The 56,528-nt window shown below is 62.0% G+C and carries 51 protein-coding genes and 5 pseudogenes (1 of these 56 running past the window's edge); 40 read left to right on the plus strand and 16 right to left on the minus strand.

The annotated features are described in order from the left end of the window. On the plus strand, window positions 1–150 hold the full coding sequence (locus tag CupriaWKF_RS29880) for a tyrosine-protein phosphatase (RefSeq protein ID WP_276103696.1): 150 nt from the start codon (window positions 1–3) through the stop codon (window positions 148–150). A gap of 385 nt (window positions 151–535) precedes the next feature. Here CupriaWKF_RS29880 and CupriaWKF_RS29885 read toward each other — a convergent pair whose 3' ends face one another. After that, on the minus strand, window positions 536–1,000 hold the full coding sequence (locus CupriaWKF_RS29885) for a cupin domain-containing protein (RefSeq protein WP_276103697.1): 465 nt from the start codon (window positions 998–1,000) through the stop codon (window positions 536–538). Window positions 1,001–1,503: 503 nt separating this feature from the next. After that, window positions 1,504–2,421, minus strand: coding sequence for an AraC family transcriptional regulator (locus CupriaWKF_RS29890; protein ID WP_276103700.1), 918 nt, complete (start codon window positions 2,419–2,421; stop codon window positions 1,504–1,506). A 139-nt stretch (window positions 2,422–2,560) separates the two neighbouring features. On the opposite strand from CupriaWKF_RS29890, the gene CupriaWKF_RS29895 reads away from it, so the two are divergent. The 3 genes and pseudogenes from CupriaWKF_RS29895 to CupriaWKF_RS29905 all read left to right on the plus strand — a co-directional run bounded on the left by CupriaWKF_RS29895 (window position 2,561) and on the right by CupriaWKF_RS29905 (window position 4,853). After that, the gene (locus tag CupriaWKF_RS29895; RefSeq protein ID WP_276103701.1) at window positions 2,561–3,298 is read left to right on the plus strand and encodes an SDR family oxidoreductase; all 738 of its coding nucleotides are present in this window, start codon (window positions 2,561–2,563) and stop codon (window positions 3,296–3,298) included. A 519-nt stretch (window positions 3,299–3,817) separates the two neighbouring features. Then, on the plus strand, window positions 3,818–4,435 hold the full coding sequence (locus tag CupriaWKF_RS29900) for a c-type cytochrome (protein ID WP_276103702.1): 618 nt from the start codon (window positions 3,818–3,820) through the stop codon (window positions 4,433–4,435). Between the two features lie 245 nt (window positions 4,436–4,680). Next, window positions 4,681–4,853 (plus strand): annotated as a pseudogene (locus CupriaWKF_RS29905) (DUF2188 domain-containing protein). Window positions 4,854–5,332: 479 nt separating this feature from the next. Here the strand turns inward: CupriaWKF_RS29905 and CupriaWKF_RS29910 are convergent. Further along, window positions 5,333–6,028, minus strand: coding sequence for a TetR/AcrR family transcriptional regulator (locus CupriaWKF_RS29910; RefSeq protein ID WP_276103703.1), 696 nt, complete (start codon window positions 6,026–6,028; stop codon window positions 5,333–5,335). A 73-nt stretch (window positions 6,029–6,101) separates the two neighbouring features. Between CupriaWKF_RS29910 and CupriaWKF_RS29915 the strand changes: the two genes are divergently transcribed. The 12 genes from CupriaWKF_RS29915 (at window position 6,102) to CupriaWKF_RS29965 (ending at window position 19,728) form a co-directional block, all read left to right on the plus strand. Beyond that, complete coding sequence (locus CupriaWKF_RS29915) at window positions 6,102–8,258, plus strand: alpha/beta hydrolase fold domain-containing protein (protein WP_276103704.1); 2,157 nt, start codon at window positions 6,102–6,104, stop codon at window positions 8,256–8,258. Between the two features lie 191 nt (window positions 8,259–8,449). Beyond that, complete coding sequence (locus CupriaWKF_RS29920) at window positions 8,450–8,764, plus strand: DUF485 domain-containing protein (protein ID WP_276103707.1); 315 nt, start codon at window positions 8,450–8,452, stop codon at window positions 8,762–8,764. 8 nt (window positions 8,765–8,772) lie between these two features. Then, window positions 8,773–9,801, plus strand: a complete 1,029-nt coding sequence (locus CupriaWKF_RS34400) for a hypothetical protein (RefSeq protein WP_346348639.1) — start codon at window positions 8,773–8,775, stop codon at window positions 9,799–9,801. Continuing rightward, entirely contained in the window at window positions 9,699–10,427 is a 729-nt protein-coding gene (locus CupriaWKF_RS34405; protein WP_346348650.1) for a hypothetical protein, read from the plus strand. Before CupriaWKF_RS34400 ends, CupriaWKF_RS34405 begins: the two co-directional genes overlap by 103 nt. Before the next feature lie 165 nt (window positions 10,428–10,592). After that, window positions 10,593–12,269, plus strand: coding sequence for a long-chain-fatty-acid--CoA ligase (locus CupriaWKF_RS29930; protein WP_276103708.1), 1,677 nt, complete (start codon window positions 10,593–10,595; stop codon window positions 12,267–12,269). Window positions 12,270–12,399: 130 nt separating this feature from the next. Continuing rightward, complete coding sequence (locus CupriaWKF_RS29935) at window positions 12,400–13,431, plus strand: phosphotransferase (protein WP_276103710.1); 1,032 nt, start codon at window positions 12,400–12,402, stop codon at window positions 13,429–13,431. Window positions 13,432–13,484: 53 nt separating this feature from the next. Continuing rightward, entirely contained in the window at window positions 13,485–14,195 is a 711-nt protein-coding gene (locus tag CupriaWKF_RS29940) for an NAD(P)H-dependent oxidoreductase (RefSeq protein WP_276103712.1), read from the plus strand. Between the two features lie 568 nt (window positions 14,196–14,763). Next, complete coding sequence (locus tag CupriaWKF_RS29945; RefSeq protein WP_276103713.1) at window positions 14,764–15,726, plus strand: LysR family transcriptional regulator; 963 nt, start codon at window positions 14,764–14,766, stop codon at window positions 15,724–15,726. 133 nt (window positions 15,727–15,859) lie between these two features. Continuing rightward, window positions 15,860–16,828 carry a tripartite tricarboxylate transporter substrate binding protein gene (locus CupriaWKF_RS29950; protein WP_276103714.1) on the plus strand — a complete coding sequence of 323 codons (969 nt, stop codon included), beginning with the start codon at window positions 15,860–15,862 and terminating at the stop codon, window positions 16,826–16,828. A 10-nt stretch (window positions 16,829–16,838) separates the two neighbouring features. Further along, complete coding sequence (locus CupriaWKF_RS29955; RefSeq protein ID WP_276103715.1) at window positions 16,839–18,062, plus strand: CoA transferase; 1,224 nt, start codon at window positions 16,839–16,841, stop codon at window positions 18,060–18,062. 38 nt (window positions 18,063–18,100) lie between these two features. Beyond that, window positions 18,101–18,883 carry an enoyl-CoA hydratase-related protein gene (locus tag CupriaWKF_RS29960; RefSeq protein WP_276103716.1) on the plus strand — a complete coding sequence of 261 codons (783 nt, stop codon included), beginning with the start codon at window positions 18,101–18,103 and terminating at the stop codon, window positions 18,881–18,883. Beyond that, window positions 18,880–19,728, plus strand: coding sequence for an enoyl-CoA hydratase-related protein (locus CupriaWKF_RS29965; protein ID WP_276103717.1), 849 nt, complete (start codon window positions 18,880–18,882; stop codon window positions 19,726–19,728). Before CupriaWKF_RS29960 ends, CupriaWKF_RS29965 begins: the two co-directional genes overlap by 4 nt. 303 nt (window positions 19,729–20,031) lie before the next feature. On the opposite strand, the gene CupriaWKF_RS29970 is transcribed toward CupriaWKF_RS29965, so the two are convergent. The 5 genes from CupriaWKF_RS29970 to CupriaWKF_RS29990 all read right to left on the minus strand — a co-directional run bounded on the left by CupriaWKF_RS29970 (window position 20,032) and on the right by CupriaWKF_RS29990 (window position 26,205). Then, window positions 20,032–21,741, minus strand: a complete 1,710-nt coding sequence (locus CupriaWKF_RS29970; protein ID WP_276103718.1) for a gamma-glutamyltransferase family protein — start codon at window positions 21,739–21,741, stop codon at window positions 20,032–20,034. A 120-nt stretch (window positions 21,742–21,861) separates the two neighbouring features. Then, window positions 21,862–22,398 (minus strand): DUF1097 domain-containing protein, encoded by a 537-nt coding sequence (locus tag CupriaWKF_RS29975; protein ID WP_276103719.1) that lies wholly within the window; start codon window positions 22,396–22,398, stop codon window positions 21,862–21,864. 26 nt (window positions 22,399–22,424) lie between these two features. Then, window positions 22,425–23,759 carry an amidohydrolase family protein gene (locus tag CupriaWKF_RS29980; protein WP_276103720.1) on the minus strand — a complete coding sequence of 445 codons (1,335 nt, stop codon included), beginning with the start codon at window positions 23,757–23,759 and terminating at the stop codon, window positions 22,425–22,427. Window positions 23,760–23,954: 195 nt separating this feature from the next. Beyond that, a complete protein-coding gene (locus tag CupriaWKF_RS29985; RefSeq protein ID WP_276103721.1) occupies window positions 23,955–24,608 on the minus strand; it encodes a response regulator transcription factor in 654 nt (217 codons plus the stop codon). Window positions 24,609–24,612: 4 nt separating this feature from the next. Further along, window positions 24,613–26,205 carry a PAS domain-containing protein gene (locus CupriaWKF_RS29990; protein ID WP_276103722.1) on the minus strand — a complete coding sequence of 531 codons (1,593 nt, stop codon included), beginning with the start codon at window positions 26,203–26,205 and terminating at the stop codon, window positions 24,613–24,615. Between the two features lie 301 nt (window positions 26,206–26,506). Between CupriaWKF_RS29990 and CupriaWKF_RS29995 the strand changes: the two genes are divergently transcribed. Further along, window positions 26,507–27,250 (plus strand): GntR family transcriptional regulator, encoded by a 744-nt coding sequence (locus CupriaWKF_RS29995; protein WP_276103723.1) that lies wholly within the window; start codon window positions 26,507–26,509, stop codon window positions 27,248–27,250. A gap of 756 nt (window positions 27,251–28,006) precedes the next feature. Here the strand turns inward: CupriaWKF_RS29995 and CupriaWKF_RS30000 are convergent. Next, window positions 28,007–28,969, minus strand: a complete 963-nt coding sequence (locus tag CupriaWKF_RS30000; protein ID WP_276099037.1) for an IS5 family transposase — start codon at window positions 28,967–28,969, stop codon at window positions 28,007–28,009. A 355-nt stretch (window positions 28,970–29,324) separates the two neighbouring features. Here CupriaWKF_RS30000 and CupriaWKF_RS30005 point away from each other — a divergent pair, with 355 nt between their 5' ends. From CupriaWKF_RS30005 to CupriaWKF_RS30015, 3 genes are all read left to right on the plus strand, one after another. After that, window positions 29,325–29,909 (plus strand): hypothetical protein, encoded by a 585-nt coding sequence (locus CupriaWKF_RS30005; protein WP_276103724.1) that lies wholly within the window; start codon window positions 29,325–29,327, stop codon window positions 29,907–29,909. A 190-nt stretch (window positions 29,910–30,099) separates the two neighbouring features. Continuing rightward, on the plus strand, window positions 30,100–31,908 hold the full coding sequence (locus CupriaWKF_RS30010; RefSeq protein ID WP_276103726.1) for a SulP family inorganic anion transporter: 1,809 nt from the start codon (window positions 30,100–30,102) through the stop codon (window positions 31,906–31,908). Between the two features lie 39 nt (window positions 31,909–31,947). After that, window positions 31,948–33,375 carry a DUF2252 domain-containing protein gene (locus CupriaWKF_RS30015; protein ID WP_276103727.1) on the plus strand — a complete coding sequence of 476 codons (1,428 nt, stop codon included), beginning with the start codon at window positions 31,948–31,950 and terminating at the stop codon, window positions 33,373–33,375. A 31-nt stretch (window positions 33,376–33,406) separates the two neighbouring features. On the opposite strand, the gene CupriaWKF_RS30020 is transcribed toward CupriaWKF_RS30015, so the two are convergent. Continuing rightward, the gene (locus tag CupriaWKF_RS30020) at window positions 33,407–34,321 is read right to left on the minus strand and encodes a transporter (RefSeq protein ID WP_276103729.1); all 915 of its coding nucleotides are present in this window, start codon (window positions 34,319–34,321) and stop codon (window positions 33,407–33,409) included. A 286-nt stretch (window positions 34,322–34,607) separates the two neighbouring features. Between CupriaWKF_RS30020 and CupriaWKF_RS30025 the strand changes: the two genes are divergently transcribed. The 12 genes and pseudogenes from CupriaWKF_RS30025 to CupriaWKF_RS30080 form a co-directional block, all read left to right on the plus strand. Next, a complete protein-coding gene (locus CupriaWKF_RS30025) occupies window positions 34,608–34,949 on the plus strand; it encodes a hypothetical protein (RefSeq protein ID WP_276103730.1) in 342 nt (113 codons plus the stop codon). A 527-nt stretch (window positions 34,950–35,476) separates the two neighbouring features. Next, window positions 35,477–35,887: a hypothetical protein gene (locus tag CupriaWKF_RS30030; protein ID WP_276103731.1), complete on the plus strand. Its 411-nt coding sequence runs from the start codon at window positions 35,477–35,479 to the stop codon at window positions 35,885–35,887. A 185-nt stretch (window positions 35,888–36,072) separates the two neighbouring features. After that, complete coding sequence (locus CupriaWKF_RS30035) at window positions 36,073–36,567, plus strand: universal stress protein (RefSeq protein WP_276103732.1); 495 nt, start codon at window positions 36,073–36,075, stop codon at window positions 36,565–36,567. Continuing rightward, window positions 36,564–37,400: a universal stress protein gene (locus tag CupriaWKF_RS30040; RefSeq protein ID WP_276103733.1), complete on the plus strand. Its 837-nt coding sequence runs from the start codon at window positions 36,564–36,566 to the stop codon at window positions 37,398–37,400. Before CupriaWKF_RS30035 ends, CupriaWKF_RS30040 begins: the two co-directional genes overlap by 4 nt. Window positions 37,401–37,491: 91 nt before the next feature. Then, the gene (locus tag CupriaWKF_RS30045; protein ID WP_276103734.1) at window positions 37,492–37,941 is read left to right on the plus strand and encodes a universal stress protein; all 450 of its coding nucleotides are present in this window, start codon (window positions 37,492–37,494) and stop codon (window positions 37,939–37,941) included. 58 nt (window positions 37,942–37,999) lie between these two features. Further along, window positions 38,000–38,773, plus strand: a complete 774-nt coding sequence (locus CupriaWKF_RS30050) for a hypothetical protein (RefSeq protein ID WP_276103735.1) — start codon at window positions 38,000–38,002, stop codon at window positions 38,771–38,773. Further along, complete coding sequence (locus CupriaWKF_RS30055; protein WP_276103737.1) at window positions 38,770–39,129, plus strand: hypothetical protein; 360 nt, start codon at window positions 38,770–38,772, stop codon at window positions 39,127–39,129. Before CupriaWKF_RS30050 ends, CupriaWKF_RS30055 begins: the two co-directional genes overlap by 4 nt. Before the next feature lie 75 nt (window positions 39,130–39,204). Then, window positions 39,205–39,948 (plus strand): hypothetical protein, encoded by a 744-nt coding sequence (locus CupriaWKF_RS30060; protein ID WP_276103738.1) that lies wholly within the window; start codon window positions 39,205–39,207, stop codon window positions 39,946–39,948. After that, a pseudogene (locus tag CupriaWKF_RS30065) lies at window positions 39,854–40,337 on the plus strand (TPM domain-containing protein). Before CupriaWKF_RS30060 ends, CupriaWKF_RS30065 begins: the two are co-directional and overlap by 95 nt. A 235-nt stretch (window positions 40,338–40,572) precedes the next feature. After that, on the plus strand, window positions 40,573–40,821 hold the full coding sequence (locus CupriaWKF_RS30070; RefSeq protein WP_276103739.1) for a hypothetical protein: 249 nt from the start codon (window positions 40,573–40,575) through the stop codon (window positions 40,819–40,821). A 276-nt stretch (window positions 40,822–41,097) separates the two neighbouring features. Continuing rightward, window positions 41,098–41,467, plus strand: a pseudogene (locus CupriaWKF_RS30075) (IS5/IS1182 family transposase); the annotation flags it as partial. Further along, window positions 41,449–41,840 (plus strand): annotated as a pseudogene (locus tag CupriaWKF_RS30080) (alanine dehydrogenase); the annotation flags it as partial. The pseudogenes CupriaWKF_RS30075 and CupriaWKF_RS30080, both read left to right, overlap by 19 nt. Window positions 41,841–41,916: 76 nt before the next feature. Here the strand turns inward: CupriaWKF_RS30080 and CupriaWKF_RS30085 are convergent. Further along, a pseudogene (locus CupriaWKF_RS30085) lies at window positions 41,917–42,054 on the minus strand (IS3 family transposase); the annotation flags it as partial. A 356-nt stretch (window positions 42,055–42,410) separates the two neighbouring features. Between CupriaWKF_RS30085 and CupriaWKF_RS30090 the strand changes: the two are divergent. The 7 genes from CupriaWKF_RS30090 to CupriaWKF_RS30120 all read left to right on the plus strand — a co-directional run bounded on the left by CupriaWKF_RS30090 (window position 42,411) and on the right by CupriaWKF_RS30120 (window position 48,944). Further along, a complete protein-coding gene (locus tag CupriaWKF_RS30090; protein ID WP_276103740.1) occupies window positions 42,411–43,016 on the plus strand; it encodes a SagB/ThcOx family dehydrogenase in 606 nt (201 codons plus the stop codon). Between the two features lie 30 nt (window positions 43,017–43,046). Beyond that, complete coding sequence (locus CupriaWKF_RS30095; protein WP_276103741.1) at window positions 43,047–43,673, plus strand: phosphoribosyltransferase family protein; 627 nt, start codon at window positions 43,047–43,049, stop codon at window positions 43,671–43,673. 69 nt (window positions 43,674–43,742) lie between these two features. Continuing rightward, window positions 43,743–44,879: an ABC transporter permease gene (locus tag CupriaWKF_RS30100; protein ID WP_276104120.1), complete on the plus strand. Its 1,137-nt coding sequence runs from the start codon at window positions 43,743–43,745 to the stop codon at window positions 44,877–44,879. Continuing rightward, window positions 44,876–45,580, plus strand: a complete 705-nt coding sequence (locus CupriaWKF_RS30105; RefSeq protein ID WP_276103742.1) for an ABC transporter ATP-binding protein — start codon at window positions 44,876–44,878, stop codon at window positions 45,578–45,580. The genes CupriaWKF_RS30100 and CupriaWKF_RS30105 overlap by 4 nt, the downstream gene beginning before the upstream one ends. Further along, window positions 45,577–46,668, plus strand: a complete 1,092-nt coding sequence (locus CupriaWKF_RS30110; RefSeq protein ID WP_276103743.1) for an HlyD family efflux transporter periplasmic adaptor subunit — start codon at window positions 45,577–45,579, stop codon at window positions 46,666–46,668. The genes CupriaWKF_RS30105 and CupriaWKF_RS30110 overlap by 4 nt, the downstream gene beginning before the upstream one ends. Further along, a complete protein-coding gene (locus CupriaWKF_RS30115) occupies window positions 46,665–48,125 on the plus strand; it encodes an efflux transporter outer membrane subunit (RefSeq protein ID WP_276103744.1) in 1,461 nt (486 codons plus the stop codon). Before CupriaWKF_RS30110 ends, CupriaWKF_RS30115 begins: the two co-directional genes overlap by 4 nt. A 165-nt stretch (window positions 48,126–48,290) precedes the next feature. Then, window positions 48,291–48,944, plus strand: a complete 654-nt coding sequence (locus CupriaWKF_RS30120; protein ID WP_276103746.1) for a BON domain-containing protein — start codon at window positions 48,291–48,293, stop codon at window positions 48,942–48,944. Window positions 48,945–49,146: 202 nt separating this feature from the next. Here CupriaWKF_RS30120 and CupriaWKF_RS30125 read toward each other — a convergent pair whose 3' ends face one another. From CupriaWKF_RS30125 to CupriaWKF_RS30145, 5 genes are all read right to left on the minus strand, one after another. Then, window positions 49,147–49,536 (minus strand): TCP-1/cpn60 chaperonin family protein, encoded by a 390-nt coding sequence (locus CupriaWKF_RS30125; RefSeq protein ID WP_276103747.1) that lies wholly within the window; start codon window positions 49,534–49,536, stop codon window positions 49,147–49,149. 77 nt (window positions 49,537–49,613) lie between these two features. Beyond that, complete coding sequence (locus CupriaWKF_RS30130) at window positions 49,614–51,779, minus strand: adenylate/guanylate cyclase domain-containing protein (protein ID WP_276103748.1); 2,166 nt, start codon at window positions 51,777–51,779, stop codon at window positions 49,614–49,616. A gap of 205 nt (window positions 51,780–51,984) precedes the next feature. After that, window positions 51,985–52,359, minus strand: coding sequence for a hypothetical protein (locus CupriaWKF_RS30135; protein ID WP_276103749.1), 375 nt, complete (start codon window positions 52,357–52,359; stop codon window positions 51,985–51,987). Between the two features lie 1,165 nt (window positions 52,360–53,524). Beyond that, complete coding sequence (locus CupriaWKF_RS30140; protein ID WP_276104121.1) at window positions 53,525–54,475, minus strand: hypothetical protein; 951 nt, start codon at window positions 54,473–54,475, stop codon at window positions 53,525–53,527. A 331-nt stretch (window positions 54,476–54,806) separates the two neighbouring features. Then, window positions 54,807–55,640: a class I SAM-dependent methyltransferase gene (locus CupriaWKF_RS30145; protein ID WP_276103750.1), complete on the minus strand. Its 834-nt coding sequence runs from the start codon at window positions 55,638–55,640 to the stop codon at window positions 54,807–54,809. 260 nt (window positions 55,641–55,900) lie between these two features. Between CupriaWKF_RS30145 and CupriaWKF_RS30150 the strand changes: the two genes are divergently transcribed. Continuing rightward, a protein-coding gene (locus tag CupriaWKF_RS30150; RefSeq protein WP_276103751.1) for an AraC family transcriptional regulator crosses the window boundary here: on the plus strand, window positions 55,901–56,528 show its 5' portion. Its footprint extends 404 nt past the window's final position; 628 of the gene's 1,032 nt are visible here — the first part of the coding sequence; its start codon is at window positions 55,901–55,903; its stop codon lies beyond the right edge, outside the window.

Raw genomic sequence — 56,528 nt, forward strand, 5'->3', positions numbered from 1 at the left:
ATGCCATTGCTGGAAGTCCGCACAGGCTATCTGGAGGCGTCACTGCAAGCCATCGACAAGGAATGGGGCGGTACAGCCCGCTTCTTACGTGAGGCACTGTCAGTGGACGTGCAGCGTCTTCAGGTGCATTTCTTGGATGAAGCTGTATGATCAGCTAGTGGCGTGAGGGCTCGTCGGAGATGCGACGGCCAGTTCTGCACGCAAGGACCGCCGTCTAGCACAGAGCGGCCATTTGAATGTCCGCGTGCGTGTGTGGGCTAACGTCCGTGAATGGCCGCCCTCTGACGTCGGCCCACCTGTCCAAGGGTGTGCTGGCGCCAGAGGCAACTACCGACCCGGTTGCGCCGCCGGCTTCTGCGCCATGCGGACGGCCGCTCTATGGCACAAAAGAAGATCAACAGTGTCGCCTTGGAACCGTGCCATGGTCCGACCTGGAGTTGGTCCCAAGAGAGCCTCGCTGTCCAATTGCCGTAGCTCCCCTTCAACGCGAGGGGCGCCTTTGTTTTGGCGGAGTTCAGCAACTGCGGTCATACCATCAACCCTTCTTCTTTTCCTCGAGATAATGGATATCGAACGGCCCCATTCCGTGAATCTCGACAATGGTTGCCCGCTTCGTAAAGGCGTAATGCTGCGCCTTGCCAGGTAGATGGTGGAAGCCGCCGGACACTAGCTGGTGTGCCTTATTGATATCATATCTGTCACCTGACCCAAGATAGAGTGCACCAGAGAGAATCGTCAGGTTCTCGTCCTGCGCGTGCCAATGGGGTGGGATCTCATATCCGGCCGGCAGCTTCAGCCGGATCACATACGAACCCTCCTTCATCGGGTCGCCGTACAGCACAGCAATCTTGGCTCCCTTTGGGAGCGCGTCGGGCGCATCTGTCCATTTGAGGGTCGCGGCATTCAACATTTCCATCTTGTCGACCGGAGCAGCCTCCTGGCCGAACAGAGGAGGCGCAATGGCCAAGGCAAGCAACAGAGCACATTCCAGCCGTTTCATTTTTAGCCTCCCAGATCCGGTTTCCGTAATCGCTGACTGTCAGCGCGGATTGCCTTCATGTTAGGAAAGAAGCATGACGATACAAGCCGCGGCGCCGCAACTCAGGAACGGAAAGGCGCCAGGGGAGGGACATTCTGGACGCCATCACGATCATGAAACCTTGTCCCGCTGTCAGACGCTTCTTAGCTGGGCCAGGAGGGGCGCGTCGCGCTGCCGATCTAAAACGACTTCTGTCGCTGAGTGCCCAGCCTTGGGTACGCGCGCCGACGAAATCGACGTTGGTCTCCCCGAATCAGGCTGGATTCGGGTGCGGATGGGATGTGCGAATGTCCGAGCGATGAAGCAAGCGAATGATGCTGCATGGCCGCTGTCGGTCGGCTGCCGCGGCGGAACTCCGGCCGTCTCTGATCGACCCGGCGGCGTCATTCGAGTTCGCGAGGCTCCAAAGTCAGCTTTCGAAGTACAGCGGTCACCCCGTCATACTCGATAGCCAGCGAGTTCCATCATGCCGCGGATTGCGATTGCCGGTAGCGCCCTGGACTTTGCCCAACGATCCGTTTGAACGCGGAATTGAAGGCAGCCTCTGAACCATAGCCGATGCTTTCGGCGACCGAAGCTATACTTTTCCCTTCTCGCAGCGCGGCGCCAGCTTTTGCGATACGCCAATCGGTCAGATAATCGATGGGCGTCATGCCGACTAGCGTCCTGAAGCGCTCGGCAAACGTCGTGCGCGACATGGCCACCGCCGCCGCCAATTCATCGACTTTCCAACGCCGGGCTACGTCCTCATGGATGAGGGCAAGGGCGGTCCCGATCTTTGGATCGGCCAGCGCGCCAAGCCAACCCGGCGCATGCGCTCCCGACGCCAAATATTCGCGCAGGACTTGCACAAGTACCATGTTCGCGAGGCCCGCTGCGACAACCGACGCGCCCGGGCGGAGCGTCTCCGTTTCAAGTCGCAGCAGATCGAGCATGGCCCGCAGCGCCGGAGCTGTTTCAGAAGCAGCCGGAACATGGATAAGCGGCGGCAAGGACTTCAGCAAGAGTTCGCTGGTATCGGCGTCGAACACGAAGCGCCCTCCGGCTGCACTGACCTTCTCCCCGCTGCGGCCATAACGCACGATCCCGTCTGCACAAAGGCTCGTGGCAAGCACTTCACGGCCGTCGACGGGAGGAAGTGAAGGGTCGCTTCCGGTGCAGTACGCCTGCCCTTGAGTCAACAGATAGAAATCGCCCGCCCTTAGCTCGACCGGCGGTGCGCCATCTTCGAACCATAGCCAGAAAGCACCTTCCAGGATGCCACCGAACTTGATGTGTTCATAAGCCGAAAAGCGCAGCGACCAGGGGCCATACACTTCCAGCCGTGCCGCCAGCACGCTGTCGACTTTGAGCAGGTGAAAGACATCCGAGAGCGGGTCCATCCAAATCCGTACGATCGATAAATAAATACGTTGATTCGATTATAGATTAGACGGCCCTCCTAGACGAACATGGGATGTGCAGAGCGTGCGAGGCCATTTCATGATTCTCGCCCCTTGGACAAGCGATGAGGAAAATATCATGTCGACAATCAAGGACAAGGTCGTTGTCATCACCGGTGCAAGCAGCGGAATCGGCGAGGCAGCGGCACTGCTACTGGCTGAGCGCGGGGCGAAGGTGGTGCTGGGCGCCCGTGGGGAGCATCGACTGCGCGACCTCGCCGATCGCCTTGCCAAGGCGCGGGGACTATGTGCTTGGGCATGCACAGACGTTAGGCGCCGAGAAGACATGTCGCAACTCGTGAAACTGGCATGCGAGCGATTCGGTCAGCTCGACGTGCTGATCAACAACGCTGGTGTCGGGCCGATTTCTCCTCTCGACGAGCTGCGCGTGGACGATTGGGAAGACATGATCGACGTGAACATCAAAGGCGTGCTGAACGGCATTGCAGCGGCGTTACCGCTCTTTCGTAGGCAGGGCTTCGGCCACTTCATCAATACCGCCTCTACCGCCGCCCATCGCATCGCGCCGAACATGGCGGTCTACGCCGCGACCAAGAGTGCGGTGCGCGCGATCTCGGAGGGGTTAAGGCAGGAGGCGGGAGACAAACTGCGTGTAACGGTCATTTCACCCGGCTTCACGCGGACGAATTTTGCAGAATCGATGACCAACCCGGAAGCCAAGGCGCAAATCTCCGCCTCGATGGATAAATTCGCCATGTCGCCGGACGCCATAGCCCGGGCGATTGCGTTTGCAATCGAGCAACCGGCCGATGTTGACGTGGGCGAGATTATCGTCCGCCCCACAGCGCAGGGATAGGTTGCTGCCGCCGCAGCCGGCATTATCGCTTCTGGCTGGTAGCTGACATTTCAACAAACTGGTCGGGTCGTTCGCATTGGCCGATGCGATGGGCATCGGCTAATGCGAACGGCTGGAAACTGAACGGAGCCGACACCTGAATGTCAGTTCCGCGACACTAGCGGACGGCTCTTCATGGCCGAACCCGGCCGTCGGATCTTCGGTCTCTTCCGGGAATCGGCGGCGAACCGAATTTGCCCCACGCGCTGGTTCCCGCTACTGGTGTGAGGAACCGGAATTCGCCGGTAGCGTGACATGTCATTGACCGTGCATTGCTTTTTCGCCTATGACGGAGCGTCAACACGCAACTTTAGTGCTGCTGGTCACGGACATGGTATTAGCCCGACGGTGGTGTGGGGATTGTTCGAACAATGAAATCTGAAAGGCCTTGACCACCTCCGCAGCTTTGTCGGACAGCGCCCGATACCGACGTGGACCAAGCGCGCACAGGCTGTCAGCATAAGCATGCAGGAGACAGCCATGCCAGGGAAGAACATCCATGTCGTGCCTACGCGGCGTCTTGTCGTGCCCGTCGTGCTTGGCGCATTGGCTGGGCTGGCAGGAGCTGCCGGCGACGCGCGCGCGGACGTCGCCGCGGGCCAGTCCAAGGCACAGGCCTGCTTCGCCTGCCACGGACCGCAAGGCAACTCTACCAACCCCGCCTATCCGGTGCTGGCCGGCCAGACGGCACGGTACCTCTACCTGCAGTTGCGCGACTTCAAGGAAAAGCGGCGCAGCGACCCGGCCATGTCACCGATGGCGGCGCCGTTGTCGCGCGAAGACATGCAGGACCTGGCGGACTACTTCGCGGCGCAGAAGCCGCTGCCCTCGAGCTACAAGGTCGAAGCCGCGCGCGTGGATGCCGGAGAAAAAAAGGCTGACGAAGTGCTTTGCATGACGTGCCACTTGGGCGGCTTCTCCGGGCAGAACGAGATCCCCCGCGTCGCCGGCCAAAAGTACGCGTACATCGTCAAGCAGCTCGAGGATTTCCGTGCGAAGCGGCGCACCAACGATGCCGGCAACATGACCAGCGTGTCACGCAACCTGACCGACGACGACATCAAGAACCTGGCCAGCTACATCACCAACCTGAACTGAGCCGCCGCCTGGAAAGGCCGCACGCATCAAGCCTTGGGCGCAGCAGCTTTCGGACACGCTGGGAGAAGCCCCTTACTTGACGAGAAAGCGTGAATAGCCGGACTGCAATGCAGGCTGCGCACTTCCGTTGCGGTCCGCGCCAAACCAGGCCCCTTGAAAAGATAGAGTCAAGCGCCAAGCCTGGCAAAAATCTCCCCGTTGCCGCACATTCCTGACAATCTCCATAAGCAATGCAGGGGACAGCCATGCCAGGGAAAAACATCCATGTCGTGCCGACAATAACGGCTGGGCCGTTGAAGCAGAGGGCGGCGTTGCGGTCAGCAGTAATACGGCCGCGCCGGAAGACGCCATCGCCGCTGGGACGGAACGAGCCAGGCGAGAACAGGTAGAGCTGCTGATCCACGGTCGCGACGCCTAGATCCGCGATTCGGTCACGACCCGCGCGACATCAAGGGATGATGCCGTGACCAGCCGGCTCTCGCATTTCCGGCTGGACGGTAGGCGACAGCCTGGGCAGAGCGACCAGCCCCACATAATCCGAAGCATGAAGGTCTCGGAGCGGACCGGTCACCTGAATGATTGCATGACCGCGAGAGCGAACGGCCGAGAATGGCTTCAGGCGACCAAGAGGGGGGAGGGAGTTGGTCGGCGCTCCCCGACCCGTTGCCGTCACTCGGGCAAACGCATCAATAGTGGCGGTTTTCATAGCTCCAGCGGTCATCCGCTAGCGCAAGGTGACTTGATTTGCGACTCGTCGGCCATCTTGCTGGCGAGCCGTGCACCTAACCGCCACTAATGGGATATCGATTCCGCCGAGGATGATGGCGCCAAAGGTACTGCGATAATCAATCGCATAACGACAAACCAGGACCGGGCGCTGCGCGGCCGACCAATCGCTCACTGTAGGTTGGTCGAGTGCTCGCTATTGTTTATACGGGCAATCATCGCTAGCGTTGGTTGGGACGGTGCCGCTTCCATGACGGCCTCCAGGGTGTCTATCACATTGGAAACACTGTAGGCAGGCTCCCAGAACCGGCTTCCGCCGGTCGAATCCGCGGCAGCCTCCCATGCAGCCCAGGCGGAACTGCCATAAATGCCGACCAGCGTTAGACGCTGGTGGAGAACCTCCGATGGGATATCGTGGAGCAGTTGCCTAAGGTGCGCCAGGCAGCGCCGGTAGCCCGTATTCCATGTGTCGCCCACCGCTTCACGGAGTACCTCTCGGTCGGTGAGTTGCACGGTCGCGATCATGCGAATGTAGGTGTACTGCCCTGTCTTCTTGCCCAGCTCGAGCAGCGGATACGCAAGTGCCTCAATTACGCCGCGCACTGTCAACGTCTTTGTTGCCTCCATCTGGTCAAGCATCTCTTGGCGACGTGCGTCAATAAGCTGGGCACCGTCGAGGACTAGCTCCTTGAGCAGCTCGCGCTTGGATCCGAAGTGGTAATGGAGCGCGGCGCTGTTTCGCTGGCCGGCTGCCGACACGATTTCCTGCACCGTCACCCCTTCTACACCACGTAAGGCAAACAGACGCTGCGCTGCCTCCTTCAGGCGAGCGCGCGTCTCCAGACCATCGGCCCTGAGGGTTTTCACTGATGTCATCTCGAATTAAGCGAAGTACATTAATTAAACGAAAACACTTACTTGTGGTCAAGGAGCGTATCAAATGAGAGTAGTTATTGTAGGCGCGGGCATCGGCGGCCTCTGCGCGGCCATCTCGTTGCGGCAACGTGGCATCGACGTGACTGTGCTGGAACAGGCTGAAAGGCTGTCAGAGGTAGGTGCAGGAATCCAAATTGCGAGCAATGGAGCACTTTTGCTGCGTGAACTGGGCGTTGAGGAAGATCTTGCTGCCATTGCCACCCAGCCTGATGCCTTTGACTATCGTGATCTCGCAACTGGCAAGCGACTCTACCTGGCACCCCTCGGCCCAGAGGCTGCCGAGCGCTATGGTGCGCCGATGTACAACGTCCATCGCGCCGACCTGATCGACATCCTTGCGCGGGCCTTGCCTTCGGACGTTGTCCGGGTTGGTGCCAAAGTTGCTGGGGTCGGGCAGAACTCTCAGCGAGCGTGGGTGGATCTCGTCAATGGTGAACGGGTCGAGGCTGACGCGGTCGTCGGAGCCGATGGCATTCACTCCGCAGTGCGCGCCGCGCTGCGGGGACCGGAAAAGACACAGTTCGCCAACATCCTGATGTGGCGTGCGCTAATCCCAGCTCACAAGCTCAAGGGTTTGTCGCTTCCCGTACGCGGCAACAACTGGTTCGGACCAGGTCGTACGATTATTTCGTATTGGGTGCGCCCGGATCTGTACAGCATTCTCGCCTCCGTGCCGGCGGCGGAAGTGCATCGCGAAAGCTGGAGTGCCAGCGGCGATGTTGAGGAGCTGCGACGATCATTTGAGGGCGCGGAGCCGACGGTCACTGCCTTGCTGGACCAAGTGGAAACCAGCTTTATCACCGGGATGTACTACCGGGACCCGATTGAGCAATGGACCACTGGGCGCATCACGCTCCTTGGCGATGCGGCGCACGCCATGGTGCCTTTTCTGGCGCAGGGCGCATGCCAGTCCATCGAGGACGCATGGACACTGGCGACTACCCTCGCACGGGTGGGCGAAGCGAGTATCCCCGAACGGTTGCTTGAATATGAACGACGCAGGCAACCACGCACGACGCGCGTACAGTCCGGCGCCCGCGCCATTGTGAAGATGGTGCACGAGTCGGATCCTGGGCGTGTGCGAGTTCGGAACGGCCGGTGGAAAGGCATGGCTCGAATCGATCCGCTTGCGGAGACATCCTGGGCCTTTGTATGGGGCCACGACGAACGCCTCGCAGCTCAGCGGGCTCCAGGCGAAGTGGTAGGCCTCGCCAACGCCCGGGAGGGAAGGCGCATGCAGCGGGCCGAGAGCCAGCGTGCATTTGATATCTGGAAGAGTACCTTCTCACCGGAAGACGTGGCTCGCGGCCATGATGGCATGCGCGAGGCCTACGAGCGAATGCTCCTCACTCATTTTCCGGCACCGCGCCATGCCTCTGTAGAGGATGTCGAGCTTAACGGCGTCCAGGCACTGCGCGTCCGGGCGGCTGAGGCTTCGCGGTCCAACCCCGTTGTGTTGCACTTTCACGGCGGCGCGTATGTTCTCGGCTCGGCGCACAGTTCGCTGGAGTACGCACACCGCATTGCCGAGGCAGTCGATGGGGACTGCTACACAGTGGAATACCGGCTTGCACCCGAGCATCCGTATCCCGCGGCCATCGATGATGCGCTGGATGCCTACCGCGGTCTTCTGGCTTCCGGTGTTTCCCCTGAACAGATCATGCTCAGTGGCGAATCGTGCGGCGGTGGACTGGCCCTGGCCCTGGCCATAGCAATCCGCGACGCCGGCCTGCCCGCACCCGCTGGTGTCTTCGCGGTTTGTCCCTTTACCGACCTGACGTTGAGCGGCCCGACTGTTCAGGCGCACTCCGGAGATGACCCGGCAGCCCACCGTGACTCGCTCAGCCTGCTCGGCGCCTCGTACTTCCAGGGGCACGAACCAACCGATCCACGCGTGTCGCCGTTGTTCGGGAACCTTCGTGGCCTACCGCCGCTTTTCCTTGCGGCTGTCGAAGGAGAGGTGCTCTTGAGCGATACCACGCGATTGGCCGACAAAGCTGTGGCAAGCGGGGTCGATACGACTCTGCGCGTGATCGAGGACTCTGTGCATGTCTTCACGCTATTCCCGTTCTTGCCCGAAGCACGGCAAATTTTTGCTGAATTCGCTGCCTGGAGCCATGAGCGCATCAATGTCTCAACTCATGCGCTGCCGACGGCCTGACCACTACTACTGAACGGGCACAAATGTGCCAAACATCGGCGGCACCCCATTCCTTCGTGCATTTGGGGCGCCGCCCACCTTTGCGAGGTTGCAACCCTGAAGGGAACTTATGGCCGCGCAATTTCAGTCCCGATGTGTTCAACGGTAGACCAGCGCGTTGAGACGCGAAACAAAATGAAAGGAGACAAGCCATGCCCACTTCATCACCCTCGCAATGCATCCGAGAGCATCCTCGGTTCCGAGAGCTGACCGCTCGCAAGTCGCGCCTTTCACGCACTCTCCTTGTCATCGTCCTCCTACCTTACTACGTGCTCCTCGCACTTGTAGCCTTTGGTCCGAACACACTGCGTCACTTGATTGGGCCTGGTACGACGATCAACGTGGGCATCCTCTTTGCCATTCTCAATATTGTTCTTGGATGGACGGCTACGGCGATCTATGTTCACCGTGCCAACAAGGACTTTGACGAGGTCAACAGCCAGATTCTGAGAGAGGTGGGACGATGAGAACATCGGTGACGAAGTCCATCGCTACCGCGGCGATGCTGACAAGCAGCCCTGCATGGACAGCTACCACGACCGAGACCACGAAAGCCAAACCTCTCAACGTCCTGGCAATCGCCATGTTTCTTGTGTTTGTGGGAATCACATTAGTGATCACCCGCTGGGCGACCCGCCGGTCCAGGACAGCCAACGATTTTTTTACCGCAGGCGGGGGCATTACCGGGCTACAGAATGGATTGGCAATCGCTGGGGATTCTGTCTCGGCAGCGACGATGCTCGGTATGGTGAGCCTCGTATATGCCCACGGCTTCGACGGCGTACTGTACGTCGTAGGATTCTTTGTTGGTTGGCCGGTCATGTTGCTGCTCATGGCCGAGCGAGTGCGCAATCTGGGAAAGTTCACGTTCGTCGACATCATTTCGGATCGTCTCGACCCAATCAGCACGCGCTGGATGGCCGCAGCGAGTTCGCTAACAGTGGTCTTTCTCTACCTGATTGTCCAGATGCTCGGCGCGGGCGAGCTTATTCAGCTTTTGTTTGGGCTGGACTACGACTACGCCGTGGTTAGCGTTGGCGCCTTGATGATGGTTTATGTTTCCTTCGGTGGAATGGTCGCCACAACCTGGGTCCAGATCATCAAGGCGGTGCTGATGCTGGCCGGTGGTACCGTGCTGCTGTTGTTGGCGCTGGCTCAATTCGGATTCAGCTTCGAGGCATTGTTTGCTCAGGTCGTGTCCGTTCACAAGCGTGGGATAGCGTTCATAGAGCCGGGCCAACTCATGGCCGATCCCGTCTCGGCACTATCGCTCTCGATTGCGGCGGTTTTTGGGCTTTGCGGGCTGCCGCACATCCTTATGCGCTTCTTTACCGTGCCGAACGCGCGGGAAGCTCGCAAGAGTGTCTTCGTCGCAAGCTCCGCAATTATATGTACGTGGCGATGTGTGTCATCGGGCTGGCGAGCGTCGCGATCGTGGGCAACGATCCGCAATTCTTTGATGGCGGCAATGTTGGCGGCAAGCTGCTGGGTGGCGCCAACATGATTACCATGAACATGGCAAAGGCACTGGGGGGCGATGTATTCTTCGGCTTCCTGGCTGCCGTGGCGTTCGCCACCATCCTGGCGGTCGTCTCGGGTCTTGTGCTGGCGGGAGCTTCCGCAATTTCCCATGACCTTTACGCAAATGTACTGCGCAGAGGTACAGCGAGCGAGGCGTCGCAACTACGCGTCACCAAGCAAGCCACTATCGTCATCGGCGCAATCGCGATCATGTTGGGCCTCCTGTTTAGAGGCCAGAATCTGGCCTTCCTGATAGCGCTCGTGTTCAGCGTCGCCGCTTCCGCCAACTTCCCGCCGCTGATCCTTTCCATGTATTGGAGAGGTTTGACCAGTCGAGGCGCGGTTTGGGGAGGGCTGACCGGCCTCATGTCGTCGGTCGGACTCGTCATTCTGTCTCCGGCCATCTGGAAGTCAATGCTGGGCCATCCGCAGGCAATCTTCCCTTACGAGTATCCCGCGGTAATCTCCATGCCGCTCGCCTTCTTGGTGACTTGGCTTGTCTCCAGGCTCGACCGCAGCGCGAGAGCCGAATCTGAGCAAGGCAGATTCGACGACCAGTTCGTGCGTGCACAGACGGGCTTCGGTGCAGCGCAAGCCACCGACCATTGATCCCCTGAAACTATCTGGCCCTGCGGAGCGATTGGGTGGCTCGTTGCAGATGAGGTCGACTTGGACCGCATCGCCTTGGCAAGGCTCTTCATCGCCCACGATGAAGCAGCCCATCCGACTTGACTCCGACATACCACTACATCTTTGCTGCACTGGACTGAAAACATGATGACGACCTCACCGCATTGGCCTCATGGCTTGCCCGACCATCTCTCGGCACCGGAGACTTCCCTGTATGCCAACCTGGAAGTCGCCGCCACCCGCTATCCGGAAAAAGCAGCCTTGCTCTATTACGGCAGCGCGATGAGCTATCGCCGTCTGCGTAGCGAGGTTGATGCAATGGCTGGGTTCCTGCAGCAACACTGCGGCCTGACCCGCGGCGACCGTGTGGTGCTGTATATGCAGAACAGTCCTCAGTTCATCATCGCGTTCTACGCGATCCTGCGGGCCGATGCCGTCGTTGTTCCCGTCAATCCCATGAACCTGACTGCGGAGCTCCAATACATCGTCGAGGACAGCGGAGCCAAGATAGCCTTTGTCGGCGACGAACTTCTTTCAAATGTCGAGCCGCTATTTGACCATCAACTGGATACTGTCGTTGGTGTGCGCTACGCCGATTATCTATTCGCGGAGACCGACCTGGCGTTGCCCGATGTCATAACCCCAGTCAAACGCCAAGCACCGCAATCGATGAACTCGCGATGCAACGTCGTCGACTGGGTGGACGCACTGCACCATCAGTGCGTACCACGGCAACACGATGCCGGTCCCAACGATCTGGCAGTGATTCCTTATACCTCTGGGACGACCGGCCGACCAAAAGGATGCATGCATACTCACCGTACCACGATGCATGTCGCCGTTTCGTGCGCGGAATGGCCTTCAGTTCCGAAAGACACCATTTCTCTGTGCTCCTTGCCGCTGTTTCATGTGACGGGCATGCAGAATTGCATGAATATGCCGATCTTCCTCGGGGCTACGGTGGTGTTGATGACACGCTGGGACGCGAGGTGTGCGGCCCAGTTGATTGAGCGTCATCGGGTACGGACGTGGGTCACGATTCCGACCATGCTGATCGACCTCCTGAATCAGCCAGACGTCGGGAAGTTCGACCTGAGTTCGCTGTCGTACCTGAGCGGTGGGGGCGCTGCAATGCCGCAGGCGCTGGCCAAACAGATTCGCGAGCGATGGAATATTCCATATGTGGAGGGATATGGACTGTCGGAAACCATGTCGGCGACGCATATCAATCCGCCCCGGCGCAGTAAGGAACAGTGTCTCGGCATTCCGATCTTCGATACGGAATCGATGGTCGTCGACCCATCCACCTTTGAGCCTGCTGACGTGGGTGCCATCGGCGAAATACTGGTCCATGGGCCACAGGTTTTCGAAGGATACTGGCGGGCTCCGGATGCCACGCAAGACGCCTTCGTCGAAATGGATGGCAAGCAGTACTTGCGCACCGGTGACCTCGGCTATGTCGATGCCGATGGCTATTTCTTCATGGTTGACCGCGTCAAGCGGATGATCAACGCGTCCGGGTACAAGGTATGGCCCGCCGAAGTCGAGACAATGCTGTTCGAGCACCCGGCAATCCAGGAGGCCTGTGTGATTTCTGCACGCGATGTACGTCGTGGAGAATCAGTCAAGGCAGTCGTCGTCGTGCGCGATGGCTTCACTGTTACCGAAGAACAGCTCATTGCCTGGGCGCGCGAGCGAATGGCGTCATATAAGGTCCCGCGGCTCATCCAGTTCGCCTCTTCCCTGCCCCGTACAGCGAGCGGAAAGGTTCAATGGAGATTGCTGCAGGAAGCAGAGTTCCAGGGAGGCGAAGCATCATGATGTTCTACGAAATTCGTGTCGCCCACCAGGCTTCCGCCCTGAACGACGACGGCATTGTGGCTCGCACTCTAAAGCAATGTCACGAGAATGATTTACCAGTTGCGTGTAAGCCGATAGCACCTTGCCAACCATGAAAAACCATCCGCAGCAACTTGATCTCGCCAGGCTGGCGGACTATCTCGAAGACCATCTTCCGGGTATCGAAGGGCCGATCGTTGCGGAGAAATTCTCCGGCGGTCAGTCGAATCCGACCTTTCTGTTACACGCTCGAAGTGGGCGGTACGTGCTCAGGCGGCAGCCGCCGGGGATGCTGCTGAAGTCTGCGCATGCGGTGGACCGCGAGTTCCGCATGCTGTCCGCACTGACGGGCACGGCGGTGCCGGTTGCACAACCCTATCACCTCTGCGAGGACCGCGAGGTAATTGGCAGCATGTTTTATGTGATGAGCTTCGAAGAGGGGCGAATCTTTTGGAATCCCGCGCTGCCGGAGGTTCCCAGGCTGGACCGTGCTTCATGCTACGAAGCGATGCTGGTAGCCATGGCGGCGTTGCACGATATCGATGTCAATGCTGCTGGCCTAGGCGATTTCGGTCGTCCCGGTAACTATTTCGAACGGCAGATCGGCATTTGGACGAAGCAGTATCGGGCGGCGGAAACGGAGCGGCTCAGCGCAATGGAGGCACTCATTGAATGGCTGCCGACAGCCTGTCCGCCAGAGCGGGGGCAAACGGGCCTTTTGCATGGCGATTTCCGGATAGACAACGTGATGTTTGAATCGGGCAATCATCGGGTGAAGGCCATACTCGACTGGGAGCTGTCGACGCTCGGAGATCCGCTCGCAGACCTGGCGTACTTTTGCATGTGCCTGCGACTGCCATCGGACGGATACATCACGGGGCTAGCAGGCCAAGACCGTACTGCGCTTGGAGTGCCGCAAGAAGACCAGCTCGTCGCACGTTATTGCGAACTACGTGGCATTGGGCCGATCCAGAACTGGCATTTCTATCTCGCATTCAGTTTCTTCCGTCTTGCGGCCATTGCGCAAGGCGTAAGGCAGCGTGCGCTCATGGGCAACGCGTCAAGCACAGAGGCTCTGCGGGCCGGGGCAATGGCAGGATCGCTGGCGGAAGAGGCGGTGCGGCTGATCGATGCTTGCCACTGAAGCAAGCGGAGAAATATCGGCCCCGAACCAATTTGAATTACGTCCCACTCCAAATGAAAGTCCTAATTGTTCACGCCCATCCAGAACCGAAGTCATTCAGTTCTGCGCTAAAAGACCTTGCAGTAAACGAACTTCAAAAGGCAGGCCACGAAATAGTGCTTTCCGATCTCTACGCGATGAAGTTTAATCCGGTTGCGTCTTCGGCAGATTTTGGAAAAAGAGTAGACCCGGACTATTGTGTCTATGCGCTGGAACAGCGCAACGGCGTATCCTCTAGCACAATAAGCGCGGACATTCAACAAGAGCTTGACAAGCTCCTGCAGTGTGATCTCCTTGTGCTGAACTTTCCGCTGTTCTGGTTTTCGACACCAGCTATCCTGAAGGGCTGGATTGACCGAGTGCTGGTGTCGGGTAGGGTGTACGGCGGTAAGCGTTTCTATGATCGTGGAGGCCTTCGCGGAAAGCGTGTCTTAGTAAGCATCACGCTGGGTGGTCAACAGCATATGTTTGCTAAAAATGGAGTCCATGGGCCGCTCGATGACATGCTCAAACACCTATTGCGGGGCACGCTGGCCTACACTGGGCTTGCGGTGCTACCCCCGTTTGTTGCATGGCATGTTCCGTACGTTACCCACGACGATCGCGTTGCCATGTTGGCGTCCTGGCGGGAACACATTCTCTCCCTTAACGAGCAGATTCCTCTATCATTTCCGAGCCTCAATGACTTCGATGACTTACTTCACCCGCTTAGAGACGTCGAGTAGGGCGAGTTGAACCACCCCGGGAACCGTGGCTCCTGGAGCGGACTCACCGGCTTCCAGCGTCATGGTCTTGTAGCGGGTTTTCGCATAAACAAAACAGGGCGCAGCCTCAGAAGAGAAAGCTGCACCATATTCCATATGCGGAACCGGTCCAGCCCAACTTGGCCGCGATGCTCTCTGCAGTCGGCCGCGCACACCTGAAGCGAATGACCGCATGCTGAGTGGTTCTGCCATCCGAATGTCTCGAAGACACAGCGGACGAGGGTCGCTTCATGGCCGACTGCGGCCCGACGCCGAGCACAGCCGAGCGTTCCTCCTGGACCGGTCCGCGTAGGGCAGAAGACGACCCATCTCTGCCGTTGCGAATACGAAACCCGAATGGCCGCTTGCGAAGTACAACCGCCATCGCCTCGCTTACAGCGTTAATCAGGTCATTGACCGAAGCAAATGTAAATGTAAGCCGAACTGCAGGATAGAAGCAATCGAGGCACGCGGATTTTCCGCGACTTTATCCAACTCTGCGCGCCTCCTTTCCCAATAGACACTAACATGTAGCCATCTCAGTGATGTTATGGAGCTCGAAATCAAAGCACGCAAAGTTACCCAGGAAGCTGGCCTGGCCCGGCTGGGCAAGATTGACTTTCATACCCTGTACGCGTTTGCTGCTCTCTTGCGGTGCCGTAGCGTCTCGCGTGCCGCGGCTCTAATGGAAGTCTCACAGCCGGCTATGAGTCGAACGCTCGACCGTCTGCGCAATATATTCCAGGATGCTCTACTAGTGCGTGAGGGGAACCATATGCTGCTGACTTCGCACGGCAAGGAGTTGCTGCCAATCGTGGAAAAGCTGCTGGAAACCACGACGCAGTTGGCCGGTGTCAACGCGCCTTTCGATGCATCCACTCATGTGCGACATTTTTCACTGGCGTGCAATGAACATATTCAGCTCTCGCTGGCTCCTCCCTTACTGATCGCCCTGCGCACCGCAGCCCCCTCCATCACCGCGCAGTTCAGTCCATTGCATCGGAGTGGCGCCGTCGATGGCTTGGCAAGCGGCGAGCTCGATCTATGCGTTGGTTCCGCCTTTCCCTCTGCGCCGGGCATCCGTACTCGGTTGCTGTACTCCGAAAAGTTCGTCTGCATCATGCGCAAGCCGCGCCGTACCGGGGGAATTGCCAGGATCAGCCTAAAGGACTTCTGCAGCCTGCCTCACTTGGATGTCTCGCCCACTGGCCTTACCTTGCTGGGCGAACTGATCAACCGCGCTATCCGCAAGCAAGGCGGATCTCGGCAGGTCGTGTACACCATTTCCAGCTTCATGGCAGCGCCGCAGATCGTCAGCGAGACCGACATGATCTGCGCCATCCCGGCAAGGACAGCCAAGCGGCTGGCTTTGCCGGATAACGTTGTGGTGGCCGAGCTTGCCTTTGAGGCGCCTGCCACGGATGTCTCGATGTTCTGGCACAACCTTACCGACCGCGACGCAGCTTGTGCTTGGCTGCGCACCGAGATCCGCCGCGCGCTACCCGCACAATAAGAGTTACAAGGTCATACCAGTGTTGGTATGACTGATATAGACCGCCCCCGATTGGTGCCGTGTCTGTGGCTGCCTATTCTGCAGCCATGCGAGCCAGACGAGCTCGCCCTCGATAAGTTAGCGTGGAGACAGGATGAACAGACGCACCTCACTGCGCCTGGCCGGAGCGGCCGCATTGCTCTTGCTGGCACTGCCCTTCAGCGCGGGCGCATACCCCGATAAGGCAATCCGACTGGTAGTTTCGTTCCCGCCCGGCAGCGGTGCCGATACCACTGCGCGCTATGTCGCGCAGAAGCTCGGTGAGCGGCTGGGCAAACCGGTAGTCGTGGAGAATCGCCCGGGAGCCAACAGCTTCATCGCCGCTCAGGCAGTGGCCGGTGCTGACGCCGACGGCCACACGATCTTTCTGGCCAGCAATTCTCCAATGGCGACCAATGTAGCCATCTTCAAGCGTTTGCCATATGACCCCGTGAAAGACTTCGCACCGGTGGCCCGGCTGTCGAGTGGTGTGATGGCGGTGGTGGTGCCAGCCTCTTCGGATGTGAAGACTATCGACGAGTTGGCAACGCGCAGCCGGGCCCAACCTGGCGTGCTCAACTATGGCGCGGGCGCGGCCTCGTATCAGATCGCCGCCGAACTCTTCCTCCATCTGGCGGGTGGCCGTGCTACGCCGGTGCCGTACAAGGGTGTGGCGCCGGCCTTGTCGGACCTGGCGGGCGGCCAGCTCGACTTCGCCTTTGCCGATCTCGGCGCCGCCGTTCCTTTTCTCCAGTCCGGCAAGGTTCGGATGCTGGCTGTGAGCGGCGACCGACGCTTTGATGCCTTTCCCAAGGTGCCAACGCTCCAGGAATCGGGCTTCAGGGACTACTACATGGTCAACTGGACCGGCGCTTTCGTTCCGGTCCGTACGCCGGCGTCCATCATCGAGCTGCTCAGCAAAGAGCTGCAGGCGATTTACCGCTTGCCCGAAACAGCGGTGAAGGTACGGCAATCCTACGGCGAGCCCTTTGTTGGCGATGCCAACGAACTGAGGCGCTTTCAGCTTGAGGAAATCAGCCGCTGGGAGCGGGCAGCCAGGCAGGCCGGAATGCAGAAACAATGAGAGCCATATCATGACGACGAACTTGACCCATAGCGATACCGAACAATTTCCCGTCCGCCAGCTTCCCCTTGCTGGCCTGACGGTTCTCGATCTGGGCCAGATCTATCAGGGACCCTATTGCGGCTTCCTTCTGGCTATGGCCGGTGCCGATGTGATCAAGATCGAACCTCCACATGGCGAGCCGGTGCGCGCGCGCCGCGAGTCGTTGCTGCCCTTGGCCATGCTCAACTCCAATAAGCGTGGCATTACGCTGAACTTCAAAACAGAGAAAGGCCGCAGCGTTTTCCGCGATCTCGTGGCCAAGGCGGACGTCGTGCTGGAGAACTTCATGCCGGGCGTGATGGAGCGCCTCGGCCTCGGCGCCGAAGCGCTGCTGGAGATCAATCCACGCTTGATCTATGCGTCTGCCTCGGGCTACGGCACCAGCGGGCCGAATCGTGATCATCTTGCGATGGACCTGACGATTCAGGCCATGAGCGGGGCCATGTACGTGACCGGCTATCCCGATCGTGCCCCGGTCAAGGCAGGGCCGGCTATCAGCGACTTCCTGGGCGGCATCCATCTGTATGGCGCCATCGTCACTGCCTTGTTCGAGCGCGAGCGGACCGGTCGTGGACGGATTGCCGAGATCGCCATGCAAGACGCGATGTATCCCACTCTCGCCTCCAACCTGACGCTGTACTACGAGGATCCGGAGCGAAATCCGCGCACCGGAAACAAGCACGGAGCGCTCGCAATGTCGCCCTACAACACCTACGCGGCGAAGGATGGCTACATCGCCATTATTTGCGTCACCGAAGGTCACTGGCCGGCGCTGTGCCGGGCCATGGGGCGCCCGGACTTGGGCGGCCAGGAGCGCTACGCCACCCACGCCGCGCGTTGTGCGGTCATGGGCGAGGTGGACGAAATGGTTGCCGCCTGGGCTTGCGACCTGACACGAGCCGAGATCATGGCGGCTGGCCAAGCCCATCATTTTCCCTGCGCGCCAGTACGCACGCTCGATGAGGTTGTGCATGACCGTCATATGCACGAGCGCGGCATGCTGAACTATGTCACGCATCCCAAGCTGGGCGAGGTGGTCCTACCCAACAGCCCCTTGCGCTTTCATCAGTCCCCGCCGTTGGCGCTGAAGGCCAACCCGGACCTGGGCGAGCACAACGAGGACGTGCTGAGCGAGCTGCTCGGACTGTCGGCCGAGACAATCGATTCCCTGCGCCAGCAAGGTGCGTTCTGAAGCAACAACCGACTTCCTGCCAATAGAACCTTCCAGCTATGTCAGATTTCGTCCAGATTGTTCGAGAGGACGGCATCGCCGTCGTTACGCTAAATCACCCTCATACCCGCAACGCCATTGCTGACGAATCCTGCATCCAGGCCATTGTCACGGCGCTTTCGGAAGTCTCCGCGGATCCGGCGCTGCGGGCTGCCATTCTGACCGGCGTCGGGCCCGCGTTCTGCGCAGGCGGCAGCCTGCAGTCGCTTGGCCAGTTCGCCGCGGGCGAGCCAGTTGCCAACGAGCACCGCTACCGCAGTGGCATCCAGCGCATTCCGCGAGCCTTCCAGCAAATTGACATACCGGTGATCGCTGCGGTCAATGGTCCCGCCATTGGCGCCGGACTGGACTTGGCCTGCATGTGCGACATCCGCATCGCCTCGACCCGCGCGACCTTTGCGGAAAGCTTCGTCAAACTTGGCCTGGTGGCGGGAGACGGCGGCGCCTGGTTGCTGGCACGAATCCTGCCGCTGGCGCGCGCCTATGAGATGGCGCTCACTGGCAATGCGATCGATGCGCAGCAGGCGATGGATTGGGGCCTCGTATCGCGCCTGGCAGAACCTGAAAATTTGATGGAGACTGCGCTGACACTCGCGCGCGCCATCGCCGCGAACCCTGGGCACGCAGTCAGAATGACGAAGCGCCTGGTGGACGCGTCCCTGCTGAACACGCTGGACTCAGTACTCAGTCTCTCCGCCTGCATGCAGGCTCTGGCACATACTACGGAAACGCACCGCCAAGCGCTACGCCTGATGACTGAACGAGTGGGGACCAAATCGTGAGCGCGGCCAGCCCGAACACCAATGACACCATTCGCTGCGAAGTAGCGGACCGAATTGCCGTCATTACGCTCAACCGACCCGAACAGCTAAACGCCTGGAACCCTGAGATGGATGCGGGACTGCGGGCTGCTCTCGATCGATGCCGAGATGATCGCGAGGTCCGTGTGATCGTATTGACCGGGGCCGGCAAGGCCTTCTGCGCCGGAGCAGATTTGTCGGCCGCGCGTGCGCGCCAGGCGGAGTCCAGCCCGTCAAGCGACAGCGGTGTTGGGACCCTCAAGCAAAATGAGGTCAACCCCAGGGGGGACTTTGAGCAACGCTACAGCTATTTCTTGGCCATCGGCAAGCCAATCATCTGCGCCCTGAACGGGGCGGCCGCTGGCGTGGGGCTGGTCCTCTCTCTCTATTGCGATATCCGCTACGCCAGCCGAGAAGCGCGACTGGTACCGGCCTTTGTGCGGCGCGGACTGGCCGCCGAACACGGTATTGCGTGGATTCTGCCCAGGCTGATCGGCGTGTCTCGTGCGCTCGAATGGCTGATCAGCGGCAGGTCAATGAACGCGCGGGAGGCGGAGCAGGCCGGCCTCGTTTCGGCCGTGTTCGAGGCAGATAGCTTCATGTCGGAGATCCTCGAACGCGCCGCCGTATTGGCTACCCTGTGCTCGCCCAGTGCAATGGCGGCGACCAAGCGACAGTCATATCTTGCGCTGGGTCAGACTCTGAGTGAAAGCGTGGCCCTGGCCGAACGCGAGGTGGCGGCTTCATTGCAGGGGGGTGACTTCCGTGAGGGCGTGGCGGCCTTCCTCGAGAAGCGCCGGCCTTCGTTCTCGGGACTGGGGCACTGAACGGACTGCGTGGGGGCGAGGCTCGCACACGCCTCGCCGCTATGAGGTGCGCCTTTTTCCTCAGCGTTATGCGGGTGATCCTTCGAGGGCCGGCAGGCTCGAATCGAATGGGTGCTTGCTGACCAGAAGAGCCTTCTGGGTGTCTAGGCTGTGATGTTAGCGAACGCCTGCTCTTGGCCGGGACCGGTCGTAGCGACTTGGCGCGAAGGGCCGGAGGTCGATCGTTCCCGGAGTTCAATGCGTCGGAAGTGATGGCGCCGCCAACCCGCAGGCCGCGGCTGGACGACGCCGCGGCCAGGATCTTCACAGACCGAGTGCCATTCCGTCACTGCGTGGATCATGTGCCCCGGTCATGCGTCCGTCCGCATCGATGCGGATCGCCCCGGGATGGCCGGCAAGCTGACTCTGAGCCGGGAGTCGGCTGAGTTCGTGTCCACGCCTTGCAAGTTCCGTGAACACCGGCATGCCGGCGTCCTGCTCCAGCTTGAGGCTGTCCCGGCTGTCGGAGAACGTCTTGCCCAGCAGGAAGCGCGGGCGGCGCAGGGCGGTGAGCGGGTCCATGCCGTAGTCGATCAGCCGTGTCAGGACTGCAGCCAGAGTCTGTGGCTGGCCATCGGCCCCCTGCGTGCCGTAGAGCAGGTGTGGCTGCCCGTTCTTCAGGTACATGCCAGGGTTCAGGGTGTGGAACGGACGCTTGCCGCCCCGCAATACGTTTGGGCTCGCCGGGTCGAGACTGAACGCCGCACCGCGGTTGTGCCAGAGGATGCCAGTATCCCCTGCGACAACGCCACTGCCCCAGTCGAAATAGACCGTCTGGAGCATGCTGACGCAGTTGCCGTGATTATCGGCCGCGCCGATATAGACGGTGTCGCCCGGCTTGAACACCTGCGGCCAGGGCATCGCCTTGTCCATGCGTATGCGCTTTGCGTGGGCGTCCAGGTTCTGGCTGGACAGCAACCGGTCCACCGGTACGTCGGCAAAATCCGGATCGGCAACATACTGGTTTCGGTCGAGGAAGGCCAGCTTCACGGCTTCCACGAGCAGGTGATAGTAATCGGCGCTGCCTTCCGGGACCGAGGCAAGGTCGAAACGGTTGAGGATGCCCATGATCTCCAGCGTGGTCACACCCTGGGTGGGCGGCCGCAGGCCCAGCAGTTCGCCGTCCCGATAGGGTACCCGCAGCGGTACCTCGTCCCGCGCGCGGCAGCGGGCCAGGTCCGCGGCTGTCAGCGGCGATCCGGCCTGCTTCAGGCCAGCGGCGATGCGGCCGGCGAGATCGCCTTCGTAGAATTCGCGCCCACCATACGTTGCCAACCTGTCCAGCGTGCGGGCAAGTTCCGGCTGCCTGAAGGTCTCTCCAGCGGCCGGAATCCTGCCCTGAGGCATGAAGACGCGGCCGAAGCCCGGCCAGTCGGCCAGGTCCGCGGCGCGAAACTCCTGCCAGAAGCGCTGCGATGGCGTCACCGCGAAGCCGTTGGCCGCATATTCGGTGGCTCTGGAGAACAGCGAGGACCATGCCTGCTTGCCGCCCCATGTCTTGCGGCTGAACTCGAATGCCTGCTCCCAGGTGGCCACCGTGGCCGCGGCGGTCACGGTGGCGCCGGGGCCACGGGTCGGAATGGCGCTGCCGAATGCAGGCGGGCGCATTGCCGCCTGGCCGATGCCGGAAAGCGTGCGTACATTGTCATGGCGGTCGCTGATGACCAGGAATGCGTCGCCGCCCACACCCGTAAAGTGCGGGTACGTGACGCTCAGCACGGCCCCGATGGCGATGGCCGCTTCGATCGCATTGCCCCCGGCCTGCAGCACTTCCAGCCCCGCGCGGCTGGCGAGTTCGTGCGGACTGGTCACCATGCCGTGTGTAGAGCGCGCCAGCCTTCGCTGTTCGGGCGGCGTGTCCGCCTGCCCGTTGCACGGCAGCACGGCCGCACCCGCCATGGCGGCAGAGCCGACCAGAAACTCCCGGCGCGTGGTGCCCGCGCCGGCCGGAAATGCGTCGTCAAGAAAACCCATGAACGTTCCCCAGAAAATCTGCTTCGTCTGCCGGATTGATTACCGAGACGCTTGCCACACATGACTGCCGGGCAGCGGCACGCAGCGCCAACTCACCGCATGCCTCGCCCGCTCGAGGACTCAAGCCTCCTGTTGCCATCCTCTCCATGACTTCTTGCCACTGCCCTCGGGGGCCGAGTAACGCTCCTTGAGCCAAGCGTATGCCGGCCCGAGCGCGTTCATCGCCACCACGGCGCCCAGGGCGGCAACCGGATCGTGCGGCACCGGTCCGAAGCCTCCGAACAGGGTGGCAAAGTACGATGCGAAGCCGAAGAACATCCCCGGAATAAAGCTGAGTCGCGGGAAGACGCGGGCCAGGAACATCATGCTGCCGTTCAGGGAGAAGAGGATCACCATCTGCGCGACGATGAAAGACGTGCCCGTGAACTGCGTCGAGGCTTGACGGAAGCACAACACAATCAGGAACGCGAACACCGATCCGACCGGCAAGGTCGGCCAGATCTTCTTCAGGTTCTCCGCCGTCGGCCCGCCCATGGCGAAGGTGGCGGCCCAACTGATGAAGATCGCCCACGGCGGCAGGTGGTAGGGTGGCAAGGCAATCAGGACCGTGGTGATGGCGAGCAACGACGCAACGATCTCTGCAGGCAGCTTCTTCATGGTGGTCTCCTCCTGATCAGGACAATTCAGTGCGCACAGCACTGGTGGCGGTGGATTTCACAGCGATGCTGGGTCACGACGGTGATCCTTCCGCGCTTGACGACCCAGAGCCTAGGCGGAATATCTAGCAATGCGTCGGCCACCCTGAAGGTGTCAAGGATGACAAGGTCGGCATCCTTGCCTACGGCGAGGCCATATTGCTCGTCCAGCCCGATGGCGCGGGCCGCGTTGTATGTCCCCATGTCGAGCACTGCGAGCTGGTGCTCGGGCACGCCGAATTGCGCGACATGCGCGAGCATGTTGCCGATCTGCAGCATGTCGGCCGTGCCAAAAGGCGTGAAGGCGTTGCGGACGTTGTTCGATGAATAGGCGACATTGACGCCGGCACTGTGCAGCGCTTTCACCGGGGTCAGTCCGCGGCGCTGGCTCCCGCGATCCTTGCGACCGCCCAGGTAGAGGTCCGTGGCCGGAAGGGTCACGATGCTGATGCCGGCTTCGCGCACCAGCTCGATCAGCGGCGCGAGTTCATCGGGGTCGAGGGCGCCCAGACTGGTAACGTGGCCGAGCGCCACCTTCCCCTGGTACCCGGTCTCGATGGTCTTCTGCGCGATGTACGATACGGCGGCGAAGCGCTGGTCGCTGGCATCGTCCGCAAAGTCGGCGTGGAGATCGACCGGCGCGCCAAAGCGCTGGGCCAGTTCGAACACCATGTCGATATGGCGCCGGGTGTCGGCCCACGTCAGTTCATTGTATGGGCAGCCGCCAACCACGTCGGCGCCCAGTTGCATGGCCTCGACCATCAGCTCGTAGGTGCCGCTCGATTTCAGGATGCCTTCCTGTGGGAAGGCGACAATCTGGAGATCAAGCAGATCGTGGTACTCCTGCTTCAACTCCAGCAGCGTTTCCACGCCGATGAGGCCCTGGATCAGATCCACGTCCGGATGCGCGCGAACGGCCACGGTGCCATTCCTGACCGCCATGTCGAGTACCTGCCGCGAGCGGTCGAGCACGTCCGTGCGTTCCTGTTTGCCCTTGAGGATGCCGGTGACGCGAATGGCTTCGTCGAGGGTGCCGAACCGGGCCGGCAGGCGCCGATGCAGCAGCGCCTTGTCGAGGTGCAGGTGCGCCTCGATCAATCCGGGAATGACGGCACGGCCTCCGGCATCGATGATCTCGTCCGCATGGACGTCGATGCCGGCTTCCAGGGCCACTATCCTGCCGTTGGTGATGGCGATGTCGGTCAGCGGTGCGTCATCGCGGACGCAGGCGTTCCGAATCAGCAGATCTGTCTGCATGAGCGTCTCCTCATTTTTGGTTCTAATCTGGTTGCCTGCTGTCTTCGCAGGCGGCGCGGCGCCCATGTCCGTGGGTGTTTCATGCGGTCGCCGCCAGATCTGCGGCGGATGGGGAACAACCGGCAGGAGGCCGGATGACGGGCGCTGCGTTGACTCAAGCCTAGATGGGCGGACGATCCCCTTGTATCGGGATCGGCTGGTTTTCGTCTAAGGATTTTCTTAGACGGACGCGAGCATTCCGGGGCCACGGCGATACGTGGCTCAGGACCAGCCCCCGGGCGCCTCGCCAATCAGGCCGTGATGGATGGCGTAGTGCACGAGACCAGCCATCGACGCGATTTCCATCTTGTGATGGATATTGGCCTTGTGTGTGCTGACGGTCTTGTTGCTCAGCGACAGCGCGTGCGCGATTTCGTTGATGCATCTGCCCTCTGCCAGCATCTGGAAGATCTGGAACTCGCGAGCAGTCAGGCTGGCATGTGGCAGCGCGGCCTCTGGCCGCTGCACCTGACGAATCAGCTTCTCGGAAATCTGGGGGGATACGACTGTTCCGCCTTGCGCGATCTTGCGAATGGCGTCGACGAGCTGGTCGGTCTCCGTGTTCTTGGTGAGATAGCCTGCGGCGCCGGCGCGGATGGCCTGTACGGCATACTGCGATTCCCTGTACATGCTCAGGATCAGGATGGGCAGGGCAGGACGGCAGGCGCGGATCTGCTGTATCAGCGCTATCCCGCTTTTTCCGGGCATCGACATGTCGAGCAGCAAGATATCGGCGGCGGTCTTGCGCAGCCTGGCGAGCACATCGCTACCGTCGACGGCTTCGTCCACGACGCACATTTCGGGCACGGTCGAGATGATCTGCTTCAGGCCATCGCGAATAATTGCGTGGTCGTCGGCAATCATGATCCGGATCATGGCATCAACCTCCTTGCGCCTTGTGTGCGATAGGGATCTCCGCTTCGACGCGGGTTCCCCCCGCTTCCTGATTGCAGACTGTCAGCCGGCCGCCGAGCATCCATGCGCGTTCGCGCATGCCGAGCAGGCCAAGGCTGCCGCGCGGTGTGGCCTGCGACGCATCGATGCCGCAGCCGTTATCGGCAATGACCACATGCAGCATCCCCGCCCGTTCGTCGAGCGATACCGATACCGCTGTCGCGTTGCCATGGCGGCGGGCGTTGGTGAGCGCTTCCTGCACGATGCGGAAGACGCCTGTGCTGATCTCCGGCCCGAAGTCGCGCTCCCGTTGCGGGAGTTGCAATGCGCAGTGCAAGCCGGTTCGCTCCGCAAAGGATTCGGCGAGCCATTCGATGGCCGAACCCAGCCCGAGTTCATCCAGCACGGCAGGGCGCAAGTCGGCGGCGATGCGCTGCACCGATTCCACGGTGGAGTCAGCGATTTCCTTGAGCCTGCACACGTGCTGCTGCCAGGCAGGGTCCTCGGCGGCCGGTCGACATGTTTCAAGGAAGTTCAGCCCCAGTCGCAGTGCGGTCAGCGACTGCCCCAATTCATCATGAAGTTCGCGCGAGATACGGGTTCGCTCGGCTTCCCGCACCGTTTGCAGGTAGGCCGACAGCTCGCGCAAGCGGGAACGGGATTCCAGCAACTCCTCGCGCGCCTGCCGACCCCGGGCCGCCTCGGCGATATAGTCCAGCGAGAATGAGAGATCGCGCGACAGGGCCCCGACGAGCCGTGCGATATCGGGGCTGAAGAAATTGGCATCCCGTGCGAACAGGAGACAGTAGCCGGCGGGCTTTCCGGACTGGGTCAGGGGCAGCGCGGCAAAGCTGCCCATCCCCAGGGAACGGGCCACGCGGGCCTGGGAGCTGAAGCGGCGCGGTCTCGCAATATCCCGGCACACGTATGCGCGCGGTTCGGCGGGAAAATACCCGCCGAGGCCATGCCAGCCGGCCTCCGCGCCGGCCATGAACTGTTCTTGCAGCGCCTGCGTGCTGGCGTGGCAGGCCACCCACGGAGTGGCATCCCCCGGCAGGCAGATCCACGCCAGTTGCAGTCCGCCAGCCTCGACGGCGATCCGGCAGGCCCTGGAAAGTAACTCGTCGGGCTGCCCGATTTGCGTGATTGCCTTGTTGATCCCGCTGCGCAGGGCGTAGAGACGGTTCAGCCGCGCCAGCTCGCGCTCGAAGCGCTTGCGGTCGGTGATATCCCGCGAGATGCCGACAGTGCCGATGACGGTGCCGTCGGCGTCGCGGATGGGCGTCTTGATGGTGTCGAACCACCTCGGCACGCCGTCTGCGGAGATGCGGCTTTCCTCGTAGCGGCTGCGTCGGCCGCTCGACACGACGGCCTGATCGGTGCGCATGTACACCTGTGCCCACTCCGTCGACCACACCTTGTCCGGCGTGCGGCCCAGGATCTCGTGTTCCGGGTGGCCACATGCCGCCATGAAGGCCTCGTTCACGAGGACGTAGCGAGAGTTCTTGTCTTTCAGCCAGGCCTGATCGGGAATGTTGTTGAGTATGGTGCGCTGCAATTCCCCGTAGATGTCCACCATTTCTCCCGATCAGGCGTCGTTGCGCGTCAAGCAGGCGCGTTGCCCGCGGGGCGTATCCGGGCGGGGCGATGTGTCATGGCAGTCAGGGCAGCGGCCCTGTGTCCCGGCGCATGGTGCCAGCCGGGCGGCAGGGCCGCCAGCCGAGGATTGGGCTTCATCGGGGGACAGTCTGCTCGGTGCATTTAGTCAACCAAGTCTAGCCAATTTGGTTGACCATTGTGGTTGGTAATTTCCCCAAGGGATGGATGGCCAAAGCTTATATCTCCTACAATCGAGCCGGCTGTCACTTCGGAACCGTCACATGTCGACGTCGATTGTTTCCCCCAACGTCGCCGGCCCTCAACGCCAGGCAACGCCTGAGCCGGTTGCTGAGCCGGGTGTGGAAGACCGCGTCTATGCGGCCATCAGCGCCGCGTTGCTGGGCGGCAAGCTGCGCCCCGGCATGCCGCTGCGCGAGCGCAGCCTCGCGGAAGCCTTCCACTGCACTCGCGGTGCGGTGCGCAAGGTGCTGGCGCGGCTGGGCGCCGAGGGCAAGCTGGACCTGGAGCCCAATCGGGGCGCCTACGTGCCGCGGCCCTCGGTGGAGGACATCCGGCAGGTCTATTGCGCTCGCCGCGCTGTCGAGGCAGGCATCGTGGCAACGCTGTGCGGTCGTCTTACCGACGCGCAGTTTGCCCGGTTGTGGCAGCACGTAGAGGCGGAGGAGGCGGCGCTGCACGCGCATCGCCGCGAGGAATCGATCCCCCTTGCCGGTGGCTTCCACGCGCTGCTCGCCGAAATGGTTGACAGCGCCGACCTGCTGGCATTCGTGCGGCGGCTGATCACCAAGACCGAGCTCTACAAAGCGCTCTATGATCCTGCGGAATTCATCGGATGCGCGCCGATCGAGCATCGTGAGCTGGTCGAGGCGCTGCGGACCGGGAGCGTGCAGGTCACCATCGACATGATGAGCGCGCACCTCCACGACATCGAAAGGCGAGTCGTCGAGCAAGCGCAGCGCGCCGAGGAAGTTCCCGACGTGAAGGCAATCTTCGCCGGCGGCTAGATGAATGCCCCGGCCACGTTCTCGATGGCACAGGGTTCGGTGCGGAGGTTCGGTGCGGAGGTAGCGCCGCCGTCGGCCAGATTCCGTCATCCGTCCATGCACCGGTGGTCGGCTGCATCGGCCGAACGCGGTTATCCGCTTCGAAATGGCCGAAGGCCGTAGCCGACCCTGAACTGCCCTTCAACTCGGGGCTGCCCCTACGGCTGCTTCCGTGGTCAAACGGTCGTACGTGAGGGCACGTCAGCCAAAGGCGCACAAGGAGCTCAACGGGAAACTTAAGCGATCGCGCCGACTGTGTAACTCCGCTGTGCGCATGGATCGGAAGTGCCCGCAAAGAGCGAAGAGAACACTGCGCGCCGTTCTCCCGATTGCTGTCATTTCGCCCTTGACCGATCTGAAGGGTGGAATACGCAAATGACGCTGGTGCTCCTGCTGAATTTGAATGGCCGCCCGGTCCTCTGGCTAGCCGACTGACACCGAGCAGCGACTAATGCGGCTGATGGGCCGCATGCCGCCGGGTGCCTGCGGGCCTGAAGTGCTGCTGGCGTTGCACGCGGTCCTTGGCTTTCGTTGACGTGAATCAGGTATTCAATTAGGGATGCTCTGCACAAACGCGAATCGAGTGTGCTTGGCCGTTTAACAGGAAGCTGAATGCGCCACGACGCCAACCTGTCAGCCCGGGGCGAAGCTGTCTGGCACGCGCGGAGCAGCACTCGCGGGCTACGCGCGAGGCATCGGCATGAGCCTGAAACGCGCTCATGCCTCAGCAGCCAGCAGTTTGCCGCGCGCCATCCACAAGTTGGACAGCGCGAACAAGGTCATGACTTGCGCGGTGTTCTTCCTCAGCCCTCGATAGCGGACCTTGGTGTAGCCGAACTGCCGCTTGATGACCCGGAACGGATGCTCGACCTTGGCCCGGATGCCCGCCTTGATTCGCTCGACTTGATCGACGAGCGCGCCAAGCGGTTTGCTTTGGTCCAGAACGCGACGTTTGCCTGGCTTCATCGCCACGTGCCAGTTCACGTCCGCCCGCGCGTCAGGACGCTTCTCCACGCCCTGATAACCCGCATCGCCAAACGCGTCGGTTTCCTCGCCATGCAGCAGGCTGTTGGCCTCAACCACGTCGTTGATGTTGCCAGCCGTGCCCCGCACCGTGTGCACCAGCCCGCTTTCGGCGTCCACGCCAATGTGCGCTTTCATGCCGAAATACCACTGGTTTCCTTTCTTACTCTGGTGCATCTCCGGGTCGCGTTCGCCCGACGCATTCTTGGTCGAACTCGGTGCGCTGATCAGCGTCGCGTCCACCACCGTGCCCGCGCGCAGCATCAATCCCTTGTCGCGAAGGATGTCGTTTACCAGCGCGAGAATCTGAGCGGCCAGCTTGTGCCTCTCCAGCAGGTGACGGAACCGCAGGATGGTGCTCTCGTCGGGCAGCCTCACCGTCCAGTTGTCCAGCCCGGCGAACTCCCGATACAGCGGCACGTCGTGCAGCGCTTCTTCCATCGCCGGGTCCGACAGGCCGAACCATTGTTGAAGAAAGTGGATGCGCAGCATTGCCTCGACCGCGAACGGGGGACGGCCGCGCTTGCCCTCCGGGGCGTACGGAGCGATCAGCATCACCAGATCGGCCCACGGCACCACGCGGTTCATCTCGTCCAGAAATTCGCGCTTGCGGGTGCGCTTGGTCGACAAGTTCAGTCCAAGGTCAGTTTGCTTCATGCGCTACATGCTCGCTGGCTCGACGATTCATTGCAAGCACATCCGCCGGCTAATTGTGCAGAGCATCCTTAGCTGTTGCCCTTGAATATAAGCGCGGCATCGCCGCCCATGAAGATCCGCTCCATAAGACACAAACTCCTCAAGGAGGTAATCAATGGCTTCCCTTATCAGATCTGCCATGCTTGGTCTCGCCTTCTGTACCGCCCTACCTGCCGCCCTTGCCCAGGGCCCCGGCCCCGCAGGCCCGGGCATGGGTCACGGCGTGGGCATGGGTCCGGCCGCGGGCGCCAGCGGCCCGTCCGCGATGCCAATGGGGTCGGGCGGGCGTCAGCATGGGCCCTATGCCGGCATAGAGATGCTGACACCGGACGAACGCACCGACTTTTGTGGGCGGATGCGTGCCAGCCGGACGTCCGCAGAGCGGCAGCAGATCAGCACGCAGATGCATGAACTGATGCAAGCCCGTGCGCAGGAGCGCGGCGTGACGCTGTCTGAAGGTCACCATATGGGCACAGGAATGGACTGCCAGCCGCGCACGGCCGCACCGGCTCGGGCTGCGCCGGCTGCCCCCGCAGAAACCACTGCTGCCGCCCCCACGGACGGCGTCCCACCGGTCCGCCATGTGGGCGAAATCGCCTACCAGACCGGCGGCGTCGGCGTAGACGAGGTAGCAGCGATGCGGCGCACCGCGTCTGAATACAACCTGAGGCTGACGTTTTCGGGACGCGGGGGCGAGTCCCTGGCCGGCGTGAACACCAGCATCCTCGGCGCCAAGGGGCAGGAAGTCTTCTCTGCCGTATCGGACGGCCCCCTCCTGTATGTGAGGATGCCGCCTGGCGCATACCGGGTCGTTGTGACCGCCGACGGCGTGGAAAAGAAGACCTCGGTGACAGTGCCCAGGCGAGGCGCCGTCAGCCGTTCGTTCAACTGGCCGTCGTGAGCACTGACGCGCCGGCGCTCTCGATGGTGAGCGGCGGCGTCTACGTCATGACATGGATCAATCCGTGCTCCCATGGGGCAGCTATTTTTTTCTTGTGGGCCTTTCGGCAAGGGGCCCGATTGTCTCGGGAAGCGGCTCGGCTCGATCTTAGTCGTACCGGGCCCAGGGGCATCGTATAAGGAGAGGCGCCATGGGCAGGAACGCTTTGGGGGCCGGGGAACCGGCGGATGGCGGGCGCAATGAATGCGATGGGGACGGCAGGACCGTCGACAACGGGACTGGGGAGACCCACGACTGGCGCGCCGTGTTTCCCCCGGCCCGCTGGCTGCCCGCCTACCAGGCGCAGTGGTTGCGGCACGACGTGATTGCCGGGGTGACGCTGGCCGCCTACGGCATTCCCGTCTCCCTCGCCTACGCGTCCCTTGCCGGATTGCCGCCGCAGTATGGGATCTATTGCTACCTGGTCGGCGGCCTCGCCTACGCGCTCTTTGGCTCGTCGCGCCAGCTTGCTATCGGACCGACTTCAGCGATCTCGATGCTGGTGGGCGTCACTGTGGCGGGCATGGCGGGGGGCGATCCGGCGCGCTGGACATCCATCGCGGCGCTGACGGCGTTGCTGATCGCGGCCATGTGCGTGGTGGCGTGGCTGCTGCGGCTGAGTTCGCTGGTGAACTTCATCAGCGAGACAATCCTGCTCGGCTTCAAGGCCGGCGCGGCGCTGACCATTGCACTGACGCAGCTTCCCAAGCTGTTCGGGGTCAAGGGCGGCGGCGAGTCCTTCTTCGAGCGGATTTCCATCCTCGCCGGCCAGATTCCCGACACCAACCTGGCCGTTCTCGCCTTCGGATTGGTGGCGCTGGCCGTGCTTTTGATGGGCGAGAAGTTCCTGCCAGGGCGCCCCGTGGCGCTGCTCGTGGTGGTGGTTTCCATCATCGTGCTGTCGGTGACACCGCTGGGCGCGCTGGGCTTCAAGGTGGTCGGTGCGCTGCCGCAGGGGCTGCCGGCGTTCCGCCTGCCGGGCCTGCAGCCGAGCGACGTGGACGGAGTGATTCCGCTGGCGTTCGCGTGCCTGCTGCTGTCCTACGTGGAGAGCGTGTCGGCGGCGCGCGCGCTGGCACAGTCGCACGGCGACGAGGTTGACCCGCGCCAGGAACTGCTGGGCCTCGGGATGGCGAACCTGGCCGCCGGCCTGTTCCAGGCCTATCCGGTGGCGGGTGGCCTCTCGCAGTCGTCGGTAAACGACAAGGCCGGCGCCCGCTCGCCGCTCGCGCTGGTGTTCGCCTCGGTGACGATCGGCCTGTGCCTGATGTTCCTGACCCGTCTGCTCGCCAATCTGCCGAACGTGGTGCTGGCCGCGATCGTGCTGGTGGCAGTCAAGGGGCTGATCAACCTCAGCGAACTGCGCCATGTCTGGCGTGTGAGCCGGTTCGAGTTCACGGTGTCGATGGTCGCGTTCGCTGCCGTGCTGCTGCTAGGGATCCTGAAGGGGGTGATCGTGGCGGTCCTCGTGTCGATGCTCCTGCTGATCCGTCGCGCCGCCCATCCGCACGTGGCCATCCTTGGCCGTATTCCCGGCACGCGCATCTTCTCCGACATGGAGCGCCACCCGGACAACCAGCCCGTTGCGGGTGTGATGATCTTCCGGCCCGAGGCGTCGCTGCTCTATTTCAACGCGGAACATATTCGCGCAGCCATCCGGGCGCGGGTTCGGGCTGGCACCGGCGCGGTGCGGTTGGTGATCTGCGATCTCTCCCTCAGTCCTGTGGTCGACCTGGCGGGTGCACGCATGCTGTTGGCCCTGCATGAGGAACTGCAGACGGCCAGCGCCATGCTGCGCGTTGTCGGTGCACATGCCGCCGCGCGCGACATGCTGCGCGCCGAAGGGATGGAGGAGCAGTTGGGTCGTCTCGAGCGCCACCTGACGGTGGCTGACGCGGTCGATGCTTTCCAGGACAGCGCACGTGCAGCCACCGGCGGCAATGTGACGGCTGCCGCATAGCAGGGCGATGCCGGGAGTCATTCAATACAAGGACCAGCCATGAACAAAGCAGACAAACGCATTCACAGCCTGGATTACAGCAAGAGCCCAACGGAGCCCTACCTGACCGCCGACGAACGCGCCGCCAAGGGGCGGGTGCTGCGCGACGCGGTGCCACGCGCCTCGCAAGCCGGATGGACGCCGGCGCCCGACCGCCGTGATCCGGTGACGCTTCTGGAAGAATCGAATTCAGGCCGGATGATGCAATTAGTGCCGATTCGCTTCGGCCGCATGTCGGCCTCGCCCTTCGCCTTCTACCGAGGCGCAGCGGCGATCATGGCGGCGGATCTGGCCACCACGCCCACGAGCGGCATCCTGGTGCAAGCCTGCGGGGACGCGCACCTGATGAACTTCGGCGGCTTCGCCACGCCGGAGCGCAATGTGATCTTCGACATCAACGACCTCGACGAGACGCTGCCAGCACCCTTCGAGTGGGACCTGAAGCGGCTGGCGGCCAGCATCGTGATCGCGGCGGACCATCTCGCGCTGCCCAAGAGCGATGCGGCCCGCGTGGTGACCGACGCCGTGCGCGAGTACCGCGAGCGGGTGCACAACTACGGCTGGATGCGCGCGCTCGACGTCTGGTACGACCGCATCGACCTGCAGAAGTACGAAGACCGCTCGGGCGACCCCGACATTGTCGCGGCGGCGCGCAAACGACTGGCCGAGCGCATCGAGGCGGAACGGCACAAGTCCGTGCCCGATCACCTGTATCCCAAGCTCGTCTCGGAAGAGGGCGAGAGGCCCAGGATCAAGGATGAGCCGCCGCTGATCTTCCATCCGTCAGTGGAACTCGCCCCCGGGCTGACGTCGGGCTACGATGAAGCTATTCGGTCATACCGCGAGAGCCTGGCAGAACATACGCGGGTATTGTTCGACCGCTTCCACTTCTTCGACATGGCCATCAAGGTGGTCGGCGTCGGTAGCGTCGGCACGATGTGCGGCGTGGGGCTGTTCATGGCCGCGGACAACGACCCGCTGTTCCTGCAGGTGAAGGAGGCGCGGGCGTCGGTGCTGGAGCCGTATGCCGGCAAGAGCGTGTATCCCAACCATGGGCAGCGCGTGATCGTCGGCCAGCGGCTGATGCAGTCGGCCAGCGATGTGTTCCTGGGCTGGACCCGCGGCAAGAACGGGCGCGACTTCTATATCCGCCAGTTGCGCGATATGAAGATGTCCGCCGTGATCGAGGACTGGGATGCCGGTATGCTGAGGCAGTACGGCCGGATGTGCGCGCACGCGCTGGCCCGCGCGCACGCGCGGTCGGGCGACGCCGCTATGATCGCGGGGTACCTGGGCTCCGGGCAGACCTTTGACGATGCGATCTGCGAGTTCGCGACCGAATACTGCTCGCAGAACCGGAGCGATTTCCGGGCCTTCATCGCCGCGATCCGCGAGGGGCGCATCGAGGCGAAGATCGAGGAGATTTAGGCAGACCAGCGGCCGACGGCGGGCGTCTGCCTCATGGATCTAACCACTGGTATTGGAGCGTCAGCGTGAGCGCCTTGTAGTCGCCCCCCGCGCGGGTCATGAATCCCTTTGACGCCCCAAGCTTGGCCGACCACCCCGCCGCCATTGGCACCGATAGCGTGATGCCATAACGCGAGTTCTGCTGCCGGTCGGCGTTGGCGATGCCATTCACCGAGGTGTTGCCGCCGGTGTAGAAGCCAACATCGGTCGCAATCCACAAGGCAGGCCGAAACTGATAGCCAGCGTGCAACTGGAATACCCAGAGGGGCGATTGTGAACGCCGGTTGCTGCCGAGGAAATCCGGGTTGTCGCCAAAGAACCACACGCCCGCGGAAACCTCTGCAAACCAGTTGCGCAAGGGCTGCGACAATCCGATTTCCGGCTTGACGGCCCAACGATTGGCACCAATGTTGATCAGGTGGTTCGCATTGAATTGCCCGGTTGGTGCAATGACTGTCACGCTTCCGCCCAGCGTGGTAGCAGGTGTCCTTTTCAGGAAATCAGCCGGTTTCAGTGCGGAGCCGCCCAGGAAATTGACGGCCAGTCGCATACGGGTGTCGCCAATTCCTGCTCGATGGACCGAGTTCGGTGCATCGAACACGTTTCCACCGACATCGGCGCTCGCAAACGGCATGAAAATGCCAATCGATGCCGTTCGTCCAAAGAGGTCAAACGCGCGCACGTAGCCCGCCCCATAGATGGATATTCTGGCTCGCACATCCGAGATAGGCAGGGACGGGTCGGTCAGCACATCGCCAGTCAGTAACGAATAGGTGGCGGCGAGGAAGTTGGCGCCAACAGGCAAGGCGGAATAGGCGCGAGGTTCCAACTCCTGCGCGTGGGCGACCGTCAGAGCCCAGGGAGCAAGCCAAATCCACCAGGTAAAGGTACGCTCACGTGCTGGCATGACCATGCCTTCGATCCCGTTGAGCCTACACACGATTATGGATGAGACCGAAAGGCGTGCTTCCCGAATGTGCTCGATCTTGTCCTAAAGACCACAGAATTGCCCCTTTTAACCACGCTCCCGAGAGCGGATTTTTGCACTGCCGCAACAACACATGCTCCAAGTCCCAGCACGGCGTATCGCAATAGCTTGGGGAGTTGCTCTTGATCAAGTGGCACCGTCTGAGTGCTGATATCAATAAGTTCAAACGGCATGCTCGTGTCGGCAGGGCTATAGCTGTGTGGGGTTGCCCCGTTTCATCGGACAGATTCGCATTGGAATCCAGGCCAAGCGGAAAGGACTGAACGAGTATGGCACGCTGGCGGAACGCTACGTGCGCGAATTCGATACCAAGTGGCTGCGTGGCGGCGCATCGGCCGACGAACCGTTGGTCGGCAGCAGCGACATTCAGTCGCTTGCTGATTTGGGCAATAGCTTCGAAGTGGTGCGGGGCATGCGTCTGGCCCCGATCACCAGGGATGCCATCGTGCAACTTGCGGCGGCCGTACTGATTCCGGTTATGCCATTGGCACTGACCATGATGCCCCTTGAGGAACTGCTGAAACGCCTATTCGGGCTCTTGTTCTAGACCGACATGTTCCGCTCCGGGGCGTCGAGTGCGCGCCAGCCAGACCCGCTGACGGAGCTTGGGAACCGACGCCACCTTGACCGGCGAGGCAAAGGGGGAGTGGAAGCGTACGCGCAGGAAAAGGGTCCCCTGTCCTACTCATGATCGATATTGACTGCTTCAAGCAGTACAACGACCGATATGGCCCCGCCGCAGGCCACAAGGTGCTACCGGAAGTCGCCGCAACCATCAAGCGCACGGTATCGCGACGAGGAGCCGGCAAAGAGGCCACTCTCGTAAGTCGCGCTGCCACGATGCGTTGACGCCTGTCAACTGACTGAGTTGGCACGCGCCTAGATTCATCAGGAAGCCAAGCATCGGCCAGTTCCCCGTCTGAGAAAGGATCTCACCATGTCCGAGTCTTCTCCTGATTGCCTGAGCGGGCGGCACCTGTTGCTGTTCGGATCAATCGTCCATCGGTTCGCACGCTACGAAGTGACCATGGAGGCACTGATGCTGCGGTTTCCGGTGCCAGCTTCGCCGATATCATGCTGCTCACGCGCCGTCTGGATTTCGGTGGTCGGCGCGAGGCGCTACTTGATGTGTTGCGCCACCATGGCACGCCGATGGATCAGTTCGATTGCATTTGCGGCTACCCGCTGGTCCCGCATACGCACATGCCCTTGTGGCACGACATCGTTCACTCCGCATGGCGCTGCGGCCGGCTTGCGGAGTCCATCCAGCCAAACTGGATATTGAACCTGCCATCGACCATCACGGCCGTGACGGATGACCCATATCGGCCCAGCGAGCAGGAGATGACGCGCGATGATCGCGAGTTTACGTACTCCGTTGACGACCTGGAGGATATCGTGCGACTTCTGGCGGACAACCACGGCGCCATGTCGAAGTACCCGGGCGAAGCAGGCCTGCTTCGGAATGCAGCTAGCCGTCCGTAGTCTGGATACTTTGATCCAGCCCAAATCGCGGCCTCCGGGGGGAACTAGTCTGATAAGGAAGTCACTGCCGCAATGGCCACAGTGAGGTTTCCGCAAGCGGCCGTCGTGGTCAGCAAGGGCGAGGGCGGCAGGCTCCACTTGCATGCGGTAGTCATACCCGCTCTTAGCTCTAGCAAGGAGCAGACATGTACCAACGCATCCTGGTAGCCCTTGACGGCGGCACAGCTTCCGAGGCCGCGCTGGACGATGCCATTCCACTTGCGCAGGCCATGGGTGCCGAGGTGGAGGTGATCTATGTGGTCGATGACAGCAGCCCGTTCCTTGACGTTACGGGGATGGACCCCGTCAGGCTGATCGATGACCTGGTTATGGTGGGGGAAAGCGTGCTCTCGGCCGCAGCGAACAAGCTCGGGCGGGCTGGCGTACGTCATTGCACGCGCTTGCTGAGCAAACACATGATCCGGGACGACATCGCAACGACCATCGTGGCGGAAGCTGCCGCATGGCCTGCAGACCTGATCGTAATGGGCACGCACGGACGCCGTGGCGCACGCAGGCTAATCATGGGCAGCGTGTCCCGGGGCGTCATGGTCCGGACAACCCTGCCAGTGCTGCTGGTCTGTCAGGCCAGGGATGGCATCCACAGCCCGATTTCGTCTCACGGCAAGGAGTTAGCATGAACTACAGCAGCATCCTGGTTCATCTGGACCGCAACAGGCACACGGCGAGCCGCCTTGCGCTCGCGTCGCAACTGGCGAACTCACATGACTGTCCGCTAATCGGCATCATGGGAGGCTTCGTTCCCGATCCGGCATGGTTCTATCTGATGGACAATGCCGCGCTCTACATCGAAGCGGACCGGCAGCGCCGCCAGTTGGCAAAGGAAAGCATTCGTGACCAGTTCCACGAGGCGACGAAACACCTGTCCGCCGGCGTGGAGTGGCGGTCGGCCGAGCATGATGTGCTGTCGATGGTGCTCCGGGAGTCGCGCGAGGCGGGCCTGATCATTGCTGGCCAGTACGATGCAAATGGCGAGGAGGGTCCAATCGCAACCCAGATACTCGAGGCCTTGCTGTTGGAAAGCGGCCGTCCGGTTCTTGTCGTCCCGTGTGACGGGCGATTCCCTGCAACAGGTTCGCGTGTAATATTGGCATGGAATGGAAGCCGGGAAGCTACGCGAGCATTGCACGATGCGTTACCGATGATCGGCGGAGCGAAGGCACGCGTGGTATGCGCCCAGACTGCGGCCAAGGAGGCAAGGCCGGACGCGACGCCGGTTGCCCATGCCGTGCGTGTCCTCGAACGTCACGGTGTAGCGGTGGAAGTTGAACAAGGCCCCGGCGGTTCGGACCTGACCATTGGTGAACTGCTGCTGTCGCGAGCCGCCGACTTCGATGCGGACCTGATCGTCATGGGCGCTTACGGCCACGGGCGGATGCGCGAGCTTGTACTGGGCGGCGTCACTCGCACCTTGCTGTCGTCGATGACGGTACCAGTATTGTTCTCGCATTGAGTCCGGCATCGCTGCGCTGATGCCGGACCTTCGGCCGGCCGCAGTCTTGTGGCGGCACCTCACGGTTCGGGCATGCTGCGGGAGAAGCCAAATGTATACGAGGATTTTAGTAGCGATCGACGGTAGTCACTGCGGCGGCCGTGGGCTGGATGAGGCCATAGGGCTTGCAGCGGCGAGTGGCACGGAACTGGACATTGTGCACATTGTCGACGGTGGCTACGAGGAGCCAGAAGTACGTGCGAGCCTTGTACGGCAAGGGCACAGGCTTCTGGCAGAGGCACAGGCGCAGGCGCAGGCGGAGTCCAGACATGTGCGCAGCCAGGCAATCCGGATCGACGAGATCCTGACGCTTGGTGATACGGGCAAGCAGATTCAGCAGCTTGCGGAAGACCGCGGCGCCCAGATCATCGTGGCGGGTACGCACGGCCGCACAGGTATCGGGCGGGTATCGACGGGGAGCGTGGCGGAACGTTTGCTGCGCCATGGCAGCGTGCCCGCCTTGCTGATCAAGGCATCCCATCATGTCGGCGCGGCGCCCTGACTCCAGATCCCGCGGACATAGGACTCGGCATCCGAAGGCTAGTATGGCGAATTCGTCCATGGCGTCCGTGCAACCCCAAGGCGGGGAAGGGCGGGAGCCGGTGCTGGATGTGGTGGATCGTGTTTCCGAAATGTGCTTTGGTCTGTTTATGGCCCTGACCTTTGTCGGCGCGGTCTCATCCGCGCGTGCCGGAGCAGATGCCAGCAGCGCAATGCTGCGTGCGGCACTGGGCTGCAACCTAGCCTGGGGGCTGGTTGACGCAGTCATGTACCTCGTCCGCACGCTCGCAGGGAGAGGGCAGCGACTCACGCTTGCCATGGCCGTCAAGCATTCGGTAGATAGTCCAGCCGGCATCCGTCTCATTCGCGACACGCTCCCACGGGTCATGAAGACGCTGGTTCTCGATGCCGAACTGGAGGCCATTCGTGCCAGACTTGTCGCCGCAAGCCAGCCGGGGCGTCCCCGCCTGCATTGGGCCGATCTGCGTGGGGCGGTGCACATCTTCTGCATCGTTGTCCTGAGTACATTTCCAGTCGCACTGCCTTTCGTGCTGCTAAGCGACGTGCCGAAGGCCTTGCTTGTCTCGCGCGCATTGACGCTCGGCATGTTGTTTCTGGGAGGGATGGCGCTAGGACACTACTTAGGATTCGGGGCCACGGCGGCCGGACTCGGAATGACGGCTCTGGGGGGGGTCGCGCTGACCATGGCGATCATCGCGCTTGGGGCTGATGTGCGGCACGATTGCACGTATTCCCGCCGGATTCAGCAGAGAAACCATAGAGGCGTTTCTCAAATGGCCGGCAGCCGCTCACAGTACGAGTCGGGGGCGTGATGGGCCGATTGGGTGACTGTTATCGCGCGTATGTCATTTCCCGCCGAAGCGCGCAGGCAGCCGATCTCCTGTGGAGGTACTACGGTCTTAGGATCACCGACGAGATGCGTTACCGGTTGATGTGCCTCAGCGCTGGGGCCGGAGGGAAACTCGCGCCGCAAGCGCTAGCGATGCTTTACCTCACGGACATGCTGGATGAGTATGATGGCGATCCTCACGCCCCGATCATCCACGCGAGCGTCGACTTTTTGCTGCGTCGCGCCACCGCCGCCAATACCCGGAACCTGCTGCGCGACTCCATCCGCTTTCAGCGCCTGCGGGAGATCGCAATGCGGAAATACGGCTGGGAGCCGTGATGTAGGCAATCATCTCCGGGCAAGGGACTGACGTTGGGAGAACATCGTATCCGCGATGCCCATTGGGAGCAAATCATGGCTACCACCATCAAGGACTATCCCCTGTTGGTCTTCGTCGTGACGTTCTGTCTATTATGGCTGGCAGAAAAGATCGGAGCGATGGCCATCCGCGGTTTGCGCGGCCCGGCCGAAAATACCCGGCAGGACGCGGGTGTCATTCAGGCCGCGGTCCTGACATTGCTCGGGCTACTGATTGGCTTCTGCTTTGCGATGGCGGTCAGTCGCTATGATCAGCGAAAATTCTATGAAGAGGCCGAGGCCAACGCCATTGGTACCGAATATGTCCGCGCGGGATTGCTGCCGGCGGCGGATGCGGAGGCGGTGCGCGGCCTACTTCGCGAGTATCTGCAGCGTCGTCTGGAGTTCTTTACAATCCATGACACCGGCAGACTTCAGCAAATCGACTCCGGCGGCTCTGCACGCCCGTTTATGGTCGGTCGTGGAACGCAATGCCGCAGACCTTCCGGAGCAATTGCTGTCGGCGTAATGGCTGGCGCTATCGCGCTCTTCTTTACGATGTTTGGCGGCTCCCACATGGGCTTGCAGGGTTTCGGCGGTCGGGGCGGCTTCGGTGGTGGGTCTGGACGAAGCGGATTCGGTGGCGGCGGTAGTGGCTTTGGCGGCGGCGGCGCCTCGGGAAGTGGTGTTGGGGAATTTCCAGCGCATGGCGCGACATCTCCTGATGACGCACTGGCGAGTCATGCAGACCTTCCCGCGCGGATCCTTGCTCGCAGTCGAGCAGGCCATCGCGACCAGTGAGTCTACGCATATTGGTCAGCTTCGATTCGCTGTAGAGGGAGCGCTGAGCCTTTCAGCGCTTTAGTAAGGGGCTCACGGCACGTGAGCGTGCCATCGAGGTCTTTTTGCAGCTGCATGTTTGGGATACCGAACACAACAATGGCGTCTTGATCTACCTGTTGCTGGCAGACCGCAGCGTTGAGATTGTTGCTGACCGTAGGATCCGTGCGAGGGTGCAGCAAGGCGAGTGGGATGCCATTTGTCGAGAGATGGAGAACGCCTTTAGCCGGAACGAGTCGCCGCAGGGCGTGCTACGAGGCATAGCGGCCATTGGAGACCTCCTGGCAACACACTTTGCTGCGGGTGTTGGCGGTTCGGACAAATTACTCAACACGCCAGTGATTCTGTAGGCCGCGATAGATGACCAACCTGCTAGACAGCCCAAGATGAAGTCCGGAGCCTTGGGTGAATAGCGCCGGATAGGGGTCTGGCTGTGGGCTGTGCCGCCGTAGCACTCGACGCGACAGTTCTCCCAAGTTCTCGAACGTATCGATTGGCTGTATCCGTCAGCAGAACCCATGTTGACCTCGGGATGCTGCTCCGGCAGGTAATTGGCGTTGTAGGGGCGTCGGAGGAGGAGTGGCAATGGATATGCACAATGCGGCACTGCGGGCCGCAACCGCGAGCGAGATCCGCGATGTCATCGGACCGATGGAGGATGAGGTGGTTGATAGGATCCTGAGCGAAGCGCCTACCACCGCCGAGGTTCTGGAAGCATTCACATGGCTCCGCTCTGACCAGCGACTGCAGCATCGTCCGGGCTTCGAACTGCAAGGCAAGGCTGCCCGTGTTCTGGAGATTCTGGAAAGCGAAGAGCCTGATTGGGGAGACTGAGCAGACTATAGCGCCATCACTCCCTGTGCCGACATGGGCCCGCCCTCCATTCGTCCGGGGTGGCGCTAGGCCAGATCGCGCGGCTCTCGACGGGGCGGTGGTGAATTCCCAATGGAAATGACAATGGGGACCGAAGTCCCCACCGGCTGTCTTCATCTACAAGGCTCCAGCGGCCCCGGCATTGGCCTTAGAAGCTGTTGCGAAATTACCAATAGGGTCTGTGAACTTTTTCGAGCCGGTGTTAACTTCCTGTCTTGTTTTGCCTGACAGGAAGCGATGCCCGGAGAACTGATAGACGACGAACTGTGGTCACTCATCGAACCGTTGCTGCCGGCGAGAGCGCCGCGCAACCGCCGATATGCGGGACGCAAGCCGACGCCGGCATCGCCTGGAACCTTTTACCGCAAGAAATGGGCTGTGGCTCGGGCACCGCATGCTGGCGACGACTGGTTGCCTGGCAGGAGGCTGGCGTCTGGCAACGCATCCACGAGACACTACTGTCCGAATTACGCCGTCGCGGCCAACTCGACATGGCGCGCGCCATAGTCGACAGCTCTTCGGTTCGCGCCATGCTGGCGGAAAAAAAACCGGCCCGAACCCAACGGCCAGGCGCAAGCTCGGCAGCAAGCATCACCTCATCGTCAACTAGTGACGCGTGCGATGGTCGCCCGCATGAAGGCCAGCTCCGTTGTGGTGGACGTGGCGATCGATCAGGGGGGCTGCTTCGAGACCTCGCGCCCCCACCAGCCATACGGATCCGATCTATGTCGTGGACGGGGTGCTGCACTACTGCGTGACCAACATGCCGGCTGCCGTTGCCAGGACGTCCACCTTTGCTCTGAACAACGCCACCATCGGGGTATGCAATGGCGATCGCCGACAAAGGCTGGTCCCGCGCACTCGGCGAGGATCCTTGCCTGCGAGCCGGTCTGAATATCTGTCGCGGTAACGTGACCTATGCGGCAATCGCGCGCGCCCACGGCTTCGCGTATGTGCCAGCGGAACAGTTGCTGGCATGAACCAGGCAGAAGCCGAACTCTGTTTTCCCGAGCTGATGTCGGCACAAGCCCAATTTTTGAACTGGCTCTGGCGGCCCTCGATGCCCATCCGTTTTATCAGCGTCCCGACATGCCGACGGCCGGCCAGGATTCCCTCTAGCCCCAGAAGGCGAGACAGCATGCGCGCCCCAGCGAACGGAGGCTCCAGGTGCAGTTCATCGATTCGGCGCATCAAGCCACACTGCGTCGGCATGCCGAACGTGAGGCGAAGCACATTGATGTATGAGCGCCCCCTGTCTCCAAAATGGCGGCGCTGGAGAGTCCAATGCGCCCGTGAGCAGCGTAGGCGGGATGCTCGTCGCAGCATTCTCACCTCAAGGATGCAAGGACCGGCTTCCTGCAAGCCGGCGAATGCGGCACGTACAGACGAAATGTCGGTCTTTTTGATCCAGCCCAAATCCGGGAGCCGCCCGCCAACTACCTTAGCTGCATGGGTCTTGCCGCCCGGGGCTCCGAGAGGATGACAGGCTTACGCCTTGCGTCCCGCCGAATCGGCGCGCTGGCATGGCCCCGGCAGTTCTGGAGACGAACGTGACCCATCCTATTGTTTCAGCCGAAGCCGCCGTGGAGTTCGTGGACCTTCCCACGCCCCGGACCGAAGGTGGCATGCCGCTCCTTACGGCGCTTCACAACAGGCGCTCCACCAGAAGCTTCGCGCAGCGCCCCCTGGACGACGTGCTGCTGTCCACGCTGTTGTGGGCGGCCTTTGGCATCAGCCGTCCCGATAGCGGCCTGCGGACGGCGCCTTCGACCCTCAACTGGCAGGAGATCGATCTCTATGTCGCCTTGCCGGAGGGGCTCTACGTGCTCGAGCCTGTGGGCTGGCGGCTTCGCCTGGTGACCGGCGAAGACCTGCGGGCAGCCACCGGCTTGCAGGACTACGTGTCGACCGCGCCGCTGAATCTGGTCTATGTCAGCAGGTTGTCAAAGCTCGATGACGCCGATAAGCCGCTGCGCCGGTTCTATACGGCCCTGGATGCCGGTTACATCAGCCAGAACGTCTACCTGTTCTGTGCCGCGTCGGGCCTGGCGACGGTCGCACGAGGCCTGCTGGACCGCCGCGCGCTCGCAAGGGCAATGCGGCTGGATCCCGATCAGCGCGTCATCCTGGCCCAAAGCGTGGGCTTTCCCCCGTAACAGCCGGACAGATAACGCAAGGAGGCTGACATGTCTTTCATCGACAGGCAGGATGCCGCCAGGCAACTGGCGCGCGCGCTAAGCCGACACGCCGGCCAGCACCCGCTGGTGCTGGCCGTGCCGCGTGGCGCGGTGCCGATGGGCGCAGTCATTGCCGACGCCCTCGGGGCCGACCTTGACATCGTGCTGGTACACAAGCTCGGCGCGCCGGGCAATCCCGAGTTTGCCATCGGGGCCGTGGACGAGAGCGGCTGGACCTATCTGACATCTCATGCGGCCATGGCCGGTGCAGACCATGCATACGTCGACCGGGAGCGTGCAGCGCAACTCGAGGAGCTACGCCGCCGCCGCGCCCGCTACACACCGGGCCGCGAGGCAGTCAGCGCGGCAGGACGGCGGGTCATCGTCGTGGACGACGGCCTGGCCACCGGTGCATCGATGATTGCGGCTTTGCATTCTGCCAGAATGCAGAAGCCACTTCACCTGGTATGCGCGGTACCGGTGGCGCCGCCGCAGACGCTGGAGCGCCTGCGGCCGTATGCCGATGAAGTGGTGTGCCTCGAATCGCCACCGTCTTTCCGCGCGGTTGGTGAGTTCTATCGTGAGTTTCCCCAGGTCGATGACGAGCAGGTCGTGGCCGCCCTGAACGGGCGCTGAGTCCGGAATATGCCGAACGCCGCCGACCCCGCTCCCGGCCCTTCCACGGCGCACCCACAGTGGGCAGCCATTCCGGGCATCTTGCTGCTGGCTTACAAGCTGCTGGTCAATGACCGGGCCAAATTTACGGGGCTGCTGGTCGGCATTACCTTCTCCGTGTTCCTGATGATCGAGATGACGTCGCTCTTTGCGGGCGTCCTGAACCGTTCGTCGTCCACGGTATTCAACATAGGCGCCAGCATCTGGGTCATGGATCCGGCCGTCAACACGGTGGCCAACACAATTGGCATGCCTGACTATGTACTGGACGCCGTGCGCAGCATCGACGGCGTACGCTTTGCGGTGCCGCTCTACTCGGGCGGCGCACTGGTGCGCCTGAACAGCGGTGTCTATCAGCCTGTGACCGTGGTCGGGATCGACGACACGAGCCTGTTCGGCCGCCCACGGGTCGTGCGCGGCAGCATCGATGACCTTTTTGCCGAGAATGCCTTTCTGGTTGTCAAGGACGCGGAATACCGAAAGCTGGAAAACCCGGATGTGGGTACGACGTTCGAGATCAATGACCATCGAGGCGTGATCGTTGGGCTTGCAGAGGTATCGAGCAGCGGACTGTTTGGCGTGCCGACGCTCTATACGACATACCGGCGCGCGATTCAGTACCTGCCTACCAGCCGTTACACGATCTCGTACATCCTGGTCGAGCCGAAGACGCCCGCGGACACGCCTCGCATCCAGCAGGCGGTCGGACGGCTTGGCTACACCGCGCTCACCAAGGACCAGTTTGTCGACCGCATTTCCGATTTCTACAAGTACCAGACCGGGCTGGGCACGAATATCCTGCTGATGACCGTCATCAGCTTTATCGTCGGATTGTCGATTTCAGGGCAGACCTTCTATACCTTCATCGTCGAGAACCTCGAGAAGTTCGGTGCGCTCAAGGCCATCGGCGCCAAAGGGCATGAGTTGGTGGCGATGATCCTGTTCCAGGCAACATTCGTGTCGCTGACCGGATATGGCCTTGGCATCGGGCTGTGCACCGTACTGATTGCCCTGGCGCGGCTGCGCATCCCCAATTATGCGGCGCTGATCACGTTCTACAACCTTGCCATGGCGCTGGCGATGGTCATGGTGATCGCGGGCATATCGGGCTACATCGGCGTACGCAAGGTGCTACGTATCGAACCGTTCGACATCTTCCGGGCATGACCATGGCACACGTCGCGATCTCGGCACAAGGTATCGAGAAGTGGTTCGGCGAAGGCGAGGCCAGAACCCACGCGCTACGTGACGTCAGCTTCGACGCCTACTTCGGCGAGATCCTGTTCGTTGTTGGTCCATCAGGCAGCGGCAAGACGACCTTGCTCAGCGTGATCTCCGGCATCCTGAGACCGGATGGGGGGCGCGTGATGATCGATGGCGTCGATGTATGGCGCCTCACTGACGACGAGCTGGCCGCATTCCGGCTGGCCAAGGTGGGCTTCGTGTTTCAGGACTATCACCTGTTTCCCCGCCTCACGACTCTGGAGAATGTCGCCATTCCTCTGGTCCTGCGCCGGCGTGACTGGGATGAAGCGCTGGCCGAAGCCCGCAAATACTTGCGGATTGTCGGCTTGGAAAATCGGGCACAGCTGCCTCCGGTCAAGCTCAGCGGTGGCGAGCAGCAGCGCGTCGCGATCGCGCGGGCTATTGTCAGCCAGCCCGATATCCTCATCCTTGACGAGCCCACCGCGTCGCTGGATGGCGAGACCGGCCGCACCATCATGACGTTCATTCGCAAGGAAATCCTCAATGACAGGCGTTGCATTGTCGTCGTGACGCACGATGCGCGGATTTTCGATATGGCATCTCGCATACTCGACATGGAGGACGGGCGACTCAAGGCCATTGAAGCAGGAACTGCACAATGAAGAAGAACCGCTGGCTCTTCCTGGTGTCCGCACTTGGCGCCCTGGTCGGCGTCGCGGCCGCGGTCTTTTACGCGCAGCAGAAGCCGCCCCTTCCGCCCGTATTCCAGCCGGCGGCCAATCCATATCGAAGTGGCATCTACGCCAACGGCATCGTGGAAAGCGAACAGGACAGCGGGGCCAACGTCAATGTTTACCCGGAGGTGACCGGCACCGTGGCCAGGATCGCCGTCCGGGAAGGTCAGGCCGTCAAGCGCGGCGACGAACTGCTGACCATCGAAGACTCGGTCCAACGCGCGCTCGCGCAGCAGCAGTCCGCGCAGGCGGATGCCGCTGATGCCCAGCTCGCGCAATTGCTGGCCCAGCCGCGCAAGGAAACCTTGGAGGTGGCGCAGGCACAGGTCGACGCCGCAGCCGCGAGCCTCAAGACGGTGGAGGACCAGTACGACAAACTGCACAAGTCGTGGCAGATTGATGCCAGGTCCGTCAGCCAGGACGCCATGGATAACGCCGCCAACGCTGTGGGGGTCGCACGCAGTTCCCTGGTGGTGGCACGTAGGCAACTGGCGCTGACGCGCGCCGGTGCATGGACGTACGACATTCGCAACCAGGAAAAGCAGCGCGATGCGTTGCGCAAGGCAGCCGATGCGGCCGATGCCCTGCTGCGGAAATACGTGGTGCGCGCCCCGATGGACGGGGTGGTGCTGTCGGTCAATACCGCCGTGGGGGCCTATGTATCGCCGCAAGGGACATATGACACCTATACGCAGGGCAATCAGCCCGTTGCCGTCCTGAGCAGCCAGCAGGACTGGCTGGCGGTCCGTGTCTACGTCGACGAGATTCTTGTGCACCGGCTGCAACTCAGCCGTGGCATGCAGGCGCGCATGTTCGTGCGCGGCACTGACACCAGCATCACGCTGGAATTTGTCCGACTACAGCCATACCTGACCCCGAAGATCCAGCTCTCGGACCAGAGAACGGAGCGCGTTGATGTCCGCGTGCTGCCGGTGATCTTTCGCTTCAGGAGACCTTCGCAGCCAGCGATTTACCCGGGGCAACTGGTGGATGTGTATCTGGGCGGGGCACCGTGAGCTGGCAGCTCCACTACCGCAAGCCGCTTGCGGCGATGCTGGCGACCGCGCTTTGGGGTTGTGCGGTCGGGCCCGATTTCGTGTCACCGCCGGCGCCGGCGGTGACCGACTATGTGCGAAGCGGGGACGCCGCCGACACGCCGGCGGGCGAGGGACAGATCCAGCACTTTGCGTCCGGTGCGCCCGTGCCGGCGCACTGGTGGCACATGTTTGGCAGCGATGAGCTGGATCGCGCCCTGGAAGTGGCGTTGGCCGGGAATCCGAGCCTGCAGGTCGCCGAAGCCAACCTGCGGCAGGCCGACGCGGCCGCCCGTGCCGGCGCAGGCGTGTTCTATCCGCAGGTCGCGGTGCAGGCACAGGCGTCACGGCAGACCACGACGCCCGCGAGGCTCGGGAGCGTAGTCGCTCCCGGCATTTTCAATGTCTTCACGCTGGGGGCCACGGTCAGCTACGCGCTGGAGTTGTTCGGCGGCAACCGCAGGGCGGTGGAGGCCCTGTCGGCACGGGCGGAGGCGCAACGCTACGCGGTCGGCGCGGCCTGGCTCACGTTGACCGGGACGCTCGTCAACACCGCAATTGCTCGGGCCGGCTATGCGACGCAGATTGCCGCCACGGAGGCGTTGGTGAAGGTGGTGCGCGAGCAAGTGGAAGTCACGCGCGCGCAAGTCAGCGCCGGTACGGCAACCCACGCCAGCGAACTGAGCCTGCTGAGCCAGCTCGGTTCACTGGAGGCGACACTACCCCCGCTCGAACAGCGGCTGGACCAGGCCGATCATCTCGAGGCGACGCTGGGTGGACGCTTCCCTTCGGAGTCGGAGCCACTGGCCCTGTCCCTCGAATCGCTCGCATTGCCGACGGACCTGCCACGCGTGTTGCCCTCCGAACTGGTACGGCGCAGGCCGGATGTGCTTGCCGCGCAGGCTGAACTGCATGTCGCGGCGGCGAACGTCGGCGTAGCCACTGCTGCCATGCTCCCGAGCATTGCGTTGAGCGCCACCTACGGGCGCGAGGGAACGCAGCCCGGAGCCCTGTTCGCCGCGGGCGGCGGCATCTGGGGCATGGCCGCCGCCGCCTTTGCGCCAGTATTCCAGGGCGGCACTCTGTACTACGGACGGCGCGCCGCTCTGGCGCAATTCGAGGCGGCGCAGGCCAACTACCGGCAGGTTGTGCTGGCGGCCTTTGCCCAGGTGGCCGATGCGCTGCGGGCCCTGGAGCATGACGCGCTCACAGTGGATGCGCAGGATCGCGCGCGGCAGGCCGCGCTCCAGCTCATGTCCGAAGTCCAGGCCAATTACAGGGCCGGCACGACGGGATATCTTCAGGTTCTCGTTGCCAATGCCCAGTACCAGCAGGCAAGCATCGGCTACATACAGGCGCGCGCGCAGCGGCTGCAGGACACAGTGGCACTGTTCCTTGCGCTTGGCGGCGCCTGGCAAGACCAGCCCCCGCTCCCTTGACGCATATCAACGGGCTGTCGGGACTTACCGCATACGCTGGGTCAAGGCGAGCTGTGTGAAGAAGCGTGAGGGCGAGCATGAATTGCCACGCGCGGCTTACCCGGACATGCGCCGGCTGGCGAAAAGCTCTGCGCTCTGCTGCACATCGACGAAATGAGGACGCAAATGAAAGGCGATATCCAACTGAAGCAGGACGTAACCGAAGAACTGACCTGGGACCCGTCAGTCAATGCGAGCGAGATCGGAGTGCAAGTGGTTGACGGCGTGGTGACTCTTACCGGGCATCTGCAGAATTTTGCCGAGAAGTATGCGGCCGAAGCCGCGGTGAAGCGGATTCCCGGCGTCAAGGCGTTGGCTGTCGAACTGGATGTGCGCCTGCCGGACGACTCACAGCGCACCGACAGCGATATTGCGCGGGCTGCCTCCAATGTCCTGTCCTGGCAAACTATGGTGCCGAGTGGCCGCATCAAGATCATGGTCGAGCATGGCGTGATTACGCTGACCGGGGACGTCGACTGGAACTACCAGCGCGTGGCCGCGGAGCACGCTGTTGCCGGACTCTTCGGGGTGGCTAGCGTCACGAATGCAATTGCCGTGCGCCCGCTGGTCAACCAGGCCGACCTGAGCCAGCGGATCAAAGATGCCATCGAGCGGCAGGCGGTGCTGGATGCCAGCCACGTAACGGTGGCCGTATCGGAAGGGAACGTCAAGCTGGGTGGCAGCCTGCGGACCTGGTCCGAGCGGGAAGCGGCATACAACGCTGCGTGGTCGGCGCCCGGTGTGATTTCGGTCGAAAACAACATCAGCGTCAATCTTTGAGCACCGGCGCGCGACGCCTTTCCCCACGGGCGCATGCGCAGCGCGTCGGCGGCACGCGCCAGGTCGATGAACGCTCGGGTCACGCTCACCGGACAGGCGCAGCAAGGACCTGTATCGGCGGCGCCGTCCAGGTGTGGCGGATGATTGGCCGCGGGTCCAGGCCGGCCACAAAGGCAGCCTCCGCGGAGTAGCCGCAAGTGACTCAGTATTCCTCGCCGAACATCCCCGCCCCTCGCGCTGCTCCCTCGGCTGACGGGTAAGGAGCGCGCTCCAGGGCAATCATGCAGTCGGTGGTGAGCAGCAGCGATGCAATGGAAATGGCGTTCTGTAGCGCGGTGCGTACGACCTTGACCGGGTCGATCACACCCAGCTCGAGCATGCCGCCATAGCGCTCGCCGCCGGCATCATAGCCGAGCGTTCCCGAGCCCTCGCACACGCGGTGGACCACCCCATCGGCGTCAGCGCCGGCATTGGCGACGATCTGCCGCATCGGCGCTGCCAGCGCGGCGTGGACAATGCGCGCACCAGCAGCCGGCTCCGGATTTGGTGCCTGCCACGCCTGCAGCGCGGTACGGGCACGTATCAGCGCCACGCCTCCGAAAGTTATGTCCGAACGCGTTCCACCCAAGTTCCGTTCGTCAACTGCAACGGCGCCTTCTGTTTACCGACCTACTTCAATCCGAGCAGTTCATATACTTCCAACGGCTTCTGCCGACCTTTCACCTGAATGACGGTCACCGGACGCACGATGACCTGATTCTGCACGCGGGCGTAGACGGCGGCACTGATCAGGATTTGGTCGATCCCGGCATGTTCCTGGATGCGCTTGGCGATGTTCACATCGTCGCCGATCGCAGTGTATTCCATGCGCTGCTCGCCACCGACCAGCCCCAGCACTGCCTCGCCGACGTGCAGGCCGATCCCGACGGAGAGGTGAAACAACGGGGAGATCTGTTGGTACAGGGCCTGGATGGCCACGCGGATACCGAGTGCAGCGCGAAGTGCGCGCATTACGTGGTCGGGCTGGGGGAAAGGGGCATTGAACCAAGCCATCACCGCATCGCCCAGGAACTTGTCGATCGTCCCTTCCTGCGCCAGTACGGCGTCCGTCATCACGCCGAGATAGCGGTTGAGCAAGCCGAACAGATCGTCCGGATTCAGTTGCTCGCTGATGCTGGTGAAGCCGTGGATATCGGCGAACAGGGTGGTGATCTCGGTGCGCTTGCCCGCCGGCTGCAAATGCTCGGTATCGATCTGCGCCAAGATCGCCGGCGATACCATGCATTTCAGCAATTGCTGCTGGGCTTCCATCAGCCGCTTTTCCGTCACGTCGTCCAGCACGATCGCGATGCCCTGTGGCTGCTGCAAGCCTTTGAGCGTGGAGAGGTTGAAGCGCAGATAGACAGTACCGCGCCCGGTGACGGTGGGAGCGAGTTCAAGGCCGACTACCGCCTTGTCGGTGCGAGCGGTGCTCAGTACGTGCGACAGCAGGGTCGTCCCCAACGGAGGCTGGAGTTCAACGATATTGCGTCCGACCAGTTCTTCGGCATCCCGATACCCCAGGATGTGCAAGGCGGCCAGGTTACACAGCATGATTTTGCCTTGCAGATCAGTGGTGATCACTCCGCTTACGATGGAGGCGAACACATTGTCGAGCAGATCCTTCAATTCGGTGGTCTCGGTCAACGCGTGGCGCAATTGAGCCTGGTGTTCCTGCAGCCGCTCGGCCATCCGGTCGAAGGAGCAGGCCAACTGGCTCAATTCCCCGTGCCCCGGCAACAGCCCGGCGCGCGCTTGAAGATCGCCTTTCTCCAGCCGTTCGGTGGCCGCGAGCAGGGCGCGTGCCGGACGCAGGATAAATACTGCGCCAAACCACCAGGCCGTGGCCAGAGCGAGCAAGGCGACTGCGCTGAAGAACAGCAGGCGGTAGGCGAAGGCGCGGTTGACCTGTGCGAACGCCACCGAGGTGGGGATGCCGACCGCAAGGTACCCCTGCGTGGTGATGACCACCCCGCGTGTGCTGCGCAGCGGCGCGAACGCGAACAGGCTGGTGACGCCTTCCAGGTTGGGGAGCTCAACCGTGCCTTCCTCCTGGTGGGAGAGAATGGTTTCGACCAGCGCGTTACCCTTTGCGGCAACCCCCATCCAGCGTCGCCAATCCGGATGCTCGAAGAGCACGGTGCCGTGGCGGTCGAGCAAAATGAGCACGGCATCGGGCGGCAGACGCGCCTCAACAGCCAACTGATCGAGCCACCTCAGATCGAGTGCGGCGAATACCACCCCTTTGGGGGAGCCGGTCTCATCGAGGATCGGATAGCCGAAGTTCACACTAGCTTTGCGGCTAGTACGGCTGATCTGGTAATCCCCGATCGCCAGGCCTTTGTACTGCAGCGCACGCTGGAAATAGCCGCGGTCGGCGACATTCACCGGTTCGGCCAGGCGCAGTCCGCTGCAGTACACATTGCCTTCCAGGTCCGCAGCGGCCAGATTGGCATAGAAGGGGTACTGCTTAAGGAAATTACCAAACAGAGTACTGCAGGCCGCCTCGGAGCGATCGTGCACCACCGGAATTTGGGCCAGCGCGATTAGCAATTGTCGTGACCCCTCGATGAGTCGCTCGTGCTGGCTGATCGTCAGGCGGAGGAGGCGTATGGTACCGTCCTGGACGCGCTGCTCCGCAGCACGCCGCTCCTCAAGGTTCGTGGTAAGAATCAGCAGGAGCATCGGCAGAATGGCAAGCAGCACCAACAGCAGCATCCGCACCCGCAGGCTACCGGTTTTACCGCTAACGGCAGCCCATCGGCGGAAGAGCCTTTTGAGGCGAGGGGCAGACATGCGGTCATTCCCTCCGCAGTACTCGCCCGAGAGCGCTGAATGACGCGCCTTGGCCTTCCAGGGCCTGACCCCGTAGGATCGGCTGGGTGGCGCTGACATTCGGCATTCCTCGCTCCGCTCATAGGAAGGTGTCTGTGATGTCTATCTTAGAGCGTTGCCCCGGCGCGTCGAAGTTTGCCGTCAGCCAGGCATCGGGAGGGCACTGTCAACTTGGCGCAATGGAAACTGGCCAGTGGCCGACATGCCCACTGCTCAGAAAGGAGACCGCGCGAAATCGGGGCAACGACGACGTTCGCCGCAGGGAGACTAATGAGCCACCTGCAATGCGCGCATGGCTTCCGATCCTGGGTCCGCGACTTCCGTCCAGCAACGCCGAATGGCTCTGCGCGGCTTGAGCCCGCTGGTCTGGCGGCGTGTGCTCATTCCTGAGCACGTCACGCTGGCTCAGCTCCACGAGGTCATCCAGGCAGCTATAGGCTGCACGATCCGCGTAGTCGTGGCTGACTGTCGAGCCCATGTCCATGCCGATGTCCAGCGTTTCGGCCGCCGGGAAGCGCGCCGGGACGACAGCGTCGAGCATTTGCTGGCCGACTGGCTGGTCATTCAGGTAAGGCGTAGCCGGACCGCCGGTAAGCCTCTTCAGGAACTTGAGCGGCTACTGCCCAGACCAGTGCGCCTTCGCGTCGCTGCCGGCCTCCTGGTCCAACTGTGCGGCGGCCTTGGCCACCCCCAATGGCAAGTTGGCCAATCTACTGCCTTCGATCTGCAAGGAAGGATTGCACCCGCTATATCCGGCCATTCTTGCATCACTTCCCGCCAGTACCCTCGGAACAAGCCGGCCTATCGTGTGGAGAAGCATCCTCGGACTGACGGCAACAACGACACTCCTACGCCACGACTCGCGAGGAGCGTTGTCTATCGCGTCAGGCGCTGGCGACAGCGTTTCCCGTCCTGAGTCATCCATCGCTTGCCGGTTGCAACCTCGTCGTTGAACACCAGGCGGACGACCAGATCGTCTACACGCTGCTATGCCGGGGAAACGGCGGCAAGATTTCCGAGACCACGGGCAGCGCGCTGTGGCACCTGAACGCCGCCGGGAGCAATGGACTTCTGATGGTCAAGCTGGGGGGAAGAACATGACGTTCTCTCAGCATGTCACGGCCCGATACCTGGGCAACGGCATGCCCGCACCGCATTGAGCGCCAGCGCGGGCTGCACAGCAACGCCGTTTTGCACGCCTTTCAACACGCCGCCTGACTCGCCCCCCTCCCGTGGCCGAGAGGCCGACGCGACACTGCAAATGGCCGGCGTGACGCGCGCCGATATCGGATCACGCCGATGGTGAAGTGGTCGTAGATCTGCACCACGTTCCTCGTGAAGCTCGCCACTTTGAGCCGATGCCCGGGATCGACCCGTTTGCGCCGTTCGTGTTTACGCCGCCTCAATGGCGACTAACCGGGTCCAACGGTCATCCGCGCACACATTCGCTCCGGCAGTTGGTCGGCCGAACCGGCCGCTCCAACTTTCCCAGGTGCAGCCGGTCGACGAAGTCCGTTTCCATATATCGCGAGTGGGTAGTCTCGCCCCCTAGCCGCCAGTGCGCGGTCTCATCCACAGATGTTCCCCTCGCTTCAGGCGACCAGCCACGATGGACATGCTCGCATGGAAGCCCCATGCAGCCGGGCTACGCCGAACTTGATGGGGCATCTGGTTGCCATGATCAGGATCTTCGTTGATCAACGAGCTTATGAGGCCATGATCGGCGCGAGCGCGGCGCCGATTCGCGCCCCTTGGACTGGCGTGATCATCCCGTTCAGCAATGCGTCGAAACGTGGAATTTGCACGCCCGACACGATGTACTGCCAGCGATACGCGGCAAGAACAGTGGCATTTACGGCTTCGGCCTCAAGCGCCGTCATTGGTCGACGACAGATTTCGACGAAGTAGCGCGTGTCGGCTGCAGATTGGTCCTGCAGGATTCCGTCGATGGCGCCTACCAGTGCGATCACATCCTCCACGGCCGCATCGCGTGCCTGGGCTATAAGCTTTGCGTTCTCGCGCACCCATTCCAGCTCGTCCAGGATCGCGTGCTGCGACTCCTCCTTCCAGTGAAACAGGAACACGTCCTTGAACACCGGGCAAAGGTCGTTGTCCGGCGCGATGCTGGCCCGGTAGTGCTCCTGAGTGAATAGCTCGATGAGGCAGGTCAGCGCCAGCACCGACCAGGTCGACTTGCTCAGTACGACCGACGCGACGTCGTTCGGTCGCGGCAGGAACGTATACCCCGCCGGCATCCCGGCGCCGATTAGAATTTCCATTCGCCGAAACAACTCTTGGTGCTTCAGCTCTTCGTCGGTGAAGCGAACCAGCGCCTCGAGCGCAGTCTGGTCGCCGAGCCAGTGGTCGTGGCTCACCTCGAGGATCTTGGCGCCTATGAAGCGCTCGACCAGACCGAAGATATTGACGTACGAGCGTCCCTGGATTTGCGACAACAGGCGGCGCTCGTCGGAGCCGAGGAACGGCAACCGGTCAACGAATGACAAGCCGTCAGGCAGGAATTTCTTTGTAAAGTCGAGTTCGCGATGGCGAATGACGTCGCGATTGATGTCCCACCGGATGCGCTTGGAGACCTCGATGCACTTGGCGTAATGGGCGGAACTGAAGTGGGGTTGCAAGATGGATTGCGCAACGGGCATGGACGTTCTCCGTGAGGGTTGGGTGAGTACGGCTGCGGCATCGCCGAATCCGTCGGCGGCAGGGGCGTGGCTAATGTCTTGCGTGTTCATGGTGGGGATTCCTTTTTCGGGTACAAAAGCTCCCGCCCGCAGCAGTGCAGGTGCGGAAAGTGCGATGCGCATTTTGGTGACGCGACGTAAAGCTCTAGCGATACTGCAAAGCGGATTTCTCTCGGTCTGTATCGACCCCGATTTTGTTATCGCCGCGCTAGCCTCGGTTGGCGTCGTTGTTGCACGTAAACCATCTTGCTGATGTAGGGTTGCTCAGCGGACTGATGACCGCTGGAAGGCATCACTTCCGCTCGATCACCACTTCGAGGTACTCGCTCGGCAGCACCAGCGTGCCGTCGTCCGAGCGGTTGTCGCGCGCCATGAGCGCAAGCAAGTCCCGGGTGAAGGCAGCCTGCTTCTCGGCATCAAGCGCGTCGAAGGTCTTGGTCACGGGGCCGTAGTAGGTGCGGAACACTTCGATCCAGTGCGCGGGCGAGCGGTAGCGGAAGGCGAACTCGCGGGTGGTTGTGCAGATCTGCCGTGCGGTTTTTCCGAAGAGCTCCTCAAGCCTTCCCTTCGTGCCCCAAAGTCCCGGCGATTTGACGCCTGGCGCCGGGGGAATGTATTTGCCGATCGTCTTGAACACTTGTCCAATGAAACTCTCGGGCGTCCAGTTCGCCAGGCCGATCCTGCCGCCGGGCTTGCAAACACGCGCGAGCTCGCTCGCCGCCTTGTTCTGGTTCGGGGTGAACATCACACCGAAGGTGGACATCACCGCGTCGAACGCTGCGTCTGGAAACGGTAGGTTCTCAGCGTCGGCTTCCTGGAACTGGATCGTGTGGCCTTCGGCCTGCGCGCGCGCCCGCCCGGACTCGAGCAGCGAGGACACATAGTCGGTGGAGGTCACATCGCACCAGCGGCGCGCGGCCGCAAGCGTGGCGTTGCCGTTGCCGGCGGCGACGTCGAGCACGCACGCACCGGAACGCAGATCGAGTGCTTCGCACAGGTTCTCTCCGACGATCTGAAGCGTGGTGCCTACCACGGCATAGTTGCCCGTGGGCCAGGCGGCTTGCTGACGGGTCTTGACTGAGGCGAGGTCGATGGCGGGCGAGGACGTTGTGGCGAGGGCGGGCATAGCGACACTCCTAATGGCATTCAGGGGGATTTGTTTCGGTGCAGAAACGCATTAGTCGGACGGCGTCTCGGCTGGCCGGTGCGTGCCTCGCGACAACCTGCGAAGTGCCTTCCACATTCGACTCCTTCGCCCGGATATTGCCGGTTTGCGGTCCTCTGGCACGGCGCCAGTGGTGCTAGTATTGGCGCAGCAGGAACGACATTGAATAACCGGGCGTCCAACTTTCTTGCGCGCGACGCCGCGATTGCACAATCGCCACGATGGATGCCCTCTCCGACGTACTGCGCGTCGTCCAGTTGACCGGCGCCGTCTATCTCGACGGTTCATTTTCGGCGCCATGGTGCGTCATTGGTCACGCAGATTCAGCACTTTGCTCGGCCTATCTGCCGGCCTCCGAGCGCGTCGTCTCGTTCCATCTGGTAACAGAAGGAGGGTGCTGGGCGATGTTGCCAAACGATCCCGGTAGCGCATTGCAGGTGGAATCAGGTGATGTCATCGTGGTGCCGCAAGGCGAAACCCACGTGCTCTGTAGTTCCACTGACCTGTCACCTGAACTCTTGGCGCCGTTATTGGCGAATCAAGTGGACACAATGCAGGGTGAAGTCATGAGGCTCGTCCACGGCGGCGGCGGGGCGGCCACTCGAATGGTCTGCGGTTTTCTCGCGGCGCAGAACATTTCGAGAAATCCCTTGCTTTGCGCGCTGCCGCGTCTGTTCAAGGTCGGCATGCGCGGGTCCAGGGCGTCATGGCTTGAATCGTCGCTGCGCTTCGCGACCGAGGAAGCAGCCTCAGCGCATGCCGGTAGTGCAACGGTGCTGGCCAAACTTGCGGAGCTGGTGTTCGTCGAGGCGGTGCGGCGTTACGTCGACACGATGCCCGACGATCGCA

This window comes from Cupriavidus sp. WKF15, assembly GCF_029278605.1.
Lineage (GTDB): Bacteria > Pseudomonadota > Gammaproteobacteria > Burkholderiales > Burkholderiaceae > Cupriavidus.

What these genes read in the sequence shown, in the direction of transcription:
- CupriaWKF_RS29880 (WP_276103696.1), top strand. Translation starts at nt 1, where the DNA reads ATGCCATTGCTGGAAGTCCGCACAGGCTATCTGGAGGCGTCACTGCAA.
- CupriaWKF_RS29885 (WP_276103697.1), bottom strand. Translation starts at nt 1,000, where the DNA reads ATGAAACGGCTGGAATGTGCTCTGTTGCTTGCCTTGGCCATTGCGCCT.
- CupriaWKF_RS29890 (WP_276103700.1), bottom strand. Translation starts at nt 2,421, where the DNA reads ATGGACCCGCTCTCGGATGTCTTTCACCTGCTCAAAGTCGACAGCGTG.
- CupriaWKF_RS29895 (WP_276103701.1), top strand. Translation starts at nt 2,561, where the DNA reads ATGTCGACAATCAAGGACAAGGTCGTTGTCATCACCGGTGCAAGCAGC.
- CupriaWKF_RS29900 (WP_276103702.1), top strand. Translation starts at nt 3,818, where the DNA reads ATGCCAGGGAAGAACATCCATGTCGTGCCTACGCGGCGTCTTGTCGTG.
- CupriaWKF_RS29915 (WP_276103704.1), top strand. Translation starts at nt 6,102, where the DNA reads ATGAGAGTAGTTATTGTAGGCGCGGGCATCGGCGGCCTCTGCGCGGCC.
- CupriaWKF_RS29920 (WP_276103707.1), top strand. Translation starts at nt 8,450, where the DNA reads ATGCCCACTTCATCACCCTCGCAATGCATCCGAGAGCATCCTCGGTTC.
- CupriaWKF_RS34405 (WP_346348650.1), top strand. Translation starts at nt 9,699, where the DNA reads ATGTGTGTCATCGGGCTGGCGAGCGTCGCGATCGTGGGCAACGATCCG.
- CupriaWKF_RS29930 (WP_276103708.1), top strand. Translation starts at nt 10,593, where the DNA reads ATGATGACGACCTCACCGCATTGGCCTCATGGCTTGCCCGACCATCTC.
- CupriaWKF_RS29935 (WP_276103710.1), top strand. Translation starts at nt 12,400, where the DNA reads ATGAAAAACCATCCGCAGCAACTTGATCTCGCCAGGCTGGCGGACTAT.
- CupriaWKF_RS29940 (WP_276103712.1), top strand. Translation starts at nt 13,485, where the DNA reads ATGAAAGTCCTAATTGTTCACGCCCATCCAGAACCGAAGTCATTCAGT.
- CupriaWKF_RS29945 (WP_276103713.1), top strand. Translation starts at nt 14,764, where the DNA reads ATGGAGCTCGAAATCAAAGCACGCAAAGTTACCCAGGAAGCTGGCCTG.
- CupriaWKF_RS29950 (WP_276103714.1), top strand. Translation starts at nt 15,860, where the DNA reads ATGAACAGACGCACCTCACTGCGCCTGGCCGGAGCGGCCGCATTGCTC.
- CupriaWKF_RS29955 (WP_276103715.1), top strand. Translation starts at nt 16,839, where the DNA reads ATGACGACGAACTTGACCCATAGCGATACCGAACAATTTCCCGTCCGC.
- CupriaWKF_RS29960 (WP_276103716.1), top strand. Translation starts at nt 18,101, where the DNA reads ATGTCAGATTTCGTCCAGATTGTTCGAGAGGACGGCATCGCCGTCGTT.
- CupriaWKF_RS29970 (WP_276103718.1), bottom strand. Translation starts at nt 21,741, where the DNA reads ATGGGTTTTCTTGACGACGCATTTCCGGCCGGCGCGGGCACCACGCGC.
- CupriaWKF_RS29975 (WP_276103719.1), bottom strand. Translation starts at nt 22,398, where the DNA reads ATGAAGAAGCTGCCTGCAGAGATCGTTGCGTCGTTGCTCGCCATCACC.
- CupriaWKF_RS29980 (WP_276103720.1), bottom strand. Translation starts at nt 23,759, where the DNA reads ATGGGCGCCGCGCCGCCTGCGAAGACAGCAGGCAACCAGATTAGAACC.
- CupriaWKF_RS29985 (WP_276103721.1), bottom strand. Translation starts at nt 24,608, where the DNA reads ATGATCCGGATCATGATTGCCGACGACCACGCAATTATTCGCGATGGC.
- CupriaWKF_RS29990 (WP_276103722.1), bottom strand. Translation starts at nt 26,205, where the DNA reads ATGGTGGACATCTACGGGGAATTGCAGCGCACCATACTCAACAACATT.
- CupriaWKF_RS29995 (WP_276103723.1), top strand. Translation starts at nt 26,507, where the DNA reads ATGTCGACGTCGATTGTTTCCCCCAACGTCGCCGGCCCTCAACGCCAG.
- CupriaWKF_RS30000 (WP_276099037.1), bottom strand. Translation starts at nt 28,969, where the DNA reads ATGAAGCAAACTGACCTTGGACTGAACTTGTCGACCAAGCGCACCCGC.
- CupriaWKF_RS30005 (WP_276103724.1), top strand. Translation starts at nt 29,325, where the DNA reads ATGCTGACACCGGACGAACGCACCGACTTTTGTGGGCGGATGCGTGCC.
- CupriaWKF_RS30010 (WP_276103726.1), top strand. Translation starts at nt 30,100, where the DNA reads ATGGGCAGGAACGCTTTGGGGGCCGGGGAACCGGCGGATGGCGGGCGC.
- CupriaWKF_RS30015 (WP_276103727.1), top strand. Translation starts at nt 31,948, where the DNA reads ATGAACAAAGCAGACAAACGCATTCACAGCCTGGATTACAGCAAGAGC.
- CupriaWKF_RS30020 (WP_276103729.1), bottom strand. Translation starts at nt 34,321, where the DNA reads ATGCCAGCACGTGAGCGTACCTTTACCTGGTGGATTTGGCTTGCTCCC.
- CupriaWKF_RS30030 (WP_276103731.1), top strand. Translation starts at nt 35,477, where the DNA reads ATGCTGCTCACGCGCCGTCTGGATTTCGGTGGTCGGCGCGAGGCGCTA.
- CupriaWKF_RS30035 (WP_276103732.1), top strand. Translation starts at nt 36,073, where the DNA reads ATGTACCAACGCATCCTGGTAGCCCTTGACGGCGGCACAGCTTCCGAG.
- CupriaWKF_RS30040 (WP_276103733.1), top strand. Translation starts at nt 36,564, where the DNA reads ATGAACTACAGCAGCATCCTGGTTCATCTGGACCGCAACAGGCACACG.
- CupriaWKF_RS30045 (WP_276103734.1), top strand. Translation starts at nt 37,492, where the DNA reads ATGTATACGAGGATTTTAGTAGCGATCGACGGTAGTCACTGCGGCGGC.
- CupriaWKF_RS30050 (WP_276103735.1), top strand. Translation starts at nt 38,000, where the DNA reads ATGGCGTCCGTGCAACCCCAAGGCGGGGAAGGGCGGGAGCCGGTGCTG.
- CupriaWKF_RS30060 (WP_276103738.1), top strand. Translation starts at nt 39,205, where the DNA reads ATGGCTACCACCATCAAGGACTATCCCCTGTTGGTCTTCGTCGTGACG.
- CupriaWKF_RS30070 (WP_276103739.1), top strand. Translation starts at nt 40,573, where the DNA reads ATGGATATGCACAATGCGGCACTGCGGGCCGCAACCGCGAGCGAGATC.
- CupriaWKF_RS30095 (WP_276103741.1), top strand. Translation starts at nt 43,047, where the DNA reads ATGTCTTTCATCGACAGGCAGGATGCCGCCAGGCAACTGGCGCGCGCG.
- CupriaWKF_RS30105 (WP_276103742.1), top strand. Translation starts at nt 44,876, where the DNA reads ATGACCATGGCACACGTCGCGATCTCGGCACAAGGTATCGAGAAGTGG.
- CupriaWKF_RS30110 (WP_276103743.1), top strand. Translation starts at nt 45,577, where the DNA reads ATGAAGAAGAACCGCTGGCTCTTCCTGGTGTCCGCACTTGGCGCCCTG.
- CupriaWKF_RS30120 (WP_276103746.1), top strand. Translation starts at nt 48,291, where the DNA reads ATGAAAGGCGATATCCAACTGAAGCAGGACGTAACCGAAGAACTGACC.
- CupriaWKF_RS30130 (WP_276103748.1), bottom strand. Translation starts at nt 51,779, where the DNA reads ATGTCTGCCCCTCGCCTCAAAAGGCTCTTCCGCCGATGGGCTGCCGTT.
- CupriaWKF_RS30135 (WP_276103749.1), bottom strand. Translation starts at nt 52,359, where the DNA reads ATGCTCGACGCTGTCGTCCCGGCGCGCTTCCCGGCGGCCGAAACGCTG.
- CupriaWKF_RS30140 (WP_276104121.1), bottom strand. Translation starts at nt 54,475, where the DNA reads ATGCCCGTTGCGCAATCCATCTTGCAACCCCACTTCAGTTCCGCCCAT.
- CupriaWKF_RS30145 (WP_276103750.1), bottom strand. Translation starts at nt 55,640, where the DNA reads ATGCCCGCCCTCGCCACAACGTCCTCGCCCGCCATCGACCTCGCCTCA.